This window comes from Neobacillus thermocopriae, from assembly GCF_010975035.1.
Taxonomy (GTDB): Bacteria; Bacillota; Bacilli; order Bacillales; family Cytobacillaceae; genus Neobacillus; species Neobacillus thermocopriae.
The window spans coordinates 57,672-115,342 of sequence record NZ_JAAIUV010000004.1 but is presented as its reverse complement, the minus strand read 5'-3'; the positions used below and the strand labels follow the sequence as shown (position 1 = coordinate 115,342).

Annotated in this window: 65 protein-coding genes (2 of these 65 cut by a window edge); 59 read left to right on the top strand and 6 right to left on the bottom strand. The window is 37.9% G+C overall.

Annotated elements, in window-relative coordinates; translation table 11 throughout:
* The 4 genes in view from G4Z05_RS04235 to G4Z05_RS04220 are tightly spaced (at most 10 nt apart) and all read left to right on the top strand, a layout consistent with a single transcriptional unit that may run on beyond the window.
* A protein-coding gene (locus G4Z05_RS04235) for a bifunctional adenosylcobinamide kinase/adenosylcobinamide-phosphate guanylyltransferase (RefSeq protein WP_163250609.1) crosses the window boundary here: on the top strand, window positions 1-130 show its 3' portion. It extends 305 nt beyond the left edge of the window; only the last 130 of its 435 coding nucleotides appear in the window; the start codon falls outside the window, past its left edge; the stop codon is at window positions 128-130.
* Window positions 131-140: 10 nt separating this feature from the next.
* Window positions 141-725, top strand: a complete 585-nt coding sequence (locus G4Z05_RS04230; RefSeq protein WP_038534910.1) for a cob(I)yrinic acid a,c-diamide adenosyltransferase — start codon at window positions 141-143, stop codon at window positions 723-725.
* Window positions 715-1,221: an ECF transporter S component gene (locus G4Z05_RS04225; RefSeq protein ID WP_163250608.1), complete on the top strand. Its 507-nt coding sequence runs from the start codon at window positions 715-717 to the stop codon at window positions 1,219-1,221. Before G4Z05_RS04230 ends, G4Z05_RS04225 begins: the two co-directional genes overlap by 11 nt.
* Window positions 1,218-1,940 carry an AIR synthase related protein gene (locus G4Z05_RS04220; RefSeq protein ID WP_038534913.1) on the top strand — a complete coding sequence of 241 codons (723 nt, stop codon included), beginning with the start codon at window positions 1,218-1,220 and terminating at the stop codon, window positions 1,938-1,940. The genes G4Z05_RS04225 and G4Z05_RS04220 overlap by 4 nt, the downstream gene beginning before the upstream one ends.
* Window positions 1,941-1,953: 13 nt before the next feature.
* On the opposite strand, the gene G4Z05_RS04215 is transcribed toward G4Z05_RS04220, so the two are convergent.
* Window positions 1,954-4,053 (bottom strand): transglycosylase domain-containing protein, encoded by a 2,100-nt coding sequence (locus G4Z05_RS04215; RefSeq protein ID WP_163250607.1) that lies wholly within the window; start codon window positions 4,051-4,053, stop codon window positions 1,954-1,956.
* A 182-nt stretch (window positions 4,054-4,235) separates the two neighbouring features.
* Between G4Z05_RS04215 and G4Z05_RS04210 the strand changes: the two genes are divergently transcribed.
* Window positions 4,236-4,502, top strand: coding sequence for a phage holin (locus G4Z05_RS04210; RefSeq protein ID WP_038534917.1), 267 nt, complete (start codon window positions 4,236-4,238; stop codon window positions 4,500-4,502).
* Between the two features lie 337 nt (window positions 4,503-4,839).
* Here G4Z05_RS04210 and G4Z05_RS04205 read toward each other — a convergent pair whose 3' ends face one another.
* Window positions 4,840-5,145: a YczF family membrane protein gene (locus G4Z05_RS04205; RefSeq protein WP_163183849.1), complete on the bottom strand. Its 306-nt coding sequence runs from the start codon at window positions 5,143-5,145 to the stop codon at window positions 4,840-4,842.
* Between the two features lie 119 nt (window positions 5,146-5,264).
* Between G4Z05_RS04205 and G4Z05_RS04200 the strand changes: the two genes are divergently transcribed.
* Genes G4Z05_RS04200 through G4Z05_RS04190 form a run of 3 tightly spaced genes read left to right on the top strand, consistent with a single transcriptional unit; the run spans window position 5,265 to window position 9,250 of the window.
* Entirely contained in the window at window positions 5,265-6,863 is a 1,599-nt protein-coding gene (locus tag G4Z05_RS04200) for a spore germination protein (protein WP_420872900.1), read from the top strand.
* The gene (locus tag G4Z05_RS04195; RefSeq protein ID WP_163250605.1) at window positions 6,860-8,074 is read left to right on the top strand and encodes a Ger(x)C family spore germination protein; all 1,215 of its coding nucleotides are present in this window, start codon (window positions 6,860-6,862) and stop codon (window positions 8,072-8,074) included. Before G4Z05_RS04200 ends, G4Z05_RS04195 begins: the two co-directional genes overlap by 4 nt.
* Window positions 8,075-8,110: 36 nt before the next feature.
* On the top strand, window positions 8,111-9,250 hold the full coding sequence (locus G4Z05_RS04190; RefSeq protein WP_163250604.1) for a GerAB/ArcD/ProY family transporter: 1,140 nt from the start codon (window positions 8,111-8,113) through the stop codon (window positions 9,248-9,250).
* A gap of 57 nt (window positions 9,251-9,307) precedes the next feature.
* Here the strand turns inward: G4Z05_RS04190 and G4Z05_RS04185 are convergent, their stop codons facing one another.
* A complete protein-coding gene (locus G4Z05_RS04185; RefSeq protein ID WP_163250603.1) occupies window positions 9,308-9,811 on the bottom strand; it encodes a GNAT family N-acetyltransferase in 504 nt (167 codons plus the stop codon).
* A 189-nt stretch (window positions 9,812-10,000) separates the two neighbouring features.
* Window positions 10,001-10,153 carry a YpzG family protein gene (locus G4Z05_RS04180; RefSeq protein WP_081905006.1) on the bottom strand — a complete coding sequence of 51 codons (153 nt, stop codon included), beginning with the start codon at window positions 10,151-10,153 and terminating at the stop codon, window positions 10,001-10,003.
* Between the two features lie 205 nt (window positions 10,154-10,358).
* Here G4Z05_RS04180 and G4Z05_RS04175 point away from each other — a divergent pair, with 205 nt between their 5' ends.
* Window positions 10,359-11,222, top strand: coding sequence for a GNAT family N-acetyltransferase (locus G4Z05_RS04175; RefSeq protein WP_163250602.1), 864 nt, complete (start codon window positions 10,359-10,361; stop codon window positions 11,220-11,222).
* Window positions 11,223-11,278: 56 nt separating this feature from the next.
* On the opposite strand, the gene G4Z05_RS04170 is transcribed toward G4Z05_RS04175, so the two are convergent.
* Window positions 11,279-12,016: an OmpA family protein gene (locus G4Z05_RS04170; RefSeq protein WP_163250601.1), complete on the bottom strand. Its 738-nt coding sequence runs from the start codon at window positions 12,014-12,016 to the stop codon at window positions 11,279-11,281.
* Window positions 12,013-12,795, bottom strand: a complete 783-nt coding sequence (gene motA / locus G4Z05_RS04165; protein ID WP_163250600.1) for a flagellar motor stator protein MotA — start codon at window positions 12,793-12,795, stop codon at window positions 12,013-12,015. The genes G4Z05_RS04170 and motA overlap by 4 nt, the downstream gene beginning before the upstream one ends.
* Window positions 12,796-12,999: 204 nt before the next feature.
* On the opposite strand from motA, the gene G4Z05_RS04160 reads away from it, so the two are divergent.
* The 50 genes from G4Z05_RS04160 to G4Z05_RS03915 all read left to right on the top strand — a co-directional run.
* Complete coding sequence (locus G4Z05_RS04160) at window positions 13,000-13,839, top strand: CheR family methyltransferase (RefSeq protein WP_163250599.1); 840 nt, start codon at window positions 13,000-13,002, stop codon at window positions 13,837-13,839.
* Window positions 13,811-14,893 (top strand): protein-glutamate methylesterase/protein-glutamine glutaminase, encoded by a 1,083-nt coding sequence (locus tag G4Z05_RS04155; protein WP_038534932.1) that lies wholly within the window; start codon window positions 13,811-13,813, stop codon window positions 14,891-14,893. Before G4Z05_RS04160 ends, G4Z05_RS04155 begins: the two co-directional genes overlap by 29 nt.
* A gap of 158 nt (window positions 14,894-15,051) precedes the next feature.
* Window positions 15,052-16,545 carry a flagellar hook-length control protein FliK gene (locus G4Z05_RS04150; protein ID WP_163250598.1) on the top strand — a complete coding sequence of 498 codons (1,494 nt, stop codon included), beginning with the start codon at window positions 15,052-15,054 and terminating at the stop codon, window positions 16,543-16,545.
* 16 nt (window positions 16,546-16,561) lie between these two features.
* A complete protein-coding gene (gene flgD / locus G4Z05_RS04145) occupies window positions 16,562-17,005 on the top strand; it encodes a flagellar hook assembly protein FlgD (RefSeq protein ID WP_163250597.1) in 444 nt (147 codons plus the stop codon).
* A gap of 11 nt (window positions 17,006-17,016) precedes the next feature.
* A complete protein-coding gene (locus tag G4Z05_RS04140; protein ID WP_163250596.1) occupies window positions 17,017-17,955 on the top strand; it encodes a flagellar hook-basal body complex protein in 939 nt (312 codons plus the stop codon).
* A gap of 55 nt (window positions 17,956-18,010) precedes the next feature.
* A complete protein-coding gene (gene fliM / locus G4Z05_RS04135; RefSeq protein WP_163250595.1) occupies window positions 18,011-18,985 on the top strand; it encodes a flagellar motor switch protein FliM in 975 nt (324 codons plus the stop codon).
* A gap of 1 nt (window position 18,986) precedes the next feature.
* Window positions 18,987-20,114, top strand: a complete 1,128-nt coding sequence (gene fliY / locus G4Z05_RS04130) for a flagellar motor switch phosphatase FliY (protein ID WP_163250594.1) — start codon at window positions 18,987-18,989, stop codon at window positions 20,112-20,114.
* Between the two features lie 35 nt (window positions 20,115-20,149).
* Window positions 20,150-20,512 carry a response regulator gene (locus G4Z05_RS04125; RefSeq protein ID WP_038534939.1) on the top strand — a complete coding sequence of 121 codons (363 nt, stop codon included), beginning with the start codon at window positions 20,150-20,152 and terminating at the stop codon, window positions 20,510-20,512.
* A 181-nt stretch (window positions 20,513-20,693) separates the two neighbouring features.
* Entirely contained in the window at window positions 20,694-22,715 is a 2,022-nt protein-coding gene (locus G4Z05_RS04120) for a chemotaxis protein CheA (RefSeq protein WP_163250593.1), read from the top strand.
* A gap of 9 nt (window positions 22,716-22,724) precedes the next feature.
* Window positions 22,725-23,150: a chemotaxis protein CheW gene (locus G4Z05_RS04115; protein WP_163250592.1), complete on the top strand. Its 426-nt coding sequence runs from the start codon at window positions 22,725-22,727 to the stop codon at window positions 23,148-23,150.
* Between the two features lie 33 nt (window positions 23,151-23,183).
* The gene (locus tag G4Z05_RS04110) at window positions 23,184-23,669 is read left to right on the top strand and encodes a chemotaxis protein CheW (protein ID WP_163250591.1); all 486 of its coding nucleotides are present in this window, start codon (window positions 23,184-23,186) and stop codon (window positions 23,667-23,669) included.
* Window positions 23,670-23,704: 35 nt separating this feature from the next.
* Complete coding sequence (locus G4Z05_RS04105; RefSeq protein WP_163250590.1) at window positions 23,705-24,148, top strand: YaaR family protein; 444 nt, start codon at window positions 23,705-23,707, stop codon at window positions 24,146-24,148.
* Between the two features lie 44 nt (window positions 24,149-24,192).
* Complete coding sequence (locus G4Z05_RS04100) at window positions 24,193-24,615, top strand: helix-turn-helix domain-containing protein (protein ID WP_163250589.1); 423 nt, start codon at window positions 24,193-24,195, stop codon at window positions 24,613-24,615.
* 15 nt (window positions 24,616-24,630) lie between these two features.
* Window positions 24,631-25,518 (top strand): flagellar hook-basal body protein, encoded by an 888-nt coding sequence (locus G4Z05_RS04095; RefSeq protein WP_163250588.1) that lies wholly within the window; start codon window positions 24,631-24,633, stop codon window positions 25,516-25,518.
* A gap of 23 nt (window positions 25,519-25,541) precedes the next feature.
* A complete protein-coding gene (locus G4Z05_RS04090; RefSeq protein ID WP_163250587.1) occupies window positions 25,542-26,384 on the top strand; it encodes a flagellar hook-basal body protein in 843 nt (280 codons plus the stop codon).
* Between the two features lie 128 nt (window positions 26,385-26,512).
* Window positions 26,513-28,087: a flagellar filament capping protein FliD gene (gene fliD / locus G4Z05_RS04085; RefSeq protein ID WP_163250586.1), complete on the top strand. Its 1,575-nt coding sequence runs from the start codon at window positions 26,513-26,515 to the stop codon at window positions 28,085-28,087.
* Window positions 28,088-28,340: 253 nt separating this feature from the next.
* On the top strand, window positions 28,341-28,670 hold the full coding sequence (locus tag G4Z05_RS04080) for a carbon storage regulator (RefSeq protein ID WP_163250585.1): 330 nt from the start codon (window positions 28,341-28,343) through the stop codon (window positions 28,668-28,670).
* 111 nt (window positions 28,671-28,781) lie between these two features.
* Entirely contained in the window at window positions 28,782-29,585 is an 804-nt protein-coding gene (locus G4Z05_RS04075) for a flagellin N-terminal helical domain-containing protein (RefSeq protein WP_163250584.1), read from the top strand.
* Between the two features lie 347 nt (window positions 29,586-29,932).
* Entirely contained in the window at window positions 29,933-30,046 is a 114-nt protein-coding gene (locus tag G4Z05_RS04070) for a flagellin (protein WP_374717938.1), read from the top strand.
* A gap of 158 nt (window positions 30,047-30,204) precedes the next feature.
* A complete protein-coding gene (gene flaG / locus G4Z05_RS04065) occupies window positions 30,205-30,552 on the top strand; it encodes a flagellar protein FlaG (protein WP_231314878.1) in 348 nt (115 codons plus the stop codon).
* Between the two features lie 45 nt (window positions 30,553-30,597).
* Window positions 30,598-31,173, top strand: a complete 576-nt coding sequence (locus G4Z05_RS04060) for a DUF6470 family protein (protein WP_038534987.1) — start codon at window positions 30,598-30,600, stop codon at window positions 31,171-31,173.
* Between the two features lie 128 nt (window positions 31,174-31,301).
* Entirely contained in the window at window positions 31,302-33,323 is a 2,022-nt protein-coding gene (locus tag G4Z05_RS04055; RefSeq protein WP_163250583.1) for a methyl-accepting chemotaxis protein, read from the top strand.
* Between the two features lie 159 nt (window positions 33,324-33,482).
* Entirely contained in the window at window positions 33,483-35,501 is a 2,019-nt protein-coding gene (locus G4Z05_RS04050; RefSeq protein WP_163250582.1) for a methyl-accepting chemotaxis protein, read from the top strand.
* Between the two features lie 195 nt (window positions 35,502-35,696).
* The gene (gene flgM, locus G4Z05_RS04045) at window positions 35,697-35,972 is read left to right on the top strand and encodes a flagellar biosynthesis anti-sigma factor FlgM (protein WP_038534994.1); all 276 of its coding nucleotides are present in this window, start codon (window positions 35,697-35,699) and stop codon (window positions 35,970-35,972) included.
* Window positions 35,973-35,982: 10 nt separating this feature from the next.
* Window positions 35,983-36,468: a flagellar protein FlgN gene (locus G4Z05_RS04040; RefSeq protein WP_038534997.1), complete on the top strand. Its 486-nt coding sequence runs from the start codon at window positions 35,983-35,985 to the stop codon at window positions 36,466-36,468.
* A 19-nt stretch (window positions 36,469-36,487) separates the two neighbouring features.
* Entirely contained in the window at window positions 36,488-37,936 is a 1,449-nt protein-coding gene (gene flgK / locus G4Z05_RS04035; RefSeq protein WP_163250581.1) for a flagellar hook-associated protein FlgK, read from the top strand.
* A gap of 13 nt (window positions 37,937-37,949) precedes the next feature.
* Entirely contained in the window at window positions 37,950-38,852 is a 903-nt protein-coding gene (gene flgL / locus G4Z05_RS04030) for a flagellar hook-associated protein FlgL (RefSeq protein ID WP_163250580.1), read from the top strand.
* Window positions 38,853-38,957: 105 nt separating this feature from the next.
* Window positions 38,958-39,578 carry a flagellar brake protein gene (locus tag G4Z05_RS04025; protein WP_163250579.1) on the top strand — a complete coding sequence of 207 codons (621 nt, stop codon included), beginning with the start codon at window positions 38,958-38,960 and terminating at the stop codon, window positions 39,576-39,578.
* Window positions 39,579-39,860: 282 nt separating this feature from the next.
* Window positions 39,861-40,775 (top strand): hypothetical protein, encoded by a 915-nt coding sequence (locus G4Z05_RS04020; protein WP_163250578.1) that lies wholly within the window; start codon window positions 39,861-39,863, stop codon window positions 40,773-40,775.
* 103 nt (window positions 40,776-40,878) lie between these two features.
* Entirely contained in the window at window positions 40,879-41,247 is a 369-nt protein-coding gene (fliS, locus tag G4Z05_RS04015; protein ID WP_038535007.1) for a flagellar export chaperone FliS, read from the top strand.
* Between the two features lie 23 nt (window positions 41,248-41,270).
* Window positions 41,271-41,624, top strand: coding sequence for a flagellar protein FliT (fliT, locus tag G4Z05_RS04010; RefSeq protein ID WP_163250577.1), 354 nt, complete (start codon window positions 41,271-41,273; stop codon window positions 41,622-41,624).
* Between the two features lie 213 nt (window positions 41,625-41,837).
* Window positions 41,838-42,158: a hypothetical protein gene (locus G4Z05_RS04005; RefSeq protein WP_163250576.1), complete on the top strand. Its 321-nt coding sequence runs from the start codon at window positions 41,838-41,840 to the stop codon at window positions 42,156-42,158.
* Between the two features lie 54 nt (window positions 42,159-42,212).
* Window positions 42,213-42,866, top strand: coding sequence for a glucosaminidase domain-containing protein (locus G4Z05_RS04000; protein ID WP_338036742.1), 654 nt, complete (start codon window positions 42,213-42,215; stop codon window positions 42,864-42,866).
* A gap of 154 nt (window positions 42,867-43,020) precedes the next feature.
* Complete coding sequence (flgB, locus tag G4Z05_RS03995) at window positions 43,021-43,413, top strand: flagellar basal body rod protein FlgB (protein WP_163250575.1); 393 nt, start codon at window positions 43,021-43,023, stop codon at window positions 43,411-43,413.
* Window positions 43,414-43,416: 3 nt separating this feature from the next.
* Window positions 43,417-43,860: a flagellar basal body rod protein FlgC gene (gene flgC, locus G4Z05_RS03990; RefSeq protein WP_038535016.1), complete on the top strand. Its 444-nt coding sequence runs from the start codon at window positions 43,417-43,419 to the stop codon at window positions 43,858-43,860.
* A gap of 12 nt (window positions 43,861-43,872) precedes the next feature.
* Window positions 43,873-44,175: a flagellar hook-basal body complex protein FliE gene (gene fliE / locus G4Z05_RS03985; protein WP_038535019.1), complete on the top strand. Its 303-nt coding sequence runs from the start codon at window positions 43,873-43,875 to the stop codon at window positions 44,173-44,175.
* 33 nt (window positions 44,176-44,208) lie between these two features.
* The gene (gene fliF / locus G4Z05_RS03980) at window positions 44,209-45,819 is read left to right on the top strand and encodes a flagellar basal-body MS-ring/collar protein FliF (protein ID WP_038535021.1); all 1,611 of its coding nucleotides are present in this window, start codon (window positions 44,209-44,211) and stop codon (window positions 45,817-45,819) included.
* A 4-nt stretch (window positions 45,820-45,823) separates the two neighbouring features.
* Window positions 45,824-46,834, top strand: a complete 1,011-nt coding sequence (gene fliG / locus G4Z05_RS03975) for a flagellar motor switch protein FliG (RefSeq protein WP_163250574.1) — start codon at window positions 45,824-45,826, stop codon at window positions 46,832-46,834.
* Window positions 46,818-47,648, top strand: a complete 831-nt coding sequence (fliH, locus tag G4Z05_RS03970) for a flagellar assembly protein FliH (protein WP_163250573.1) — start codon at window positions 46,818-46,820, stop codon at window positions 47,646-47,648. Before fliG ends, fliH begins: the two co-directional genes overlap by 17 nt.
* On the top strand, window positions 47,629-48,948 hold the full coding sequence (gene fliI, locus G4Z05_RS03965; protein ID WP_338036741.1) for a flagellar protein export ATPase FliI: 1,320 nt from the start codon (window positions 47,629-47,631) through the stop codon (window positions 48,946-48,948). The genes fliH and fliI overlap by 20 nt, the downstream gene beginning before the upstream one ends.
* On the top strand, window positions 48,948-49,382 hold the full coding sequence (locus G4Z05_RS03960; protein ID WP_163250571.1) for a flagellar export protein FliJ: 435 nt from the start codon (window positions 48,948-48,950) through the stop codon (window positions 49,380-49,382). The genes fliI and G4Z05_RS03960 overlap by 1 nt, the downstream gene beginning before the upstream one ends.
* A gap of 12 nt (window positions 49,383-49,394) precedes the next feature.
* Window positions 49,395-50,246, top strand: coding sequence for a MotE family protein (locus G4Z05_RS03955; RefSeq protein ID WP_163250570.1), 852 nt, complete (start codon window positions 49,395-49,397; stop codon window positions 50,244-50,246).
* 31 nt (window positions 50,247-50,277) lie between these two features.
* Window positions 50,278-50,841: a flagellar biosynthetic protein FliO gene (locus tag G4Z05_RS03950; protein WP_163250569.1), complete on the top strand. Its 564-nt coding sequence runs from the start codon at window positions 50,278-50,280 to the stop codon at window positions 50,839-50,841.
* Window positions 50,842-50,844: 3 nt separating this feature from the next.
* Window positions 50,845-51,588 carry a flagellar type III secretion system pore protein FliP gene (gene fliP, locus G4Z05_RS03945; protein WP_163250568.1) on the top strand — a complete coding sequence of 248 codons (744 nt, stop codon included), beginning with the start codon at window positions 50,845-50,847 and terminating at the stop codon, window positions 51,586-51,588.
* A gap of 15 nt (window positions 51,589-51,603) precedes the next feature.
* Window positions 51,604-51,873, top strand: a complete 270-nt coding sequence (fliQ, locus tag G4Z05_RS03940; protein WP_163250567.1) for a flagellar biosynthesis protein FliQ — start codon at window positions 51,604-51,606, stop codon at window positions 51,871-51,873.
* A gap of 9 nt (window positions 51,874-51,882) precedes the next feature.
* The gene (gene fliR, locus G4Z05_RS03935; protein ID WP_163250566.1) at window positions 51,883-52,656 is read left to right on the top strand and encodes a flagellar biosynthetic protein FliR; all 774 of its coding nucleotides are present in this window, start codon (window positions 51,883-51,885) and stop codon (window positions 52,654-52,656) included.
* Between the two features lie 2 nt (window positions 52,657-52,658).
* Entirely contained in the window at window positions 52,659-53,753 is a 1,095-nt protein-coding gene (gene flhB, locus G4Z05_RS03930; protein ID WP_205597432.1) for a flagellar biosynthesis protein FlhB, read from the top strand.
* Window positions 53,750-55,783 carry a flagellar biosynthesis protein FlhA gene (flhA, locus tag G4Z05_RS03925; RefSeq protein ID WP_163250565.1) on the top strand — a complete coding sequence of 678 codons (2,034 nt, stop codon included), beginning with the start codon at window positions 53,750-53,752 and terminating at the stop codon, window positions 55,781-55,783. The genes flhB and flhA overlap by 4 nt, the downstream gene beginning before the upstream one ends.
* Window positions 55,780-57,012 carry a flagellar biosynthesis GTPase FlhF gene (gene flhF / locus G4Z05_RS03920; RefSeq protein ID WP_163250564.1) on the top strand — a complete coding sequence of 411 codons (1,233 nt, stop codon included), beginning with the start codon at window positions 55,780-55,782 and terminating at the stop codon, window positions 57,010-57,012. The genes flhA and flhF overlap by 4 nt, the downstream gene beginning before the upstream one ends.
* Window position 57,013: 1 nt before the next feature.
* Window positions 57,014-57,671, top strand: the 5' portion of a protein-coding gene (locus tag G4Z05_RS03915) for a MinD/ParA family protein (protein WP_163250563.1). Its footprint extends 227 nt past the window's final position; only the first 658 of its 885 coding nucleotides appear in the window; the start codon lies at window positions 57,014-57,016; the stop codon falls past the right edge of the window.

Genomic DNA, 57,671 nt, shown 5'->3' with positions numbered 1-57,671 from the left:
AGGCATTGTTCCATTGGAAGCGGAAAATCGATTATGGCGAGATGTGACAGGTTGGGCTTTTCAAGATCTGGCCGCAAAATCCGATAAGATTGATGTTATTTGGTATGGAATGAACCAATCGATAAAGTGAGGGGAAACAAATGAGAATTTATACAAGAACAGGGGATAAAGGGAAAACGAGTTTAATTGGCGGTAGGGTAGATAAGGATGATATCCGTGTAGAAGCATACGGAACAGTGGATGAAGTGAATTGCTTTGTTGGTCAGGCCATACAAGAATTGGATCCGGAACTTTTTCACGATGTATTGGCAGATCTAGAAAAAATTCAGCATGAATTATTTGATTGTGGTGGCGACCTAGCAAATGTGTCGAAAAGACGCGAAGGAAAGCTTCAAAAAGAGTCCGTCGAATATTTGGAAAAGAAAATTGATGAATATATGGAAGAGGCGCCCGAACTTGAACGGTTTATTTTACCTGGAGGATCGAAACCTGCAGCTACCATTCATATTGCAAGAACGGTAACAAGAAGGGCGGAACGCTTAGTGGTAAAGTTGGAAAAATCGGATTTGCCAGCCCCTGAAATTACCTTGCAATATTTAAACCGTCTATCCGATTATTTCTTCGCATTAGCACGAGTAGTGAATCATCGATTGAATGTAAAAGATGTGGAATATGTGCGAAGTGCAAAAGTGTTCAGGGAAGGTAAGAGAAAAGATGAGAAATAACCTTATAGGAAAAAAGTTGATCTGGCTGTCTATGTTTATTGCATTGTCGGTAGTTGGTGCCACGATCAAAATTCCAGCCATCGTTGGCTCCATCGCACTTGATTCATTCCCAGCTCTTCTGGCTGCATCGATTTTGGGTGGAGGCGCCGGTGCGGTTGCTGGTGCATTGGGACATTTGATTTCAGCGATGTTGAGCGGTTTTCAACTAGGCCCGATGCATTTTTTGATTAGTATGGAAATGGCTATTCTTGTATCGATGTTTGGTGTTTTTTGGCATCATCATAAAAAGGTTGTAGCTTCTCTATTTTTTATTTTAGGAAATTCGTTCATGGCACCGCTGCCATTTCTGTTTATCCTTGGCAAAGGTTTTTATTGGGCTGTCCTTCCTTCCTTAATACTTATGTCTGCCATGAATACAGGATTGGCATTATTATTGATCCCGCGGCTTGTCCCAATCATCTCTAATCGCTTGTTTAAAGGTGAGATCAAAGGATGAGAGATATTCTTACCATTCCTTTTGGGTATGAAGATTCTTTAATTATTTCAAGTGATAATAGCGGTGCTATAGGGATGAAGCAGGGCGACCTTGTTCATGTCCCTTACGAAACATTGGCCTATTATTCACTTAGGGTCGCAGCAATGGAATGTATCGCTGCAGGGGGAGAACCAATTAGTGTAGTCCTCCAAAATTTTTGTGGGGATGAACATTGGGAAGAATTGGTTCGTGGGATACGGAAAGGGTTACACGAACTGGAATTGGCTCAAATCCCCATCACAGGTAGTACAGAAAGTAATTTTCAGCTGAACCAGTCAGCAATTGGGCTGTTCATTGTCGGTAAACAACATATTAGAGGCACCAATGAGGTGTATGAGTACAACGAAAATTGGAAACTAGCTGTTATTGGTGTACCGTTGGTTGGAAATGAAGTGATTGAACAAGAACAACATGTTGTCCCACTGTCTATTTTTCGAAGGTTAAGCAGGCTGAACCATGGGATTATTTGGCCTGTTGGTTCTAAGGGGATTTTATATGAACTAAACCAAATGTTTGATCAAGTCCGTTTTACAAAAGAACAAGTTATAACAGAACTTGACATTGTTAAATCATCCGGCCCGGCAACATGTTTCATTATGGCTTATGCGGGTGATATGGAAGAAAAAATGAAAGAAATTGCAGGGGAATATTTTCATGCAATGAAAATAGCACGCCGGTAGTCGGCGTGCTTTATTATCGTGCTTCCTGTAATTTTTCAATAATGGAATGGACTCCTTTACCTATTTGGTACATAGTTTCGTCCAATTTTCTTTTCCACTCAGGGGCATTTTCTTTAATGGTTTCCCCTATTTTTTCTGCGTGTTCATTTAACTCTTTACTTATTTGTTCCGCTTGTTCTCGGATTTTTGAATAAGGGTGGGATTCACCCGCTAACAAAGAATTAACAGAAACGACCTCGAAATTTTCTTTCGGTAAATGTGTGAGTGATGTCTTCATGATTTCCTTAAAAATCGGCACAACATTTGCAGAACTGGAGCTTGGAAGATAGTGCTGTCTGTCCGTTTGATCAAAGCCGATCCAAACGGCTCCGACAAGATTCGGGGTATATCCGACCATCCATTGATCTTTTGTACCATTAATATCATTGTATGGTAACTGGGTAGAACCCGTTTTAGCGGCTATTTGCACCCCTGGAATCCGGGCCTTTTGACCAGTTCCCGATTCAACCACATTTAATAGCATAGAGGTCATTTCATTCGCGACCTTTTTGGATGTAACTTTAGTTGTTTCTGCCTCATGTTCTGCAATAATGTCACCAGTTGGACCGACAATTTTTGTAATGAGATGACTATCTTGCCGTTTTCCTTCATTGGCAAAAGCAGAAAAAGCATTTGCCATTTGTAGAGGAGATACCCCCTTACTCATTCCACCTAAAGCAATAGCCAAGTTTTTATCCTCATTTTCAACTTGGATGCCAAATTCCTCTAATGATTCAAGCCCTTTGTTCAAACCGATTTGATCTAAAAGCCATACGGTTGGTACATTTAATGATTCCTCTAAGGCCTTATACATCGGAACCTTGCCTTGATAGGTTTTGCTGAAATTTTCTGGTTTATAATTTCCAAAGCTCATCGGTTCATCTACTAACTCGGAGGAATAGGAGTAACCTTCTTCAAGAGCAGGTGTGTAAGCAACAAGCGGTTTAATAGTAGAGCCTGGCTGAGCTTTTAGCTGTGTTGCCCGATTGAACCCACGGAATACCGTTTCCCCACGTCCTCCTACAAGGGCAAGGACTCCTCCTGTATGAGGATCCATTAACACGGAGCCACTTTGAACCATTTTACCTCCCATACTTCTAGGGAAAAGGGAGTTATTTGCATAAACCTTCTCTAATCCTTTCTGTAAGTTTTGGTCCAATTCCGTATAAATCCGGTAGCCTCTAGTTAAAATTTCATCTTGAGTCAGACCATATTTGGTGATCGCTTCGTTTATGACGGCATCCACATAGTATGGATACTTACGGTCGACAAAGCTTCCTCCTCCATCTTTGAGACGAATTTTTTCCTTTTTGGCCTGATTGTATTGTTCATCAGTAATCATCCCATGCTCTTTCATTTTTGCTAAAACAACGTTTCTTCTCTCAATCGCTTCATCATAATTCTTATAAGGATTATAGTAGTTCGGTGCTTGAAGGAGACCGGCTAATAATGCAGCTTCACTAATCGTAACGTCCTTAATATTTTTATTAAAATATTTCTTCGAAGCATTCCCAATTCCCCAGGCACCACTACCAAAATATACTTGGTTCAAATACATTTGGAGGATTTCATTTTTTTCATATTCTTTTTCAATTTTTACTGCTAAAAATAATTCTTCCGCTTTACGTTTATAGGTTTGCTCTGGGGAAAGAAGTGCGTTCTTTGTCAATTGTTGGGTAATTGTACTACCACCACCAGTAATCCTTCCAGCAATTAAATTTTTAAAGAAGGCACGTGCAATTCCTTTTAAGTCAAAACCATTATGTTCATAAAAACGTTCATCTTCAATCGCCACCACTGCATTAGGAATATGTTTGGGCAGTTCTTCTATTGACACACCGACTGTTCGGTTTGTGATAGCATTTGTCGCGATTTGACCATTCCTATCATAAATAACGGTCGGCTGACTTAATCCATCCTTTAGTGATTGAACATTGGTACGTGCTGCGAGCCAGCCAAAATAAGAAATCGTTCCTAAAATGGTCACGAGAATGAGTAAAAGCAATATTTGTGTTAAGTGTTTCTTTTTCCAGAAACGCAATATCATTTCCCAGTAGGTATTTAGCTTTTCCATATTCTCACCTTACCTTTTTGGGGATGTTGTGACTTTATTATAAATATTTCAATTGAAAAAGACCAATGATAGCTTGTTTTGGGTATGAAAAATAGCGTATAACGTGATATTCGTGGACTACCGAGATTGGTCACACGCATATGTTATTAGAGATAGTAAGCTTGGGGGAAGGGGTTGACAAAATGATAAATTGGAAGGTCCGTTTAAAAAATCGGAATTGGGTGATTGCCTTTATATCTCAGCTTTTTATAGTGGCCCAAATCATTTTAGGGGGATTAAATTCCTTAGGAGTAACCGATTTTCAACTCTCTGAGGCAGTAGAGGATTGGATCCTCACTTTGGTTAATGCTGTATTTGTTATTCTTTCAATGTTGGGAATTGTTCAAGATCCAACGACAAAAGGATATGGCGATAGTTCAAGGGCTATGCAATATAATGATCCTAACTAATAATAGGTCAGTGAGAACGCCGCCGCATTCATTCATATCATATTCCGTCTCTTTTTTTAGAAAAAGAACGACTAGATAATAAAGAAGTTAGGGAAAAGTAGGCTGCAACCTATAAACTAAAAACAAATGTTATCATACAGTTTTGCTTAATTTTAAAGAGGAATTTCCCACTTTGTTGTTGGAAAGGAAACACTGCAAACTTCTGTGGGAATTTGGGGCAGAGAGCTGGAAGTGTGTTAGAGACTGTTTCAGATTTACATCCACGAAAAGTAAAACAATTAGTTCGGTCATTTACCGACAAGGTTTTTTATAAACAAAATGAGGGTGCTCCAAAAAGTTATCCTTTTGGGGTACCCTCATTATTTGGTTGAGATGGACTTTGTCGTTTCTTGTTTAGATAGAAACCAATCATATCTATAATAAAGACAAGAAATAAAAGAAACAAAATAAAATATTCATTTGGTTCCATCACTTTAAATGGGTTCAATGCTGTTGCAATAATGTTTTTTTCCGTCAAACCCATTATAAAATCCATGGCAATGATAACAGAAAATAGCCCAAAACTTAGTAGTGTTGTGACAAGAATTAGTTTCACAAGGTTCACACCTTTAATATTCGCTTTAATGTTTATAGTATAAATCATCGTCTAATTCCTAATCCTTCACTAAAGGATAAACAATTGGACTATTTGGATAAAAACAGGACATTTGGGCAATATAACCAATATAACTTTGTTGAAAAGGTGAGGAGGAAGTGGTGTCTATTTTATCAAATTGGCGAAAAAACAAGAATAAAAAAAGGCAAAATGATAATTACCGTCAAGAACTAGATCGGCAGAAACCTGAAAATCAAGTTATTTTAAGGAACATAGATGAGAATATATTCCGTATTAAAGGGGAATTAGGAAATAGTTCAGATTTGGTATTCCGTGATTTTAAGCTCGGCTCACTGAGAGGAACAGCCATTTATATTGATGGTTTGGCGGATAACCAAATGATCAGTGATTTTTTTTTAGAGAGTATTTCAGATAGTAAGGTAGATAGTAATCAAAATTTGTTTGAAGTTCTAATGCGTAAAACGATCGGTCTTGGTAATATTCAAACCATTACAAATTGGAATGAAGTGTTTGATTCATTTCTGTCAGGAAATACATTGTTTTTTTTAGATGGTTATAATCGTGCCATTGATGTAGAAACAAAAGGGTGGGAAAAGAGGGCAATCACTGAACCAACCTCCCAACTTTCCATTCGGGGGCCAAGGGATTCATTTACCGAAACCATACGCACGAATACAGCCTTAATACGTCGGCGGATAAAAAGTCCTAATTTATGGCTTGAGCCAATGAAAATTGGGACGGTAACACAAACAGATATTGGAATCATGTATATAAAGGGAATAGCCAATGAGAAAATTGTAAAAGAAGTCAAGGAGAGACTAAAACGGATTGATATTGATTCTGTTCTTTCCTCAGGTTATATTGAACAGTTAATTGAAGATCAAACTTGGACCAATTTCCCCACTACGTATCATTCTGAACGACCGGATATCGTTGCCTCTCAACTGCTCGAAGGAAGAGTGGCGATATTAGTGGATAGTTCTCCATTTGTAGTTACTGTCCCTGCGTTATTTATTCAATTTTTTCAGTCGCCTGATGATTACTATTCCCGATTTGATATATCTACAGCCATTCGCCTTTTACGTATTTTGTCATTTTTTATTGCATTCATCGGCCCTTCCCTATATATTGCAGCAACGACGTTCCATCAAGAGATGATACCAACTACTCTTCTTATTGCCATTGCCGCCCAACGAGAAGCGGTTCCCTTTCCGGCATTTGTCGAGGCTTTTATCATGGAAGTTACGTTCGAAATATTGAGGGAAGCAGGACTTCGTCTCCCAAGGGCGGTTGGACAGGCTGTATCAATCGTAGGTGCACTTGTTATTGGACAGGCTGCGGTTCAGGCAGGGTTTGTATCACCTGTGATGGTAATTGTTGTATCCATTACGGCTATTGCTAATTTCTCAACGCCTGTTTTTTCAATGGCAATTTCCGCAAGATTATTGCGATTTATACTTATGATTCTTGCCTCGATTTTGGGATTTTATGGACTTTTATTAGGAATCACTTTTATAATGATTCATTTATGTTCATTAAGGTCTTTTGGCATTCCTTACATGATGCCATTAGCTCCATTTAGTCTTCGTGGTCAACAAGATGTATTTATTCGTTTTCCTATTTGGGCGATGAAAAATCGGCCTAAATTTATTAGTAAGGGTAATTTAGCCCGCACCGGGGAGAACCAAAAACCTGGACCACCTTCACAAGGTCAAGATCAAACGAATAAGGGGGATCAAGGATGAAGAAAAAAATACTGACTACATTAATCATCTTCCTGTTGACCCCTGTTCTCAGCTCTTGCTGGGATCAAAATGAAATGACAAATTTGGCCTTTATCATGGGCTTGGGTATTGATAAAGGAAAAAATAAAAAATATGATGTTTCATTTCAGATCATCCTTCCAAGAAACGTTACTTCTGGGGAAGGAGGAAACGTATCTCAAGGACCACCCATTACTGTCGTGAAATCTCCTGGGGATACGTTAACAGAAGCATCCAGAAATGTTCATAAAATAGTAGGAAGGCAATTATATTATGCCCATACAAATTTGGTTGTGGTGAGTGATAAAGTTGCCAAAGATAAAAATTTATTACTGGGGTTTTTTGATGCCTTAACAAGAGATCCGGATTTTAGAAGAACATCCCAAATCGTCATTGCTCAAAAAGCCAAAGCAGAAGATATTTTGTCCGCGTTATCAATAACAGAACAAATGCCGGTTAACAAAATAACAAAGCAGATTCAAATTAGTGAAAAGGTATTAGGAAAAGATATAAAAATTGATATTGATAATTTTTTGGATGGAGTAGTCAGTCCTGAAAGAGAGTCAATTGCAACTGGTTATATCGTTATAGGGAAGAAGAATTTAATTGGGACCCCAAAAAGCATTGAAAATTCTAAGGTTTCAGCCATCATTATGGCTAACGGATTAGCTGTTTTCAGACAAGGGAAATTAGTAGGATGGCTGGAAGGCAATAAAGCTCGAGGGGCGACCTGGGTCTTGGGCAAGTTGAAAAATACGGAACTAAATTTGGATTGGGAAGGGAAAAAAAATGTGATTAATTTTGTGCCACTAAGGTCAAGAACTTCTACCTCCGTCCGCTTTATGAACAAAAAACCAATCTTTCAAGTATCAATAAAAACGGAAGGATGGATCAGTGAGGCAAATGCGCCCATCGATCTGGAAGATCCAAATGAACTGACGAAAATTGGGGGAATCGCGGAAGAATTTATCAAAAATGATATCCTTAGAACTGTTCATGAAGCACAAAAACTAAAAAGTGATATTTTTGGTTTCGGAGAAAAGGTTCATCGTAAAAATCCAAAACTTTGGAAAGAATTAAAAGGAAATTGGAATGAACATTTTGCTGAATCAGATGTATCAGTTAACGTAGATGTATATGTACGACGTGGAGGGGTTCGGACAAACCCATTTTGGGTAGATTTAAAAAAATGAAGTTGACATCAATTGAAAGTGGGAGGGCAGCAGAAAATGGAGAATGCAAAAATCAATGGATCTCAATTATTTGTTTTAATTGTTTTATTTGAAATGGGGAGCGCCATTCTGTTTAATTTAGGAGGCGAGGCGAAGCAAGATGCTTGGATAGCCATTTTATTAGGTCTATTGGGAGGAATTCTCCTCTTTCTGATTTATTACCGTCTATATAAATTTTTCCCGGACCTCCCTCTTACTAGCTATGCTCAAAAAATCATGGGAAAATGGATTGGGAAGATCATAGGATTCCTCTATATTATTTATTTTTTGTACATCGCTGCCAGGGTGTTGCGCGATTTTGGAGCCCTGCTAGTTTCAGCTATCTATACGACTACCCCCCTTTTTGTCATTAATACACTAATGATGTTAACAATTTTTTATGCGATCCATAAGGGGATTGAAGTCATTGCCAGAGTTGGACAGTTTTATATCATGGTTATATATCTTTTGGCGATTGTGGGATTTATTTTAATTATTTCTTCAGGAGAGATTCATTGGGGAAACCTTTTGCCCATTTATGAAAATGGTTGGAAGCCTATTTTTAAAGCGGTTATTGGACAAACATTAACGTTTCCATTCGGTGAAATGATTGTTTGTACGATGTTGCTCCCATTTGTTAATGATCAGAAAAAAGCAAAGTGGGCCTGTTTGGGTGGGATGATATTAGCAGGCATCAATATAACCATTACAGTCATCATCAATATTTCTGTTCTTGGTGTAATACCATTGTCACGTTCCTCCTTTCCTCTTTTAAATACAATTGGGAGGATTGAAATAGCTGAATTTATTGAACGGCTAGATGTTTTTTTTATGATTTATCTAGTGATTGCCGGGTTTTTCAAAGTGACGATTTTTTATTATGCTGCAGTTGCGGGGAGTGCGGATCTTTTTCAATTAAAAAATCAAAGGATTATTACTTATCCAATCGGATTATTAATTTTAATAGCATCTTTAACGATTGCGGAAAGTTATTCCGAACATGTTGTGGAAGGTTTGAAATATGCTCCTTACTTTATTCATTGGCCAATGCAAATTATTTTGCCCATTATTCTACTTATTATTGCTTTTATTCGATATAATAAGAAGGGAAGCTCGCCATCTGGCGAGCAGGGGAATCAGGGCAATCAGGGCAATTAATTGTATCAAATCCTCGTCTCTAACTGTTGAGAGGAGGATCTACAAAAATAATGGTATTTATCCTATTCTTTTTCCAAGGATCAGTAAATCTCTTTCTACACGGTCCAACTCTGCCACTTTCGGCAGATGAGCCCATTTCTCAAAACCATGGCTGTAAAATAACTTTAAACTAGGTTCATTATGGGCAAAAATAAATCCAAGTAAGGTTTTTATATGTAATTTTGGACAGTCATCTATTGCTTTTTGGAGAAGATATTTGCCTAATCGTTTTCCTCGATAATCCGGATGGATATAAATGCTGATTTCAGCTGTAGCCTGATAGGCAGGTCTCCCATAAAACGATTGAAAACTTAGCCATCCACAGATTGTTCCATGTTCCTCTACAACCCAAAGTGGGCGAAATGTTGGTGAGTGTTCATGGAACCATTGAAGTCGATCTTTCACACTAACCGGTTCTGTATCCGCTGTCACCATTCTACTTGCAATGGTGGAATTATAAATCTCGATAATGGCTGGTAAATCATCCAGTTTTGCGTCTCTAATTTGGTAATCTTGATACATAGGCTCTCTCCTAAAGGAAAAATAAATAAACTTGTCTTTAATGTTAATTGATCCTATTCTTTTCATCAATAAGAAAAATCCTATACAAGGAGAAAAACCTCTTCCTGATCAACATGATCAAGAAAAGGTTTTTCTTACATTTTTGGAAGTAAAAAGGATACTTCCGCTAATCGTTTCTATGCTAATCCCTTACCAGCGGTGGGCCTTAGCATTAGTCCTTAAGATGATGGAGGATACTGTGCCTCGAGTTTGACCGTTAACCTGCGACTTTTGATGTTTTGGTCTTGTCCAGGTATGAAGAAACTTCGCTGACTGTGCGTCAATTCCATCTCTGTAGCTCATCCAATCACCTCATCTTAGGATTTTGAAACGATGATATTCAAAAAGAATATCTGTTTTATCTTTTGTTATAAGAAGAAAAAATAAACACTTTTGAACAGTATAAATGAATTTCAAACTTTTATTTTTTTTATTTCGAAATAATATTCAAATTATTTGCATTATTAATAAAAGAGAGATGATCCGTTCATATTAAGGGGGAGTATAGATGGAGATAAATTTTAAAAAATTAACGGAGTGTAGAATAGAAGACATTATAAAGGCATGGAACCGCGGTTTTGAAGGCTATTACATTAAAATCGAAATGACTCCTGATACTTTTTTTCATCGAATGGTCAATGAAGGATTATCCATGAATCTTTCCTTTGTGGCATTTCATGGAGAGGAGCCTGTCGCTATTCTTGTGAATGGGATCCGAACATTAAACGGAAAGAAGATGGCATGGAACGGAGGAACTGGGGTTGCACCGGAATACCGAGGAAAAGGGGTTTCAAGGCTATTAATGGAAGAGGTCCTTAAGATCTATGAAAAAGAGGGGATCGAAGTCGCCAGCTTGGAAGCCATTAAAGAAAATGAAAGAGCTATTCGTTTATACAAACGTTTTGGTTATGAAATAGTCGATTCCCTTGTTTTATTAAATGGAACTCGAGAATTTGCCACTAAACTGGACACATCCATTCAGGTAAAAGCCATTCGCCCGGAACAGCTTTCCCAAAAACCGTTTTATCATGAAAATGTACCATGGCAGTGTCAGTGGCAAAGTGTGAAAGCTGGTGAGTCTCAAATTTATTATGACAGTGAGAACAATATTCTTTGTTATTGTTTGTACAGAAGAATTTGGAGTAAAGAAGGCAAAGTAGAAAAAGTGATTATCTACCAGCTTGAGCTATTTTGCGAGATACATAGGGAGATCATGGATATGATTCTTTTCAGTATTTCAGGTGAGGTAGGCAATCAAGTGGAATTTATGACAATAAATAGCTCGCTATCGAATCCGGCCATTCAATATTTACAGGCAAACGGTTTTCAAAAAACAACAGAACAGGTGCAAATGGTGAAAAGGATGAATTAGAATGACAAAAATGCTGACACTCTAAGATTACGATCTTTTAAGTGTCAGCATTTCTTTCATGATGATTTATTTACTCTTAAAATGACAATATTAACTCTACGGTTCGATTGTTTATGTTCTTCTGTATCATTTGGATAGAGTGGCTTGAATTCTCCATATCCCACAAACTGCATTCGGTCTTGGGCAATGCCTTTAGAGGCAAAATAGTGAAGGACGCTAACAGCTCTGGCCGAGGAGAGCTCCCAGTTGGATGGAAATTTGGAATTTTTTATTGGTACATTATCTGTATGGCCTTCAATACTTATTGGGTTTGAAACAGTTTTAGCTAAATTCACTAACACATCTAAGGTTGGGTAGGAAGATTCCTTTAAATCGGCTTTCCCTTGATCAAATAAGATGACTTCCTTTAAGGCGATTTCTACACCCCTTTTTGAATCTTGCAAAGTAATAACTGCCTGCAAATTGTTTTCTGTGATAAACTTTTCTAATTTTGATAGTAATTCATCAAGTTCGGCCTGTTCTTTCCTCGCTTCTTCCGAATTTTCCTCAACAGGCTTTTTATCTGCTGGAAGCTGAACAGAAAGACTTGTAGTATGATCAATTTTTGTACCAGTTAGCTCAGACTTAAAGGATTCCATAATCGATCTAAACTTCTCTGCGTCAATAATACTGGATGCAAACAGAACGATAAATAATGCCAATAATAAAGTTAGAATGTCCGCATATGGAATGAGCCAAGATTCATTAATATGTTCTTCATGCTCATCATCAAATCTTCTCCGCTTTTTCCTCATGATTCATCCTCCATTACCATTTCAAGATATTTCCGTTCTTTTGGAGGAAGAGAGGCAGATAATTTCTTTTCCAAGGCACTTGGGGAAACTCCTTTATAAATAGCAAGCAACCCTTCGATGGTTAGAAGCTTCAATTCTTGCTCTCTTTTTGAAATCCGTTTTAATTTGTTTGCCAAAGGGTGCCAAAGTACATACCCGGAAAAAATACCAAATAATGTAGCAATAAAAGCTGCTGAAATGGAATGACCAATTTCGTTTACATCTTCTAAATTTCCGAGTGAGGCAACGAGACCAACGACTGCCCCAAGTACCCCTAAAGTCGGGGCATACGTTCCAGCTTGTGTAAAAATGGAGGCTCCGGTTTTATGGCGCCTATCAATGGCTTCTAATTCATCGAATAAAATTTCTTCAATGAATTCGATATCATACCCGTCGATAATTAATTCTAATCCTTTTTTATAAAAAGGGTCTGTTGTGTTTAAAGCGATTTCTTCCAATGCTAGAATTCCTTCTTTTTTCGCAATTTCTGCACAATTCACTAGACTAGCAATTTGATCCGTTTTGCTCGGGAGTTTAGGTTCAAATAGTGCGATTTTGAACAAAATAGGTAACTTCTTAAATTCACTAAATGGAAAAGCAATAATAATCGTGGCAATCGTACCACCAAAGATAATTAATAAAGCTGCGGGATTCACTAATGCCGTTAAGGAAGCCCCTTTCAAAATCATCCCAATCCCCACGACAAGCATTGCAATCAAAATACCAATAAGACTAGACATTATAAACTCCTTTAACCTGTTTGGATTTTACTAAAGTAATTGTATGACACACTATTATTTTCGACAATATTCTTTTTTTGTTTAGTTTGATAGTGATTATTGTTAATATTTTGATATATAATTTATTTCGATTCTAGTCAATCAAAAAAATTTTTTATTATAATAAATAGAAATTTGTTCATATGACTAAAAAAGGTGATGCTCATGATAGAAAATGGTTTAGTAGAATTAAGTCGAATGATTTATCAATATTGTGGTTTAAATTATACAGACCGTCTGATGACACTAAGAGAAAAGATATCAAAAAGAGTGAAAGAATTAAATTTAACCTATTGGGAATATGGTAAATACTTAAAAATGTCACCGTTAGAATGGGATCATTTGATTGAGATATTAACAATAAACGAAACCTATTTCTATCGGGAAGAGCATCAATTAAACGAATGTTGTTCAAACGTGCTTCCTAAGCTGAAGGAGGAAATACATACCCGCCCGATAAGGATTTGGAGTGCAGCATGTTCGACTGGAGAGGAACCTTATACACTAGCCATGCTTATACAAGAAACAAAAAAATTCCCACCTGGTTCAGTCCAAATCATTGGCACAGATATTAATAAAAAGGTATTAGAAAAAGCAAAAAATGCTTGGTATCACAACAGCTCTTTTGCTTTCCGAAGAATACCTAAAGTCTTGATGAAGAAGTATTTTGTCGAACAGGATGGCGGTTATAAAATCATAAAAAACATAAGGGATATGGTTGAATTTCACCACTTAAACCTTTTGGAAGCAGACCGATTTGCCCCAATAGGTGAAGTGGATATCATATTTTGTAGAAATGTCTTAATCTATTTTGATCAAGAAACAACAAAAAAAGTAATTCGCAATTTATACCAAAAATTAACGCCTGGCGGATACTTGTTCCTTGGTCATGCTGAATCCATTACGGATTTGGACTTAGGGTTTCAAAAGATAGATTCAGATAAGACTTTTTACTATCGAAAGGAACTAAAACAGCATGAAGAAGTACGGTATATTAGTCGTTGATGACTCGGCTTTTATGAGAAGAGCGATTTGTCAAATACTTGAAAATGATCCACTCTTTACGGTTGTGGGGATTGCAAGGAATGGATTGGATGCCATTGAAAAAGTGGAGAGGCTTCAGCCAGATCTTGTAACAATGGATATTGAAATGCCTGAAATGAACGGATTGGCGGCATTAGATCATATAATGAAAACTTTCCCTACGCCTATCGTCATGTTAAGCTCTTTCACCAAAGAAGGGGCGAAAGAGACAGTAAAAGCATTGGAATTGGGAGCAGTTGATTTCTTTCTAAAGGACTCCCTTATAAAAAATCAAGCAGAAAATAGTCAGATAAATGAGTTTTTGAACCGATTAAAAGAAATTATTGAAGCTAAACTTCCGAAAGTTTCGTACGAAAAAAGAGTTATCGAAACAAAAACGTCAACAATTTTTGATTCCAATCAACTGCAAATACAGCGGGCAAGTAAAAATAAACGCCTTGCCTTTGATTTAGTGTTTATTGGCTGTTCTACTGGAGGTCCTTCAGCTTTAAAAGCAATCCTGCCTTATTTTCCAAAGGATTTTCCTGTTCCCATTGTTGTCGCCCAGCACATGCCATCTGGTTTTACGAAACCATTGGCAGACAGGTTTGACAGTATATGTGAATTACATGTAAAAGAAGCTCAAAATGGTGAGACCATATTGCCTGGAAACATCTATATTGCGCCTTCAGGATACCAAACTCAATTTGAAAAAAAATTGGACGGAACGGTTCAATTTATCGTTAACCATCAGGAAGATGCGAAAAAAACCATGTTTAAACCTTCCATTAATATTTCATTAACTTCGGCTGCTCCTATTTTTGCTGAGCGTCTATTGGTCATAATCTTAACAGGGATGGGAGTGGATGGAATGGAAGGATGTGGCCAGGTGAAAAAACATCGTGGAACAGTATTTGTTGAGGCAGAGGAATCCTGTGTCGTATATGGAATGCCAAAAGCGGTACTAGAAGCTGGGTTTGCGGATGGTCAGTTTCTCTTATCAAAAATGTTTCAGCAAATCATGGCAGTGATATAGCCTTAAAATGAAAAGAAACGTTCCACATAAAAAACGATCAAAAAACATAGAATGGAATTCATAGGAATCAAAAAATCTCGTGTCGAAATATGCAACTTTGTATTATAATGAAATGGAAATAATTGAATGGGACATTCCCAAAGAAGGGAGGTTACTGTTTGGAGATTCAAAATCTTATCAAAATAAATCAAATAAATCCCCGAAATATTGATCCTTCTCAAGGATCATTAAGGTTTCAACAAACAGGAGATCTATTTAATCGAATTTTGGCAATATTCACGAATGTGCTGCAACCATTGGATGCAAGGGACAATCAAACGAAATTACCTTTGCAAGAAAATGAAATATTAGATGGTACAGAACCAAAAGAATCGGTTTCAGAATGTTCTCAAGAAGAAAATTTATGGCAGCTTGTTGAAATGTTATCGGACTTGCTTGCCCAATTGAATCAAAATCAACAAGCCAAAATAGAGACGGAGGATACAGAAATATCTCTACACACAAAAACTGAGGTAGAACTAAACCAATTGCAACCAATAGGTGAAGAGAGGGAAAACAACGAAATTCCTTCGTCCTTAAAAAACAATTTGGAACTAAATAAAATGCAGCAAGCCAAGCTAGAGACGGAAAATATCGATATGTCTTTATTCTCTAAAACCGAAGTAGAACTTAACAGAGAGCAGCCAACCAGTATACATACAGAAAATCTTAATGTGAATCAGTCATTTAATGAAAGGAAAGTTCCATTGCCTCCCAAATGGCTGCCATGGTTACAACCATTTACCGGGGATTTGAGAACTGGAATCGTTCAGTTGTTTGAAACAGTTATTGAAAACAGTCCACAACAGGCAATAGAAACGATGCAATTAACCGAGAAAATCAATCAGTTTCTAGACCAAATAAATGGAAGAGACAACTACAAATCACAGGATTTCGTTAACCAAATGCAACTTGTATTAGATAGATTAAATACAAGCATAATGAAATCTCACCAAATAGTGAAAGATAACGGGAAGGCTGTTCAATCTATCCAAAAGTCTCGTGTAAGTTTGGATAAAAATGAAGTATTTTCCCCGATTAACGGTCTTTCTATAGTAGGAAATAGGGTACCGGTTATGGATACCAACTATGTTCCATCCGATCAAAATCCGGTGCCAAAAATGTCACTGGCGCATTTTGTTCCGGAAATGGAAAGCTGGATTGGTCAATGTAAGCTTAAACACGGACAATTTGGGAGGACAGAGGCTCATTTTCTTTTAACCCCTGACCATTTGGGGCGGTTGGAAGTGACTATTTCCACCCAGGAAGGGAAAGTTTCTGCTCATATTGTCACAGAAACTGCTGCCGCAAAAGAAGCGCTGGAAGGTCAGCTTCAGCAGCTAAAACAAGTATTGCAACAGCAAGGAATTCAAATTCAAAAAATGGAAATTATCCAAACTCCTGCATCTACCGATATAAACCAGTGGGGTTTCTCCTTTTCTCACGATGGAAGCTTTAATCATTCCAAACAGGAGAAAGGAAAGAATCAACTAACACAAGGGGGATCCAACAAACTTCAGGAAGTGGATCAAGAAATCAGTTACGAGACCGCTATGTCTAATTATGGTTACGGACCTAGCAGAGCAATATCGTCAATTGATTTCACCGCTTAGAAAGGAGTCAAATAAAATGACCAGCTGGGTAGATATTACCACAGTGAATCATCATTCTACATATAATCATACGAAGCCAGCTGAACAGAAAAATAGTCTTGGAAAGGACGATTTTCTTCGAATTTTAGTGACACAGCTTGCCAATCAAGACCCTGGTAGTCCATTACAAGATAAAGATTTTATTGCTCAAATGGCAACGTTTAGTTCATTAGAACAAATGACGAATTTGAATAAAGCCTTTGAAAAGTTTGCCAATCATCAAATTAATCAATATTCCTCATCGATTGGGAAAATCATTACTTGGATGCCGGATGGTTCAACTACACCTGTAAGTGGTGAAGTCATCGGAGTAACGGTCCAGGACGGAAACTATTTTTATTTGGTTGGGGAAGAAAAGATTGCTATCGAAAAGGTAACTGAGATTAGACAAAAGATAGAAGAAACTAGTAACAATGGATAAGGAGGAGCAACATGTTAAAGTCATTATACTCAGGTGTTTCAGGAATGAAAGGGTTTCAAACAAAACTTGACGTCATCGGAAATAACGTAGCCAATGTCAATACGGTTGGATTCAAGAAAAGTCGTGTATTGTTTCAAGATATTCTTAATCAAAATATATCCGGCGCAACCAGTCCAACGGCCCAAACTGGTGGGATAAATCCCATGCAGATAGGTCTAGGGACAAAAATTGGTTCCATTGATACACTTCATACCCCAGGAAGCCCGATGACCACGAATGTAGGAACCGATTTAGCCATTGATGGAGATGCATTTTTTGTTTTGTCCCCAGCATCTGGTATAGGTGGTTACGATTTAGAAAACATGCCAACCTATTTAACGAAAGCAGGGAATTTTACACGAGATGCGAATGGCTATTTAGTCAATGCCAATGGTTACTTTGTAACAGGTGTGGTCGAGGATACTAACAATCCAGGGGAATATTTAAAGCTTCGAATCAAAATAGATGAGGATACTGTCGCAGATAAAAAATTTGTCTCTTATTCGATTGATACACAAGGAAATATTAATGTTGTAAATGAGGATGGAAAGAGCGGTAAGTTAGCATTTAATGGTACAGATTACTATTTAGAAGAGAATGGTGATTCTCCAAATATTATTTCTCTTGGTACCGCTATTGTTCCGAACCCAGCTGGATTAAAAAAGGTTGGTAATACCATGTTTGAAGTAACGGGTAATGCAGTGAATACGGTAGGAGCTGAACCAGAAATCGGCCGTATTCGGGACATAAATGGTGGTCAAATCAATTCCGGTGTATTAGAAATGTCGAATGTAGATTTAACAGAAGAATTTACAGAAATGATCGTCGCCCAACGTGGATTCCAAGCCAATTCAAGAACCATTACTACCTCAGATTCGATTTTAGAGGAAATCGTAAATTTAAAACGATAATAGTTTGATAGACGAATAGAATCGGTAACTCAGGGAAGAGTTAGGGGGATGCCATTTGGCAGAAGTATTATCACAGCAAGAAATCGATGCCCTTCTATCAGCATTAAATAGCGGAGAAATTCAAGCTGCCGATGTGACTGAGACGAAGGAAAAAGTGAAAGTATATGATTTTAAACGTGCGATGCGTTACTCAAAAGAACAATTGCGAAGCATCATGCGTATTCATGAGAATTTTACAAGGCTGTTGACATCCTATTTGTCTGCCCAGTTGAGAACGCTTGTTCAAATTGAAATCGATTTAGTTGACCAAGTAACCTACAATGAATTTATTGCTTCCATTCCATCAAAAACGATTTTGACCGTTTTTGATGTTCAACCAATGGATGGGAAAATGGTCATGGAAATTAACCCGCAAGTAGCTTATGGGGTAATTGAGCGTCTATTGGGAGGACATGGTGACCCTACCACCCGGGACGGGTCATTAACAGAAATCGAAACAGTGTTGATCCAAAAAGTTTTTGCTCGTGGATTTGAATTGTACCCAGAAGGGTGGAAAAATATTGAAAGTATTGAATTGAAAATGGAAGTAATAGAATCAAATCCACAGTTCCTGCAGCTGGCTTCACCAAATGACACGATGATTATCATCGCATTAAAGACAACAATTGGTGAAATTACCGGAAGGATGACCATATGCCTTCCGCATCACATTGTTGAACCAGTACTTCCGAAACTTTCAACACAACAATGGCTGACTTCGATGACAAAAAAAAATATCCCTCAGCAGGATAAATTAAAACAAAATCTCGATCATGTACATGTACCTGTGATAGCTGAGCTCGGTCAGGCAACCTTGCCTGTTTCTGAGTTAATGCAATTGCAGGTTGGAGATGTCATTGGAATTGATATGGATAAAATTCATATTAAATTAGGAAAAACATCCAGATTCTTAGGGAATCCTGGGATTCAAAAGGGACGTTATGCAGTCCAAATTGAACAAATCATCCAAACGGAGGGAGATGAACAGTAGGATGAATGAGGGTGTACTCTCTCAAGAAGAGATCAATGCGCTGTTCAATCAATTTAAAGAGAAAAGCAGTTTGTTGATCGAAGATTTCTTAAATCCAATTGAGATAGATGCATTAGGGGAGATTGGGAATATTGCTTTAGGAAGTTCCACCACCGCTCTCTCCACTTTATTGAATCAACGGGTAGAAATCACAACTCCGACACTTTCCGTTATTGAGCGGGAGCATATTGAAGAGGAAATCCAAGAAAAACGTGTAGCCGTTCATGTAGATTATACAAGTGGACTTCGCGGGAAAAATCTTCTCATGATTAGAGAAGAAGATGCGAAAATTATTGCCAATCTTATGATGGGCGGTGATGGGACAACGGTGGACCCAGAGCTAACAGAACTACATTTAAGTGCTGTCCAAGAAGCCATGAATCAAATGATGGGTTCAGCCGCTACATCCATGTCTACCATCTTCCATAAAAAAGTGGATATATCTCCACCTACCATAGATGTACTTGGTTTTCCGCCGAAAAAATTGAATCAGCTTGAAGACAATATCATTATTCAGGTACGTTTTCGTTTAAAGATTGGCAGCCTGATTGATTCTAACATGATTCAGTTTATTCCTCTGTCTTTTGGGAAGGAAATGATTCACCAAATTTTGAATGGAGGCAATGAAACACCTACCAATACTGTAAAAGAATCATCTCCCGTACAAAATGCTACCCTACAAAATGGGGGAGCGGGGCATCAAAAGGTAAATATTGAACTACCAAGTGCTGCTTCTGTTTCACATAGCAAAAGTACTGCACAACAAGCGAACGTTCAGAAGGTTGAATTTTCTGCTTTTACAGAACCAGTAGCTCCAAGTGCGGGTATAGGAAATATCGATTTGCTTTATGATATTCCGTTGACCATTACAGTGGAATTAGGACGGACGGAAATGCCGATTCGCAAAATATTAGAATTGGGGCCAGGCTCTGTGATTGAACTCGATAAATTAGCTGGAGAACCGGTCGATGTGCTTGCAAACCAAAAGCTAGTCGCCAAAGGGGAAGTGGTTGTGATCGAAGAAAACTTTGGCGTACGGATTACAGATATTATTAATCCGATTGATCGACTTTCAAAAATGACAAATTAAACTTCACAGATATGAAGGAAGGAGTGCCTATTAATATGGCTAGTGTACTAATCGTTGATGATGCTGCATTTATGAGAATGATGTTAAAGGATATTTTAGTTAAAAATGGGTATGAAGTTGTCGGTGAAGCTGTTAATGGAGCGGATGCGGTTGAAAAATATCGTGAACTTCAACCTGATATTGTAACTATGGACATTACGATGCCTGAAATGGATGGAATAACGGCTGTTAAAAATATAAGAGCAATGGATCCAGCTGCAAACATCATTATGTGCTCAGCCATGGGACAACAGCCAATGGTATTGGAAGCTATTCAAGCGGGGGCAAAAGATTTTGTGGTAAAACCTTTCCAAGCCGATCGAGTAATGGAATCGATTAAAAGAGTATTAGGAAGCTAGAATTAGATTACTAGTATTTCCAATCAAAATAAGTAACCGGCAATTATATATCGCTATGTTTATTATTAGGAAAGCGAGATGTGTATTGGACAAATCGTGCCAGTTCCGGTCACTCTCGCTTTTTTATCATACTTGAATGTGCTTACCTTTTGTATCCAAAATGGCAAGGGGAGTTTGGACAATGGATTTAAATAATTACTTAGAGTTGTTTATCGAAGAATCAAAGGAACATGTACAAGCGATAAACGACGAACTATTAAAACTAGAGATAGAGCCCGAAAATATCGACATAGTCAATGAAATTTTCCGCTCCGCCCACACTTTAAAAGGGATGGCAGCCTCAATGGGATTTGATGATCTTGCTTCATTAACACATGAAATGGAAAATGTCCTTGATATGATCCGCCAATCAGAATTAAGAATAACGGAAGAAATAATGAATGTCGTGTTTACGTGTGTAGACTTAATCGCCAAAATGGTGGACAACATTGAGCAAGGAGGAGATGGAACAGAAGATGTAACAGAAATTGTTAGGAAGTTACAATCGATTCAAAATCCTTCCATCATCCATGATGAAGAAAGAGTATCCGCTCAAAATGAAGCTGCAACTACAAAAGAACTGGTGATTGATGAATTTCAGCGTTCCATCATACAGGAAGCTAGAAAATTAGGGAATCATGTTTACGAGGTTTACGTCAAGCTTGATGAGCGCTGTGTGATGAAATCTGTTCGTGCTTACATGGTATTTCAAGCAGCAGAAGATTTGGGAGAAATTATCCAAACTGATCCCCCTGTTGAACAAATTGAAGAAGATCAATTTGGGGATTCGTTTACATTATTACTATTGTCCCACCATGATCGGTTAAAAATCGAAGCACAACTAACCAATATTTCTGAAGTAAAGGCAGTAATCGTTACGGAGAAAACGGAACAAGAATTGGGGAATACAGACAAACAAAACCACTTAAATCCAAATGTAACGGACAAGCCAAGAAAAGGGAAAGAAAATCAGAAAGCCAGTGAAACAAAGAAAAAACCGGTAACAAAGTCCATACGTGTTGATATTGAAAAACTGGATCGGCTCATGAATTTATTCAGTGAATTAATTATTGACCGCGGTCGATTAGAACAAATCGCCAGGAAATCCCAGATACCAGATTTGATCGAGACAGTGGAACATATGACAAGGATCTCAACGGATCTCCAAGGCCTAGTGTTAAATATGCGAATGGTGCCGGTTGAACAGGTGTTTAATCGGTTCCCACGGATGGTAAGAGATTTGGCTAAAGACTTAAATAAAAAGGTTCAGCTAGTTGTTGAGGGAGCTGAAACAGAATTAGATCGTACAGTCATAGATGAAATCGGTGATCCACTTGTTCATTTGCTAAGAAATGCGTTGGACCATGGCTTAGAATCTACCGATGAAAGAATAGCCAACAATAAGCCCGAAGAAGGTAGGATTTTGCTCAAAGCCTACCATAGCGGAAACCATGTATTTATTGAAGTGGTAGACGATGGAAAGGGCATTAATCGTGAAAAAGTATTGAAGAAAGCGATTGAGCGTGGCGTTATCTCGGAAGAGGAATCCTATTCCCTTTCCGATCAACAAGTATATTCATTGATTTTCTCTTCAGGATTTAGCACAGCCGATAAAATTTCAGATATTTCTGGCCGTGGCGTGGGGCTGGATGTCGTCAAAACAAAAATTGAATCATTAGGCGGAACGATCACCATCGATTCGACGCCTGAGCAAGGATCGGCCTTCCGAATTCAGCTACCATTATCCTTGTCCATTATTTATTCCATGCTAGTTAAAGTGGCAGAAGAAATATATGCGATCCCATTTAATTCGATTGTAGAGATAACAACCAATTCCGATAACGAAGTTTATACTTTGCATGGACAAAAAGTGATTCAATTCCGTGGGCAAGTGGTGCCATTGATTGAATTAAAAGAGGTTTTCCAAGTTCCACAAGTCGAATCACCGAAAGTGAACCAACCGTTATATATTGTGATTGTAAGAAAAGGGGATCAAACAATCGGATTAGTGACAGACACTGTCCTTGGGCAGCAGGAAATTGTATTGAAACCACTAGGCCGCTACTTAAATCAATTGCAAGGGATTTCTGGAGCTACCATCCTTGGAAATGGTGAAGTCGCTTTAATCATTGACACCAATCAGTTTTTTAATGAGAAAGGGTGAGTCTAGAGGATGGAAATGGTCAAGATCATTGTCTTTAAGTTGGGGGAAGAAGAGTATGCACTGGATATCGAATTCGTCCAGTCAATTGAACGTATTCAACCAATTACCCGGGTCCCAAATGCTCCGTCATATGTAAAAGGCTTGATGAATCTTCGCGGGAATGTCATACCGATTATTGATCTTCGTAAAAAATTAAATATTGGTGAGACCAATTTTACGGACCATACTCGTATCATTATCTCAAAATATGAAGATATTGAACTAGGTTTTATTGTTGACCAAACGAGTGATGTCATCGATGTGTCCCGTGATGAATTGGAAATGGAGCTATCTGGACGAATGGAGTTTGATGCTTTCGGGGGAATTGTCAATTTCAGTGGCCGCTTGATTATTCTATTAAAAATGGAAGAACTCGTAAAAACAGAAGTCAAGTAATTTTGTTTTATTAATGAAAGTAGAGGGGATCTTATGCAAGGTCAAATCGATATGACAGATTTTAAAGCACTCATTTTTAAAGTGGGTGAAGAGGAGTATGGTGTACATATTAATCAAGTGATTTCGATTGAGCGTATGCAAGAAATTACCTCCTATCCAAACCGCCCGGCACATGTACTTGGGGTAACCGTCATGAGAGAGGTGGTTACACCGTTGGTTGATCTACGTTCCGCTTTGATGGGTGAAGCGCTAGTACCAAGTGATTCTTGTAGAATCATTTTAGTTCAGGTCGAGGATAAGCAAATCGGTCTCATTGTCGACGCAGCAACGGATGTATTAGATATCAAGCTTGATACCATCCAACATCCGAATCTATTAGACTCTAAAGATGTTTCCTATTTGAAAGGGATCTCGAAAATGGATGACCGGTTAATCATTCTATTAGATATTGAAAAACTTCTGGAAAAAACAACAAATATCGATGAGCTGAAAGAAATCAAAGAAGTTTTTCAAGATTAAGCTGGATGTGATTCTTAAATCAGAGGTGAGTCCCGTTGAAAATTCAAGAAATGTCACGGATCAATATGGGGGATCTCCGCTTTAACTCGAGTGACCGTTTTTCCACGAACGCCGCATCTTTCCAAAAGATCATGCACACCTATACGAAGGAACTAACACAGGATCACTTACAGCAGCTGTTAGGAGAAATCGATCAACAAGGGCATATTTTAAGTGAAAAACCAACCTTTCAAGAGCTTCGTAAATATAAAGAGCTTGTAAAAAGGTTTATGGATGAAGTTACGAAAAACGGAATGGGTTTGTATCAAACGGAAACATGGGATTTTTATGGAGGCAATAAAACATTGAAGACAATACAAGTGTTAGACCGTAAGCTATTGGAATTAACAAATCATGTGTTAAACCAACAAAAGGACGGTTTAACGATTTTAGAGAAAATCGGAGAAATCAAAGGATTACTAATAAACCTTTATACTTAACCCAACCTACTCCAATTGAAAGAGTGTAAAGGAGGGATGTGTTTTTGATTGACTATATCATCATTGCCTTATTACTGCTAAATGGGATTGGTATGTTCCTATTATTGATGAAAGGAACAAATAAACAGAAAGGAAATGTTCAGCTAGACTTATTGAAAAAATTCGCTGAACAACAAATGATTTGGAATCGTGAATGGAACGAGTTGAAAACAATGATGGAGAAACATCATGCGGAAGTCCTTAAAGAATTGGGAAAGTGGGAGGCGACTAGACAATCATTGGAGTTGTCGATTCCGCAAACGTCCCATTCCAACCATAACCAGCATTTATTTTTACAAGATCGTTACAAAGAAATTTTCGATTTACATCAACAAGGCTATTCCGTGGAACAAATTTCTAAAAAACTGGAAAAAGGTGTGGGGGAAGTTTCTTTCATCTTGCAACTAGCCGGACCATCTTCCAAATAAGAAAGGAGAATGACCATGATTAGAGGCTTGTATTCCGCTGCTTCGGGAATGTTTTCATTGGAGCGGAAACAAGAGGCATTAGCAGAAAACTTGGCGAATGCTCAAACCCCCGGATATAAAAAGGATGATACCGTCCTTCGCTCTTTTCCGAAACTTTTACTGAGCCGGATTCGTGACTTTGAACAAAGTAAGACTGGTTTTGCAGCCGGAGTGTCGCAAAATCCGGCACAACCGGCTCCAATCGGGGTACTCGTAAACGGGGTATATGCCCAAGAAAGAATTCCTAACTTCCAACAGGGCGCAATTGTCCAAACCGATCTTCCGTTAGATGTGGCGATTGAAGACTCTGGAATTCCGTTGCAAGAAGTGAATGGCCGCCAAGTGAAGCCATCCGCGTTTTTCGCTGTTCAGCTTCCAGACGGAACAGTTGGTTATACACGGAATGGGAAGTGGGATGTAGACGCGAATGGGAACATAATAACTGCTGACGGGTATCGGGTGCTAGGATCGAACGGAATGCCGATCCAACTTAGAGGTGAGTTTAGTAAAGAAAAATTAACCATTGATGAAAAGGGACAAATAACCATGACCTCGGATGATCCGACAAATCGTAGAGTCGTAGGTCAAATTGGTATAGCTATCGCTCAAAATCCACTGGAACTACGGCGACTGGGAGGGAATGTGTATCAGACAGCTGCCCCATTACCTCTCGTTCAAAACATAACCGATTATCCTGGATTGACACTTCAGCAGGGGTATTTGGAACAGTCGAATGTGGACCCGGGGCAAACGATCACCGATATGATGGTGGCTTTACGCGGTTATGAGGCCAACCAAAAGGTGATCGGTGTGTATGATCAATCATTACAACAGCTGTACTCTGTAGGCAAAATAAACGGATAATTGCAGAATAGGAGAGAAGGAATTTGAATACATCTCTTTTCATTTCTTCAGGAGCCTTGCAAGCGTATCAGCAAAAAATAGATACGTCGGCAAATAATGTGGCCAACGTCAATACCCCTGGTTTTAAGCGGAAAGATCAGACGTTTTCAGAATTATTAGCTTCACAGATTCATAACCAAGAACGTACAAATGAAGAAGTTGGCCGGTTGACTCCGAACGGCATCCGCGTTGGTTATGGTGTCCGCGCTGGGATTTCTCAGCTTGATATGGCTCAAGGCCAAGCGATGGAAACAGGAAACCCGTTCGATCTAATGATTCAAGGGAAGGGCTTCTTCCAAATCACCGATCCCGTAACAGGAGAAATACGATTCACCCGTGATGGAAGTTTTCATTTAAGTCCCCATCCTACTCAACCTGGAATCTATCATTTAGTCCACAGCAGTGGCGGACACCTTCTAGATCAAAATGGTAATCCGATAACATTAAATGGACAATATGAAATCAAAATGGATCCAACAGGCCGTATTCAATTAAAAAATAAAAACGGTGATGGGACGACTATGATCTCGCCACAGAGAATAGGCTTGGTTGACATTGAAAATCCACATCTATTAAAAAATATGGGTGAAAATCTTTATGCAATCGATTCCACTGTTCTTCCAAATGGGACAACTCCAACGGACTATGTAAGGCCCTTGCAGCTTGAGGAAATACAGCTCTCATCTGGATACTTAGAAGGTTCGAATGTGAATTTAGTGAAAGAAATGACGGATTTGATGACGGCACAAAGAAGCTTCCAAATGAATGCGAGAGCTGTTTCCTATGCGGACCAAATGATGGGAATAGCGAACAATATTTTGAAATAGAGACGGCTAACGTCTCTTTTTTTCTTTTTTAAAAATGTCCTATAAACAATTTTGCTTTATAGCCGATAATACTAACAAAGTATTTTACTAGAATCGTTTATCGTTTTGAAAGATGGTGAGTGAAAACAATGATCAATACTAGTAATACGCTGCGGGTAAGTGGCCTCGCATCTGGGATGAACACAGATGAGATTGTGGATAGTTTAGTCCGTGCACAAAGCGCCCGATTATACAAAATGCAGCAAACGAAAACATGGACCACCTGGAAAACAGACGCTTATCGTGATGTGAACAAAAAGGTGGATGAATTTAACCGGGCCATGAGAGATTTACGCTTGCAATCAAGTTTTAATAAGCAGATTGCCATATCCACCAATGAGAGCATTCTTTCAGCAACAGTCAGCGGGAAACAATCATTGTCTTCTTATGAAATTAAAGATGTACAACCCGCCAAACCGGCAACCACTGCTACCGTTAAATTTTTCTTGTCAACAGGTTTAGATCCATCTAAAACACTTGCCGAATTAGGCGTCGAAGATGGGTCAGCGGATGGAACGGGAAAAACATCTATCAGAATCAATGGGGTGGCATACGAATTTAATCTAACTGATACTCTTTCAACCGTACTAAGTGAAATCACGAATAACAGTCCAATCACCGCCTCCTATTCTGCAACGGAAAAATCGTTTACTTTTTCAAATGATATGGCAGGGGAAGGTTTTGATATAAAACTTGAAGAAGGGAATTCAAATCTTTTAGCCCAGTTAGGCTTAACAGCAGGATCAATCACAGAGGGATCCTATCAGTCAAGTCCAAATATGTCGGTGATTAAAGGAACAAATGCGAGCCCAGCAAAAATGTGGATCAATGGTCTGGAATTCCGCTCAGATACAAACTCCTTCACGTATGATGGTGTAACCTTTACGATTAAAGGTGCGACTGAGATAGGTCAATCCGTTAATATCATGACAAAAAATGATACGGACGCTATTTTTAACCGTATTAAGACCTTTGTCGATAAATACAATGAGCTGATTAAAGATTTGAACGACCGATTAACGGAAAAACGATATCGGGATTATCCACCACTACTCGACGAACAAAAAAAAGAAATGAAAGAAAACGAAATTAAGCTATGGGAAGAAAAGGCAAAGAGCGGTCTGTTGGCAAATGATTCCACGATCAGTTCGTTTCTAGCAGAAATGCGTAACAGTCTTTCCACTATGGTACAAAATGATGGAGCCTTCCATTCATTAAAAGAGATTGGCATTGATTTTTCCTCCAACTATTTGGACAAAGGGAAATTGGAGCTGAATGAAGAAAAACTTAAGGCAGTTTTACAATCGAATTTAGAAGATGTCAAAATACTATTCACAACAAAAGCAGCAAGTGAGGATCCAAAATCCACAACAGTAAATAACAAAAATATACACGATCAAAGTGGATTTGCCTGGAGAATATATGAGCGGTTAAATGAAACCACATCACAGTTGATTAAACTTTCTGGTTCCATCTCCTCTTCTGTTGATACACAAAGTTTTATGGCAAAACAATTAAAAAACTTGGATGAAAATATTAATCGAGAACAAGTGAAGATTAAGGCATATGAAGAAAGACTTTGGCGACAATTTACAGCCATGGAAAAAGCCCTTCAACAAATGAACTCCCAGAGTTCCTGGTTATATCAACAGCTCGGAATGTAAATACCCGTCCATTTATTGGGCGGTATTTTTTTATCTACTTAGCAACTAGAAATAAAAGATTTTTTAGAGTTTTATAGCTTACCAACAGTAAACAATCTTATTAAACGTCCGATAAAGAAGAATACCAAAGGGATTTTAGAACTTATCAAAACTTCCGTTGGCTAGAAAAATTTATTAAAAAAATACTAAACAATTCTCATCTATTCCCGATAAATAGAAGTGTAAGGTAATTGAACCTTTGGGGGATGGTAACATGCTCATTATCGGTCGAGAAATTGGACAATCCGTGATCATTGGTAATGAAGTAAAAGTTACTATTTCGCAAATAGGTTCTATGCTCCGATTAACGTTTGATGCGCCTAAGCACATCCGTGTTCATCGAGTAAAACAACATCCAAACTGTACTAGAAAGTTAAAGAAAGGTGCAAGAATTATTGGCGACACCTTTTTGATTGGAGAAGACGTAAAAGTAACCATGCTCCAAACTAAATCCGGCCTAAACCGCCTCGCCATTGATGCACCAAAAGAAATTACTATTTCTCGAGAAGAATTGTACAACGGTATTCTTCAAGCAGAAAACTAAATAGTACATACTCTTTAAAACTATTCATTTCCATATTGATAATAGACCCAATGGGTTTGTTATAAATTATTTTCAAAAAGACTTACATTGATTTAAGGAGGAAAAATACTTATGCGTATTAACCACAATATCGCAGCACTAAATACTTATCGTCAGCTAGGTGCAGCAAACAACGCACAAATGAAATCTATGGAAAAATTATCATCTGGACTTCGTATCAATAGTGCAGCCGATGATGCTGCTGGTCTAGCAATCTCTGAAAAAATGCGTGGACAAATTCGTGGATTGGATATGGCTGCTAAAAACGCACAAGATGGAATTTCCCTAATTCAAACTGCTGAAGGTGCATTAAATGAAACTCACAGCATTCTTCAACGTATGCGTGAATTAGCAATACAAGCTTCCAATGATACTAATACATCTGATGACCGAACAAGACTTCAAGAGGAAGTTGATGAACTTGCAAAAGAAATTACAAGAATTTCTAATACAACTGAGTTCAACACAATGAAGTTACTTGATGGTTCAAGAGATGCTTCAAATACTACTATTGGTCAAGATTTAACATTCCAAATCGGTGCTAATGAAGGCCAAACAATTACCTTAACAATAAAGGCTATGGATGCACATACTTTAGGCGTTGATGATGGTACTGGTACCGATGCTGAGACTGCTGGTACTTCAGGTCAAGCTACCGCAACTAAGGGTATAGATATTTCTACTGATGCGGCAACAGCTACAGCAGCTGTTACGACTATCCAATCAGCAATTGATACTGTGTCCGCTGAACGTTCCAAATTGGGTGCTTATCAAAACCGTTTAGAACACACAATAAATAATTTAAATACATCTTCTGAAAACTTATCAGCAGCAGAATCTCGTGTTCGTGACGTAGATTATGCTTTAACTGCTTAAATGGCAGCGAAAAGCACAGTCGTCCTAGCTGGTAACGGCTAGTGAGTATAATCGGGTGAATTGCTGGAAACCCCTTAGAGCTTTTCTTACCACAACGTAGTCGGAAACGACAGGCGTGATGGTTTGAAAAAAGAAAAGATTTGGGCAATCAGCAGCCAAGCTCCTGTGAGGAAACTCTGGAGAAGGTTCAACGACTAGGATAGACCATCTAAGGCGTAAGCTATGATGATGAAATCCATAGGTGAAACAATGTCCATCAGCATTGTGAATCCGAAGTGCCCGACCCCTACTGATTATCAGAGGGTGAAGATATAGTCTAGTCATTTGTGAAAGCAAATGTTCGCACGATGGCGAAAGAAATGATGAACCAAACGAAGAACTCTATTCTTGCTCAAGCAGCTCAGGCAATGCTTGCTCAAGCAAATCAACAACCACAGGCAGTTTTACAACTTCTTCGTTAATTTTAATAAAAGAGGCTTTGGGGGAGACCCAAAGTCTTTTTTATTATATTTTAAAGAAAGTGAAACGAAATTTTTTTCCATATTCTACATAACACCTAAACATTTCCACCTTCTAATCCGATAATCTGAAATAACAATATTAAATAGGGGGAAGTTCCGTGATTGAGAAGTTGATGAATCAAAATCAACCAACGGATTATCAGGTAAAACCAATAGAAAAGACTCCGATGGTGAATAATATTTCCGCTGAACAGCAGCAAGAACCACCTCAGAAACAACAGGCCAAAGAGACTACAGAAAAAGTGGTCAACAGCATGAATGAGTTTTTGAAGGCATCGAATACACATCTGAAATTTGAGTTTCATGAAGAATTACAAGAATATTATGTAGCGATCATTGATGAACGGACGAATGAAGTGGTTAAAGAAATTCCTTCAAAAAAGTTATTGGATATGTATGCCGCTATGACGGAATATGTGGGCCTTATGGTTGATAAAAAAGCATAGGCATATGAGAATTTTCTTTCATAAACCTTGAAAGTCGGTGAATGTATGCAGATCCCACAAATACAAATCAACCAGACTCCTGCCCGTATTGGTATTCGTACTACTCCGCCGATTCAGGAAATTCAACAAAAACCAGCAGACCTCTCAATCAAACAGACGAAAGCTACCATGACGATTGACCGGATACCTGCACGTCTAGAAATTGACCAGGAACAGGCTTGGAATGAGTTGAATGTTAAACGATTAAGTGTGTTAAGCAAGGATATGGCAGAATACTCCAAACAGGCCGGATTGGAAGCGATTGCCCAAATCGCTCAGGAAGGCGATCAACTCGCAACCATTGAGAAAAATACTAATGCCATCGCTGATATTGCGTTTGAAAAGGCAGTACCGTTGCCAGCCGATTTTAATATTGCATTTATTCCTAGCCATGGTTCAGTGAAAATCAATTATATTCCAACTGAACTGCATATTCACTGGAAACTTGGGGGAGCAGAAATCAATGCGGTTCAAAATAAACCAATTCATTACTACACCCCTGGGAAAGTGGAAATCTATCTGCGGCAAAAACAAAAGCTAGACATTCACTTTTCTGGAACGAAAATAAACCATATTAGATAAACCAAAAGTATTTAGTTTGAATTGACTAAATACTTTTTTCTTTTTTTATATTATAAACTATTTTTTTCATCTGCCGATAATTAGGAAAAAGAAATTTGTTTCATTATCAATATGGATGGGGGTTTACCGTGAAAACCGAAAACCAGCAAAAACAACGCTTTACACTTAACAGTGCGAAAACGAAATTAATCGCCACTATGCTTGCCATCGTGATGATTCCTACGATTTTGATTGCTTTACTATCTAATGCCATCACACAAAAAGTCACACATGAACAAACAGCAAACTCGACGCTAGAAGTAACTAAAATTGCGAGTTCAAGCCTTGATAACAAAATTGATGGTGTTGTGAGCCAATTAACATTGCTTGCCAATAACGTAAATTTTACTGAATTTTATCAACATGATGGAAATTCAACCGATGGCTATCATTTATTAGAGGAAGTGTTAAAAACAAATAAAGACTATACCTTTGTTTACTTCGGTTCAACGAAGAAGGATATGTTAAGTGCACCTAATTCGGAACTTCCTGATGACTATGATCCAACAGAACGTGATTGGTTCATAGGGGCTGTCGAAAAGGACGGAAAGATATATTACAGCGAACCATATCAAGATGAAGGAACGGGGCAAATGGTTCTAACTCTTTCCCAGGCGGTCAAGGATAAAACTGGCCAACTCGTAGGGGTTATGGCGATTGATCTTGATATGGGTAATTTCTCGAAATCTTTAAGTGAGATAAAGGTTGGTAAAGAAGGCTTTTTAACATTAATTGGAGAAGATGGAAAGTATATTTATCACCCTGAATCAAAGTTGATTGGTTCCGATCAACTAGCTAAACTTTCTATTTGGAATCAAGTGAAGGAAGAAAAAGAGGGATATGGAGAATTTGAATTAAATGGAGGAAAGTATTTTTCTGCTTTTATGACCAATGAACAAACAGGCTGGAAATTTGTCACCCAAATGGATCGCTCAGAAATGATGGAAACGGCCGAAAAGGTTCGTAATATGAGCTGGCTGCTCTCCGCCATTTTCGCTTTCGTTTCAGCCCTTGCCGGATATTGGATTAGCCGAAGAATTGCGAATAATATCCTCGTCGTAAAAGATGCGTTGGAAACGGCTTCAAAAGGAGATTTTACTGCCAGAGTTTCAGTAAACACGAAAGATGAATTTAAAGAGCTAGAACAAAGCTTTAACCATATGATGGAGCAGCTATCAACCTCTCTACAAAAGGTTGGCAATACTTCGAAGTCTGTTTTGGAAACCTCGGCTCATTTGTCCGTGATGACGCGAGAAACAAATGCAGCTTTGTCAGAAGTGGCCATCGCTATTGAAGAAATAGCCCAAGGCGCTGGTTTGCAAGCAAAAAATGTCCAAGTCGGCTATGAATCAATGAAAGGACTTTCTCAACAACTTGATGAGATTCATGTGGTGACGGAGAATATGAACGATGTTTCTCGTCAATCAATGAAATTGAGTAACAAAGGATTGGAACAAGTAGGCGTCCTTACTGAAAAGGCATTAGAGACAAAATCCTCCACAAATGAAGTTACATCCATTATTAAAGAAGTGGAAATGAAAATGGAGGAAATCAACACAATTATTGAGGCGATTACGAAAATTACCGACCAAACCAACCTCCTTTCCCTCAATGCTTCGATTGAATCGGCGAGAGCGGGAGAACATGGGAAAGGCTTTGCGGTAGTCGCGAATGAAGTAAGAAAATTAGCTGAACAGTCCAAGGCTTCAGCAGATGAAATTAAAAAGATCGTGGATAATATTAAAGCCGTTGTGAAAAAAGCGGTCGAAGCAATGGAAAGAACGAATAGGGCCGTAACCGAACAGGATAAAGCTGTTTCGGAAACAAAAACGATCTTCCATGAAATTTTAGTGGCGATTCGTGATTTGGCTGAAAAAGTGGAAGGTGTAGAAGCATCTGTAAAGGAAAGCCAATCGAACAAAGAGACGATTAATCAAGAAATGGACAGTATAACAGCGGTATCGGAACAAACCGCAGCTGCAACGGAGGAAGTTTCTGCTTCGACAGAAGAAATCTCGGTAACGATGAATTCCTTTACCCAGCATGCCAGCGGATTGAAAGAGTTGGCCGAACAGCTGGATCAAGAAATTCACAAGTTTAAATTATCATAGGATTCTCACTAATGAGCTGCCAGAGTCAAATATTCGGCTAAATGGCAGTTCTTTTTATATTTTCGAAATCTACTAAACTTTAATGGGGAAGGACCGATACTTATTACTATCCATATCAATTTTTTGAATAGGATAAAAAATCAACAAATGGAGGGCAGCATGGAGAAAAAAAAGAAAACTACTATACAGTTTAATTGGAATAGCAAGAAAACGAAGTTAATTGCCGGGATGATGGCGTTCGCATTAATTCCTGCCATTTCTATTGCCGCTATTTCTGGTCAAGTCTCAAAAAATGTCATGTACGATGAGATTACAAGTTCAACTTTGGAGGTAACAAAACAGGCTAGTGCGGGTCTCGATTACAAAATGGATGGAGTAGTGGCTCAGCTACAATTATTAGCAAGTAATGCCTATTTTACAGATTTTTATTCAAATGCTGACAACTCCACAAAAAGCTTTTATTTACTTGAAAATGCCTTAAAAACCAATCTTGAATATGAAAATGTTTATTTTGCTTCAACCAATAAACAGATGATTTTGGCTCCGAAACAAGAACTGCCAGATGGGTATGATCCGACGAATAGGGAATGGTTTACAGGAGCAGTGGAACAAAATGGGGAGGTTTATTACAGTAAACCGTACCATGATGCCATCACCAATAAATTCGTTCTGACCATCTCCCGTGCGGTAAAAGATAAATACGGAGAAATTGTCGGGGTGGCAGCCATTGACTTAAATTTAAAAGCTTTCTCCAATTCGATTAATAAAATCGTCATTGGTGACCATGGTTATATGACAATCATTGGAAAGGATGGCCAATTTATTACCCATCCTGATGAAAAACAAATTGGTTCGGACATGGTGACCAAACTTTCCCTCTGGGACGATCTGAAGAAGCAAGAAGAAGGAATAAGTCATTATGAATTAAATGGAGCAGATAAATTTTCCGCCTATACCACAAACCCGAAAACAGGATGGAAGTTTGTTTCGGCCTTAGAACAATCAGAAATTGAAGAGAGTGGAAAAAAAATTAATCAAATTGGATGGCTGTTTACAGCTATTTTTGCAGTGTTTTCTGGTCTCTTCGCCTATTCCTTTGGTGGACGGATCGGTAAACAAATTTTAATGATGAAAGAAGCATTAGAAAGAGCAGCTAAAGGCGATTTTACGGCGAGAGTATCAATCAACGCAAAAGATGAATTCAAGATTTTGGAGCAAAGCTTTAACGATATGATGGATCAGTTATCGGTTTCACTTCGTAAAGTTGGAGAAACTTCAAAATCGGTATTAGATACCTCTGCACATTTATCGGCGATGACGCAGGAAACGAATGCTGCCTTGTCTGAAGTGGCACTGGCTATTGAAGAAATTGCTCAAGGGGCCGGATTGCAAGCAAAAAATATCCAAGTGGGCTATGATTCCATGAAAGATTTATCACAACAGCTGGATGATATTTCAGTTGTTACAGGCAATATGAATCAAGTGTCGCAGCAAACGATGGAATTAAGTAATAAAGGTTTGGCCCAAGTTGGAGTACTCACAGGGAAAGCTTCTGAAACCAAATCGTCGACAAATGAAGTGGCTTCGATTATTAAAGAAGTCGAAGTGCGCATGGAAGAAATTAATACGATTATTGATGCCATTACCAAGATCACAGATCAAACTAACTTGCTATCACTGAATGCTTCCATCGAATCTGCAAGAGCAGGAGAACACGGAAGAGGATTTGCAGTTGTTGCTAATGAGGTAAGGAAACTGGCAGAGCAATCCAAAGCATCAGCGGATGAAATTAAGCATATTGTAGACAGTATTAAAAATGTGGTGAAAAAAGCAGTGGTGGCGATGGAGCGTACTAATCAAGCTGTGGCTGAACAGGATCTTGCAATGTCAGAAACAAAAGGAATCTTCCATGAAATTTTAGAGGCAATTCGTGAACTGGCCTCAAAAGTAGAAGGGGTTGAACAGTCTGTTAAGGAAAGTCAATCCAACAAAGATACGATTAATCAAGAGATGGACAGCATAACAGCCGTTTCCGAGCAGACTGCAGCAGCCACCGAGCAGGTATCTGCTTCTGCAGAAGAAATTTCTGTTACGATGAATTCCTTTACCCAACATGCTGGTGGATTAAAAGATTTAGCTGAACAACTTGATCAAGAATTGAAGAAATTCAAATGGTAACATTCTAGGGGGCAATATTGCTCCCTTTTTTTGTCATGAATCATACTACTCCGATCACAAAAATACCAATCACTTTGCTATAATGAATAAGTTAATGGTTTATAAGATATACTCATCGATTTTTTATTCGAATCCACTAAACTTACGATATGATTAGCCGATATGAATAAATAAAGGAATAGGAGGCAACGGTAAATGAGAATTAATGATACGAGATACGGTTTTTATTCCTACCATAATCAAGCGAACCGTTTCAATATAAAGCAATCATCAAAAAATACACCCACTTCAACGGAAGTAGAAATATCTTCACGCGGCCGGGAAATTGCCGAAGCCATGAAGTCTGGACAAACCGAACGGCAAAATCGTGTTCAAGAATTAAAACAGCAAATTGCAGCAGGAACCTATCATGTGGACAGTAAGAAAATCGCTGAAAAAATGATCGATTTTTGGAACAATTATTCCAAGTAGGAGAAAGTAAATGGGATCTGTAAAACCAATTATTCAAGTAATGGAAACAATGCTCGAGATTCATAAGAAGCTATTAGATGCAACAAAAGAAAAAAGATCTGCACTTGTGGATGGTGATATGTCCGCTTTACATTCAATCATTTATCGAGTGAATTCCTGCACGGATGAAATACAACGATTAGAAGAGGAGCGAATGAGGCTCGTCGCGGAATATATGAAAGAAAAAGGATATGTTGGATCCGCAATAACAGTAGAAAAATTACTGGATTTTCTGGTAGATGAAGAAGCAAAATCCAATCTAAACCTCATCGCTAGTCAGCTACGGGATGTCATCGAGGAAATACGTAAGATTAATGAGAGCAATCAACAGTTGATCCAATCATCCCTTTCATATATTCAGTACTCGATCGGAATGTTTGTTAGTAAAGAGCCTTCTATTGGATATGGACCTGAGAAAGCCAATCGTTTTGCTAGCTTATTAGATGCAAAAATATAGAGGAAAGGATGGGGGTTAAATGGTTTCTACCTTCCATGGTTTAGAGATTGGACGAAGGGCACTTTCCGCACAACAATCGGCACTGACCACGACCGGACACAATATTGCCAATGCAAATACAATTGGTTATACACGCCAACGGGCTGAAATGCAAGCCACCACCGCTTTATCTGTTCCCGGAATGCATAATCATCAATTAGGAACGGGTGTTGATGTCAGTAAACTCGTCCGCTTAAGAGAAGAATATTTGGATGTTCAGCTTCGTGGAGAAAATAAAAATTTAGGTTATTGGGAAGCAAAGAGTGACACCCTATCCAAAATCGAGGAATTTATGAATGAACCTTCTGATACGGGATTAGCCTTCGTGATGGATGAGTTTTGGAAAGGTTGGCAAGAACTTGCGAAAAATCCGGAAAGTACAGCCGCCAGGGCAGTCATCAGACAAAAAGGGGTGGCAGTAGCGGAAACATTTCATTTCTTGTCTGATTCACTTACACAGCTGCAAAACGATCTAAAAAACGTCATCATGGCCAAAACAAAGGAAGTTAATTCACTTGCCAATCAAATTGCCAATCTTAATTCACAAATCTCCCGCTTGGTCATCAATAATTATGAGCCTAATGATTTATATGACCAAAGGGATTTATTACTCGATCAATTATCAAAAATTGTCAATGTTAATACTGTTCCTGATAAGAATGGAATGGTAACAGTTTCGATAGGTGATAGTGTTTTAGTCTCCGGAGATCAATCATCTCAACTAACCATAGGCTTCGACGAATCGGGTACAATGATCGATCCCAATGAAATCAAACTAAATGGAAATAAAGTCATATTGGAATCGGGAGAATTACTAGGCCGGATTGAATCGTTTGGAACCACTGATGGGGGGATCATCCCGAACATCAAGGATCAAATCAATACATTAGCTAAACAACTGATCGAGGCTGTCAATAACCTACATGAAGAAGGACTAAATTTAAAGAATATTTCAGGAGAATCAACTGAAAAATATTCCTTTTTTATCGGGGATTCTGCCGGAAATATCAATGTCAACAAAGCCATCATGGAGTCATTAGATTTAATAGCAGCAGCAAGAGAAGAAGCGCCTGGTTCCGGGATGTCTTCCTCAGGGAATGGAGAAAATGCCAAAAAGATCGCGGATATTAAATTTGATAACAGCTTGGAGTTTAATGGGACCACTTCTACATTGGATGATTTTTACCGTAATATCATTGCTCAATTAGGAATTGATTCACAAGAAGCAAGCCGGATGAAAGAGAATTCTGAAGTGATCATTCATCAGGTTGAGAATCGTCGTCAGTCAGTTTCCGGTGTCTCTCTCGATGAAGAAATGGCCAATATGATTAAATTCCAGCAGGCTTATAATGCTGCAGCACGCATGGTAACAGTAATGGATCAATGTTTGGACAAGATCATTAATGGAATGGGCAGAGTAGGATTGTAGCAGGAGTGATGGTATGAGTTCGCGTGTAACACAAAGTATGTTAAATCAAAATATGTTATTTAACCTGCAGCGAAGTAATAGTGCAATGGCGAAATATCAGGAACAACTTTCTACCGGCAAGAAAATAACGAAACCATCAGACGATCCTGTAGTGGCTGTTCGAAGCATGTATTTTCGATCTTCACTAAATGAAATCGATCAATACAAGCGTAATGCGGAAGATGGACTTTCTTGGATGACTAGCACGGATGAGGCACTTGATGAGGTCATTTCAGTCCTACATCGGGTACGTGAGCTAACTGTCCAGGGGCTGAATGGTACCAATGGTGGAAATGACCGGAAAGCCATCGCAGAAGAAATCAATCAGCTAAAGGAGCATCTTGGAGAAATTGCTAATACGCAAATGGCAGGAAGATATCTTTTTGCCGGAACAGATGTGAAAAACCCTCCATATGGATTGGATGATTCCGGTACGGAAAAAGGTTTTCTAAGCAAGAATGAAGGTAAACTAGAATTACAAGTGGGTCCAAACAACCATGTACAGATTAATGTCCCTGGGGTTCAAGTGTTTAATAATGACGGAGACGGCGGGATATTTAAAGTATTGAAAAACATTGTAAATGAATTTCAAGCTGAAAATAATCAATCTTCTGATCTATTAAGTAAATTGGATCAACAATTGGACCATGTTTTACAGATTCGTGCCGATTTAGGGGCTAGAATGAACCGGATGGAATTAAGTTCGACCCGTTTAGAAGGACTAGAATTATCAGCCGTGAGTTTGTTATCAAAAGAAGAAGATGCAGACATTACTAGAGTGATTATAGATCTAAAGGCACAGGAAAATGTTCATCGAGCAGCCTTATCTGCCGGTGCTCGTATAATCCAGCCATCTTTAGTAGATTTTCTGCGCTAAATTGAAGGGCAAAACAAATATTCAATTGTTTTGCCCTTTTATTTTTCATAAAGATAAAGTAGTATAAAAGTAGGATTATATAAAATTAAGCGGGTGTTTGATTCCATGTATCCAAAAATAAGTCAGAATATTATGATTGAACTAAAAAATGTCAATAAGACATGTAAGTCCATTGTTGCTGAAATAGAGGAGAATGAAATTTTGATAGTTTTTCCCATGCTTCGAACCATCATGGGGCATATATCAGAAGGCGATAAATTGGAAATCAGCTACTTAATCAATGAAAACAAATATAAATTTGATTCCCATGTCATTGGTAGAAAAAATGGTACCGTACCATTGTTACGAATTACGAAACCAATTGAAAATGAGATTGTCAGAGTTCAGAGGCGTGATAACTTTCGTGTTAAGGCTAATTTGGATTTAATTGTTAATGATACTACAGTAACAACACTTGATATTAGTGGAGGCGGGTTACGATTTACGTGCAAGACTGATTTGGAATTACAGGAAGGTAGCGAGATGACTGGAACGTTAATCGTTCCAACTTCTCACAATAATGATTCTACACCCATCAACTTTGTCGGACAGGTCAAACGGATTCAAATGAATAAGGACGAATCTCTAAAAAATGTAGCTGTTCAATTTACTAAACTTAATCAAAAAGATCAGATGAAAATTATTCAATTTTGTAATTATAAACTAAGACAAATACGTTTGAAGTAAATTTCACAATATCATATGTAAATAAAAAATACTTCTTTAATAGGAAAGAAGTATTTTTTATTTACATTTAATTGTAATATTTTACAATTGATGACACATTTTGTATAATAATTTTTGAAAAATTGTAACATTTTATTTCTGTTTTTGATTGACACCCAAAAAAATAGACAAACATTCGAAGTATTTAATGTCTGATTCAAGTAAAACTATATATTTTGTAAAAAACATTTTCTTTGATTTGAATAAAAAATACCTCAACGATCAAAGTCAGGAGGTAGGATGATGAGTTTAAAATTGGCTCTGTTTGAAATGAAAGAGGTATTAGAAAAGCATAAAAATAAAAATTTGGATGAAGATATTTTTATTTCTGAATTGGAGAAAAAGCATGGATTAAGGGAGAATACGTTAGTTTTTTATTATAACAATCTAATGTTTCTAACCATCAAGCCTTCTTCTGATCTTCTGTCTGAAGCGAAAAAAGTGAATCGTAAATGGTCAAAAAATGAAATTGACTTTATGTTTCAATATATTAAAGAAAGGCAAGAAGAGTCTGTCAATAATATTACCGAATTATTGAAGGAAGTGGCTGCATTATTAAATCGTGGATATCAATCCGTCAATTACAAATATTATTCTCTTGTAAAAGAAAATGAAGGGCAACAAGCGAATAATCTCAATGGGTACCATTTTACAACGATCACAGAAAAAGAAATACCTGTAATTTCTACCGAAGCATTGCCTGAAAGTAATCCTGTTTTTCCAAACAATTCTAATCAACAACCTCAAAACATGAATTTGCTTGATATATTGTCAGGATTAATTACGAATGTAGAACAAATTCCAGGTATTCAATTGCACGAGCTACTGGGCAGCTTGTATCAATTGACAAATATGGCTCTTCAAAATAGAGACGCAGCTCAACAGCTTAATAAAATAAAGGCTGAAAATCAACGAGAAAAAGAAGCATTGAAGGAACAGCTTAAGCAAAAAGAACAGCAATTAATGCTGGAAAAGAAGCGAAATGATGAATTGCAGCAAGAGATTGCGAAATTAGCCAAAGAAATTAGTGCCTTTAATCAACTTGGGGATGCAGCTAAAATTCAAAATTTAAAATCGTATAATCAAAGGCTGAATTACTTAATTGATGGCTCTGGTGTTGTACTAAAAGTTGGAACGGACAAAGCAACGGGTAGTTGATATCTAGTTTGTCCACAAATAATTTTCCCTTCTCCTCTTAACTATTTTTCATTCGTTCCGATAATCAAACGGAGAAGGCATGGATTTAGAAGGGAGAATGTAGATGACAATAAAAAATCCATATCAAACTTACCAAACACAAGCTGTAACAACTGCTAGCCCGGAAGAACTAACACATATGTTATATCAAGGATTAGTCAAGTTCATCAGACTTTCCAAAATAGCTATTCAAAATCGAAATATGGAGGAAAGTCATCGATATAATTTAAGAGCACAAGATATTATCAGTGAATTAATGGTAACCCTGAAAAAGGGCTATCCAATATCTGAACAATTACTGACCATGTATGATTATATGAAGAATCGATTGGTTGAAGCGAATTTAAAGAAAGACGAAGAAATTTTGAATGAAATAGAAGGGTATGCCGTAGAATTGTCTGAAACTTGGGCAATGGCGATGAAAAAGAAATAATAAGGAAAGTTTAAGGGTCAACCATGATAATAGAAGAATGGATTCAAGCTATTTTCGAAACAACGAAGGAAATGAACGAAACACTTATTCATGGAAACTTCGAGCGATTTGAAGACTTGTTAAATAATAGAGATGTACTTATGAGAAAAGTAGATTCGTATAAAGCGGACATACCGGATTTTACCTATAGCCAGAAAGCAAAAGACCAATTAAAAAAAGCCTTTCAAATCGATCAAAAAAGTCAGGCTCTATTAAAAAAGAACATAGATGAGGCAAAAATATCAATAACCCGAATCAAAAAGAATAAACAATTATCGAATATGTACCAATCCTATATAAAACAAACAAATGGTATATTTGTAGATGCAAAAAAATAAAATTTTTAAAATATAGGTCTAAATACCTAAATTTAGACCTATATTTTTTGTTTTTCGACATATTTTACTAGTATTCAGCACGATTTTACCTATTGTATTATCCAAATTTTTGTTTAAAATATAATTATAGGTAAATTTTATTAATATTTTGCTATAATTCTGCAGATTTTGATCGAGAATTGTCGAAACATTTTTACCATAAGAGGAACCAATATGATTAATCAACCAATAAATCGAGGGAAAAACCAAAAAGGTGCCATCATTTATCATTATAAACACTATAAAAGGAATAGACCATATTTCACAAAACCGGTTAAAATAACTGTCGGAGAACCGATTAACCGGACCTATTTCATGATAAAAAATCTTGTCTACAATCAAAAGCAAATACTTGTATTAAAAACTGAACGATTCTCAAATACTATTATATTGGTGGAAGCCAAATTTAAAGATGGAAAACTAAAGTATCTCTCTAGGTTATCTGATGAATTAGTGTCAGAGATTAGTAAACTATTAGTAGATTCGGCTCTATAAATAATGACAATTTTCGACATATTCTGTAATTTACAGTAGAAAGGGGGCTACTTGGTGTTTATTGGTGATGATTGGTTGACAAAAACCATGATGATTAATACGATTTCCCGAAATGAAAAGCTAAGATCACAAATGGATGCTACTTTAAATAGTGATAATCTGTTCTCGACCATTCTCAATCAGTTGTTGATTCAACAAGAACAGCAAAATCAAAAAACGATAGAAGCTGCTCCCATTATGAATAAATTGCCATCAATGGATTCAATTGAATTAAGGCATATTTCTCAAAACGATTCTTTACGATATGAACCAGTTAGTCCGGAAAAACTCAATCATCAACTAAAAGGAAAACTGGCTGGTATGGGGGAAGCTTTTGTACAAGCCGGTCAAAGATATAATATTAATCCTGCTTTATTGGCAGCCATTGCCATTCATGAAACAGGAAATGGCAAATCTCGTGCCGCAATAGTAAAAAATAATGTGGCAGGGATGATGGGGCCAAATGGATTGAAACATTATCAGTCTGTTGAAGATAGCATCATGGATATGGCACGCAATTTAAGTAAGAATTATTTAGATAAAGGTTTGACTACGATTTCAAAAATCGGTGGTAAGTATGCGCCGATCGGTGCGAAAAATGACCCAACAGGATTAAATAATCATTGGGTATCAGGAGTCAACCGCTATTTTAATCAATTCAAAGTTTAATAAATGGGTTTTAATTTTTTGAAACTATGAACCTAATTAGGAATATAGAGACATACATATCGAAGAAACGCCATTTGCTTTTTACATATAGTATTAAGTATGTTTTTTTATGGTTTTTTGACGGAATCAAAATTTTTTGAAGGAGGGAGTCAGTATGCAAAAAATTGGTCTCCTACATTCTGCTTTAAATGCAGCAAGCTTACGGCAACAGGCCATTTCCCAAAATATCGCCAATGCTGAGACACCAGGATATAAAGCGAAACAAGTAGTTTTTGAAGATATTTTGAAAAAACAGCTCGCTAATCAAACAAAATTTGTAGGGAAACAGACAGATCCTCGACATTTCACTATCGGGCAGTCTTCTAATGTACCAGTGGCAAAAATTGTCGAAAATACGGAAACTGTGATGCAAAATAACCAAAGTAATGTGGACATAGATGAAGAAATGACTCGGATGGGAAAAAATTCACTATGGTATTATACACTCACAGAACAAATAAATAGTGAATTCCAGCAATTATCGATTGCCATTAAAGGAAGGGTATAACGTATGTTTGATTCTTTAAATATTAGTGCTTCAGCCTTATCCGCACAGCGTCTTCGAATGGATGTCGTTTCCTCTAATATAGCTAATGCACAAACAACGAGAGGAACATTCGTTGATGGGAAATGGGAACCATATCGCCGCAAAACGGTTTTAATGGAACCAAGGGAAAGGACGTTTAACCAAGTATTACAAGGTCAGCTTCAAACTCGATCGGAATTGCAAGGGGTGAGGGTAACAAAGATTGCTGAGGATCAAACACCTTTCAAGTTAGTATATGATCCATCACATCCCGATGCAGATGCCCAAGGATATGTAAAGATGCCAAATGTAGACCTATCGAAGGAAATGGTAGATCTACTAGCTACTTCCAGGGCGTATGAGGCCAATGTTACAGCATTTAACACAGGTAAATCTCTAATGTTAAAGGCCTTAGAGATAGGGCGTTAGGAGTGAATAGAAGTGCCATTGAATGGAATTCAACAAGTTGGTTCAATCAAAATTAATCAAAATCCTTATCAAAAAGTGGGTTTTAACCAAACAAAAACTTCATTTGCTAATGTCCTGCAAGGGTATTTGCAACAGGTTGATAATACGGTAAAACAGGCTTCCAATCTTTCAGTTCAAGCTGCAGCTGGTCAGATTGAAAACATTCACGATGTGACAATTGCGTCCCAAAAAGCAAAGATCGCACTGGAATTAACGGTCACTGTTAGGGATAAAGCAGTGGAAGCTTATCATGAAATGATGCGAATGCAATTATAATGGATGTTTATGTAAAGCTGGGCGGGGTGAGTAATGAATCGATCATGGATAGATCAAATCAAACAAACTAAAGAAAAATTTCAAGGGTATTGGAATGCCCGAAGTAAGAAACAAAAATGGTTCATCATAGGATCATTTATTTTCATTTCAGCTTCACTATCAACCTTTATTTTTTTTGCTTCACGGCCACATTATGTACCACTATATAATGGTCAATTGAGTCAGCGTGAAGTAGGAGATATTAAAGCTGAATTGGATAAACAAGGTTTTACAGATTATAAAATATCTGAAAATGGCACTATGTTACTTGTGCCGCAAAAAGAAGCTGCTGATTTAGTAGTTAGTCTAGCATCTGAAGGCTATCCAAAAGATAACAGCATTAATTACAGCATATTTAGTCAAAACTTAAACTTTGGAGCAACAGATCGACAATACGATATTCTCGAACGGGAAGCATTACAAAATCAGGTAGCAGAAGTCATTAAGAATGTCGATGGCATCAAAAACGCAGAAGTAATCTTAACTTTACCGGAAGAGTCTGTCTTTATTCGTTCAGATGAAGAAGAAAAAGCGACTGCATCCGTTATGGTAGAAGTGGAACCAGGAACAAAATTAAATTCTCAGCAAATTCGGGCATTGTATACGCTCGTATCAAGAAGTGTGCCAAATTTACCAGTTGAAAACATTACGATTATGAACCAGTATAGTGAAACTTTGGCCTTGGAAGATGCAGAATTGGACGACCAATCACTTGATAAATACTCTGAGCAGCAAAAGATTAAGAAAAATATCGAACGGGATATCCAACAAAGTCTTCAACAATTACTTGGAACGATTCTTGGTACGGAAAAAGTATATGTACATACCTTTGTGAAATTGAATTTTGATAAGGTCAAAGTTCAAGAAAATCTTGTTAAACCGACTGATGAAAATAATAATGGCATTGTCATTAGCTCGGAGAAAAGTTCCAAAACTTCCACTGAAAGCGGAGGTAGTACAGGTGGTGTCGTTGGTACAGGTGAAACGGATGTACCAGGTTATACTGGTGAAAGCTCAACCGGAGATAGTAATTATGAAGAAATGCAAGAGCGAGTAAATTACGAAGTAAATCGTATTCAAAATGAAATTGTTAAAAGTCCTTACGCAATAGAAGATATTACAATCAATGTCGGCGTTGAACCTGATCCGGAAAATCCTGATCAGCTTCCAAGAGCTACAGAAGAGAGCATTCGTAATATTGTAGCAAATACGGTCAGAACGGCCCTTGGTCATCCTGAACTTTCACAAAATGAAATTGATCAACGAATCACCATTTTTCCACATTCGTTTGCTAAGAATGAGACCGAACAACAAGAATCAGAGACAAATTGGATCTACCTTTTAGCCGCCATTGGAGGAGGAATTGTGGCAGCAGGTTTACTTATTTGGTGGTTGTTACGTAGAAGTAAGCAAAATCAGGTAGAAGAAGAGGATTTAGTTGCCTATGAACCATTCATTCCACAGCCGATGAAAGAAATAGAAACCGAAGATTATTTCGTTGAACAGGAAATGTCAGTTGAAAACCAATTAAAGAAATTACTTGATCAAAGACCTGAAGATTTTTCCAAAGTTATTCGCACTTGGCTAAATGAGGAGGAGAGGTGATTCAATGGCTTCTGTACTCAAATTGACCGGGAAACAAAAAGCAGCAATTTTACTTATATCAATGGGGAAGGAAGCATCCTCTAAGGTATTTAAGCACTTGCCGGAAAATGAAATTGAGCAACTAACCTTGGCTATTGCCAGTATTCGAAAAGTCAATTCCAAAGAAAAAGAGGAAGTGCTAAAAGAATTCCATGAGATGTGCATTGCTCAAGATTATTTGACAACAGGCGGTATCAGCTATGCGCAAGACTTATTGGAAACCGCTCTAGGCAAGGAACGGGCCAAGCAGATCATCCAGCGTTTAACAGCACAGCTTCAGGTCAAGCCGTTTGATTTTGCACGACGAATTGATCCTATGCAAATTTATCACTTTTTGCAGAATGAGCATCCTCAAACGATTGCTCTTGTATTGGCTCATTTGGACCCAGAGCAGGCATCCATCATTCTTTCTTCCTTACCAGAGGAATTGCAGACGGATGTAGCTCGAAGAATAGCTTTATTAGAGCAAACATCTCCGGAAGTGATTCAGGAAGTGGAACAAATTTTGGAACAGAAGCTTTCAGCCACAATACAGCAAGATTATAGCGTGGTTGGAGGAATTGATTCTGTTGTTAACATTCTAAACGGTGTAGATAGGGGTACGGAGAGAAATATTTTAGATCATCTAGGGAAAAAAGATCGTGAATTAGTAGAAGAAATCAAAAAACGGATGTTTGTATTTGAGGATATTATTACCCTTGATCGACGGGCTATCCAACGTGTTATTCAAGAAGTGGAAAATCATGACTTGCTTTTAGCATTAAAAGCGGCTAGTCCAGAGGTTAAAAAGATTATTTACGAAAATATGTCACAGCGTATGGTTGAAACATTTGAAGAAGAAATGCAATATCTTGGACCTGTCAGGGTGAAAGATGTGGAGGAAGCACAAGGCAGAATTGTATCTGTTATTCGTCGCTTAGAAGATACAGGTGAATTGGTCATCGCTCGAGGTGGAAATGATGAAATCTTACTCTAAAGTATTTAAGGCGGACCATTTGGCATTAAAAGAAGATGTAAAAGTAATTACACAGCCATTGATTCCAATCAAAATAAATGGGGAATTCATTTCTCCTTCTTCACTTCAACATACAACGACAGAAGCAGTACATAAAGCAAATCAAATTATTGATGAAGCTGATGCCAAAGCACAAACAATCATAGATATGGCAAAACAAAAGGCGCGTCAAATTGAAGTGGAAGCAGAAGAAAAAATGAAACAATGGTGGGAAGAAAAGGAGAAAAAGATGGAAGCCTTAACGATGGAATCACAGAAAAAAGGTTTTCAAGATGGTTATGAACAAGGGAAACGACAAGCTGAAGATGATATTCGGCAAGAATACCAATCGTTTATTGAACAAGCTCAACAATTATTGGAACAGGCTTATGAGCAGAAGGCCAAAATCATTTCAGAAGCAGAACCATTTTTACTTGAACTAAGTACGGCAATTGCTTCCCAAATTATCAAACAAGAATTGACTGACCATCCTGAGGCTTTTTTAGAATTAGTGAAACAGCATATTCTCCGCTTTAAAGAGAAAGAGTCAATTACTGTTTGTGTTCATCCTGATGATTTTGAATGGATCCAAGGACAGAGAGCCCATCTCAATGCCGTAGTGAATGGGGAAACGGAAATCAAAATTTTGCCGGATCATTCTGTTTCTGCAAAAGGGTGTGTGATTCGGACAGCCTATGGAAGTATAGATGCGAGAATTGACACGCAAATGGAAGAAATCAAAAAGGTCTTGCTTGAAGCGAGAAGGGAGCAGGAAAGTGAAATTATCAGCGGATAAATACATCAAGCTCATTCGCAAAATCGATCCGGTTCGAGTCAATGGAAAAATCACACAAATTATTGGACTGACAATTGAATCTCAAGGTCCGGATGTGCGGATTGGAGAATTATGTACAATTTATCCTGCTCAATCCGAAACCTCCATTCAAGCAGAAGTCGTAGGGATTAAAGAGAATAAAGTTCTTCTTATGCCACTTGGAGAAGTCCAAGCCATTGGGCCCGGTTGTGATGTCGTTGCGAGTGGAAAGCCTATAACGGTGAAGGCGGGCCATCCATTACTTGGTAGAATTCTCGATGGACTCGGGCAACCGCTGGATGGAAAGCCAATACCTTTAGGATTAGAAGAGGTTCAAATCAATGCTAAACCACCTAACCCGCTTACACGTCCACGAATTCATACTCCTTTAAGTGTAGGCGTACGAACCATTGATGGTCTGTTAACGATGGGAAAAGGGCAAAGAATGGGGATTTTTGCCGGAAGTGGAGTTGGAAAAAGTACGTTATTAGGGATGATTGCTCGTAATACAACCGCAGATGTAAACGTCATTGCCTTAATCGGTGAACGAGGCCGAGAGGTTCTTGATTTTATCGAACAAAATTTAGGAGAAGAAGGTTTGAAAAAATCGGTTGTTATTGTCGCAACCTCTGACCAGCCGGCACTGATTCGCATCAAAGGGGCACTGACCGCAACGGCGATTGCTGAGTATTTCCGCGATCAAGGTAAGGATGTCATGCTTGTCATGGATTCTGTCACTCGATTTGCGATGGCGCAAAGAGAAATAGGACTTGCTATTGGAGAGCCACCTACGACAAAAGGGTATACACCTTCCGTATTTGCTATGCTTCCACAATTGTTGGAACGTGCAGGAACCGGTCCGAAGGGGTCCATCACTGCGATTTACACCGTTTTGGTAGACGGGGACGATATGAATGAACCGATTGCAGATGCAGTAAGAGGAATTTTGGATGGACATATTGTGCTAAACCGTGCCATTGGTGGGAAAGGAATTTATCCAGCCATAGATGTGTTGGCAAGTGCTAGCCGGGTAATGACGGAGATTACATCGGATGAACATCAAAATGCAGCACGTAATTTTAAGAAATTTCTTGCCGCTTATCATGATGCAGAAGATTTAATCAATATTGGGGCCTATAAAAAAGGTTCAAATCGCGATATTGATATGGCATTACGTCTGAAACCGAAAATGGATCAATTTTTACGACAAGGAATATATGAAACTTCCAACTTTGATGAGGCAATATCCTTTTTACAATCACAATTTGGAGCGATGATGTAATGAAATATCAATTTTCTTTTCAAAAAGTGTTAGATGTAAAAGAAAAAGAAAAGGAACTTGCCGAGCAAGAATATGGTTCTATTAGACTCCAACAATTAGAGGTTCAAGAAAAAATAGAAGGATTCAAAAATTCGAAAGAACAAATCCTCAAGCAATACGATCAAGTGAATCTCAAAAAAGTATCGGACTTTTTACATCTACAGGAAGAAGTAGATTATATTAACCAACAACTGAAGGACCTTGAAAATCATTCTTATGAACTTCATCAAGAAGTAGAGAAGAAGCAACAAGTTCTTATTGATAAAACAAAAGAAGCAAAAATTTGGAACCAGTGGAAGGCAAAATCTTTGGAAGCTTTTCAAAAACGGCTGATTCAGGAAGAACAAGCGCTAATGGATGAAATGGCTGTTTTGCGCTATTTTCGAAAAGTGTAAGGAGTAATAATAATGGAAGAAAATCAGCAAGGGAAATTCCATTCCTTTCTTTTCTTTGGAATACCCATTCTCTTGACGATCATTGTGGTCGTTATTGTCATTAATTTCTTAGACATACCAGTATGGAAATCTGTAAAAAATGTAGGAAATAAAGTTCCTGTCTTAAACGAATGGATTTCTGACTCGGAAGATTTTTATGCTGGGAATGATGAGGATGTTGAGGACTGGCAGAGAAGATATGAACAAAGTCAAAAAAACTTGAAAAAGAAAGATCAAAAAATAAATGAATTAAATGAAAAACTAGAAACCAATCAAAGCGAATTAGAGAATTTAAAACAATATAATGAAGACTTACAAAAGCAGCTTGAAGAAAAACAAACAAAAAAAATGAAAGAACAAATGAAACAAATGGCCAATATTTATGCTAACATGCAGCCATCTAAAGCTGCTGCCATTCTTTCGACTATGTCACTAGAGGATGCATCGATCATTGTTTCTCAGCTCACACAAAACCAACAGAGCAGTATTCTTGCTAGTATGAAAGACACAAATAAGGCAGGAGAAATTACAATGCTACTAAAAGAAATTTCTAATCTGGAAGCAACTGATTTAGAAGCATTAAAGTCTCAATTACAAGGAATCGTTCAAAATCAAGCCAATCCAATGGCCACTCTGACTGAAACGATTTCAGGAATGCCTCCTGGGCAGGCTGCTATCGTGATTGAATCGATGATGTCAACCAATTCCCAAATGGTCACAGACTTGATGAAAAATCTAAGTTCTCAAAGCCGTTCTCAAATTTTGACGGAATTGGCGAAAAAGAACGCTAAACTAGCAGCGCAAATCACTGCAAACTTAAAATAATAGAAAGTGTACTCCAAGGAAGGAGAAAGTTATGAAACGCCTCATGTTCTTTTTTATTGTATTTTTATACTTATTTTCCGTTCAACCCACCAATTTTGCCGCAAATTCATCATCTGGTGGCGAATCTTCCGTTTATGAAACCATCCAAAATGGGGAGAAAAAAACTTCTTCCCCATCAAAAGTGAAAAAGGATCGCCAATCAGATAGTTTCCTTCCCTCATTTATCAAATTTATATTTTCGTTTGTATTTGTTATTGCGTTGCTGATTTTGATTTTGCGATATTTATCAAAAAGAAGCAGGCATATGCAATCAAATGGACTTATTTTACCATTGGGAACCCATCCACTTGGAAATAACAAATCATTGCAAATATTATTAATTGGACAGACCATCTATATTGTCGGTGTTGGCGAATCGATTACCTTGCTTCGTACCATCTCTCAAGGTGAAGAGTATCAGCATCTCCTGGAGGAGATTGAAAATCAGGGGGAAGTGCAGGCATTCAAAGGGGATAACTTACATTTAAAACAAAACTGGACGACGATGTTCAAAAAGCATTTGAAGAAGATCCAGCGGGTTAACGAGGAGGAATAGGCTATGTTAAGAAAAATTGCCCTTATCTTGCCATTGTTGGTAGGAGCTTTGTTCCTTGTACCTGTTGCTGAACCTTCTGCAGCCATTCTTCCTGGATTAGATTTGGGCTCTGATGATCCAGAAAAAGTCTCGACAACCATGCGAATAATCTTGTTGATTACCATTCTATCCATTGCACCTGCAATCTTGATATTAATGACATGCTTTACTCGCATCATTGTGGTATTGGGCTTTGTTCGAAATGCTTTAGGAACCCAACAAATTCCACCCAATCAAGTGTTAATTGGTTTGGCTTTGTTTATGACATTTTTTATCATGGCACCCACATTTTCAGAAATGAATCAGACAGCTTTAAAACCATTTTTGGCTGGTGAGCTTACTCAAGAAGAAGCTTTTAAACAAGCTAGTATTCCATTAAAGGAATTTATGGCAAAACACACACGTCAGAAGGACTTAGCCTTATTTTTAGATTATGCAAAATTGGAAAAACCAAAGGAAATGAACGATATTCCATTAAAAGCCTTAGTACCAGCTTTTGCTATTAGTGAATTGAAGACGGCCTTTCAAATGGGATTCATGATCTTTATTCCTTTTTTGGTCATCGATATGATTGTTTCTAGTGTGTTAATGTCGATGGGGATGATGATGCTCCCACCGGTCATGATTTCTTTGCCATTTAAAATCTTATTGTTCATTTTAGTAGATGGATGGCATTTAATTGTAGAATCGTTACTTAGAAGTTTTTAAAAGGAAGTGTTATTCATGGCCGCGGAATTAGTATTGAAAATTGCCCAAGAATCCATATACACCATCTTAATTGTCATTGCGCCAGTAGTAGGAGTTGCCTTAATCGTCGGGCTTCTTATTAGTATTTTTCAGGCGGCAACACAGATTCAAGATCAAACCATGGCGTTTGTTCCAAAGATTATTGCTGTTTTTTTATCCATTCTTTTCTTTGGTTCCTGGATGTTGCGACATGTAGTTGAATTCACAGAAAACTTATTAGGGAATCTCTCACAATTTGTGGGGTAGGAAAGTAATATGGATGCATCATATTTATGGAGCTTTTTGTTAATTTTTGTTCGCATCACATCCTTTATGGTTTCTGCTCCCATATTTTCAGGCCGGCAGCTTCCCGCACAATACAAAATTGGCCTCAGTACCATTCTTAGTTTGCTGTGTGTTGGATTGGTAGACGAACCTAATCTCTCGTCATTGCCATTATGGGAATTGGCTTTATTGATACTTAAAGAAATTTTTGTCGGAATAACCATAGGGCTATCTACCGGTATCTTGTTTTATTCGGTCCAAATGGCAGGTTCTTTGTTGGATATTCAAATTGGTTTTTTCATGGCAAATCTTTTTGATCCAACCTTTGAAACAAATACCCAACTGACGGGGCGTTTAAAAAATATGTTAGCCATTTTAGTAATGCTTTCGATAGATGGTCACCATCTGCTCATTCAAGGGATTTTAGCAAGCTTTGACTGGATTTCTTTAACGGCTATCATTCCTTCTTGGATGGATGGTAAAGTTTCTACTTTTATCTTAGATTGTTTTAAACAAATGTTTATGATTGGATTTATGATGGCACTTCCAATCATTGGGACATTGTTTATTGTTGATGTTGCGTTAGGGATCATTTCAAGAACAGTCCCACAGATGAATATTATAGCCATTGCACCACCAATCAAAATTTTGATCCATTTTTTGATTTATATTTTAGTTCTACCAAGTTTCTTCTATTTGCTAAAAATACTTTTTGAAAACATGATTGATTCGATTGGATCAATCTTGAAAATAATGGGGGCATAACCATGCTGCTTCGTTTGGATTTGCAATTGTTTTCCGGAGAAAAAACGGAAAAAGCAACACCGAATAAACGAAGGGAGGCACGAAAAAAAGGGCAGATTGCCAAAAGTATGGAGGTTTCATCAGCCCTAACACTGCTATTTTCCTTCGGATTTTTATTAGTTGGCGGCAAAAGTTTAATAGAAGGGTGTTTATCCCTTTATCGCCATAGTTTTAAAGAATATATGAATTTAGAACTCACCATTTCTAGTACACAGGCTTTGTTTAACCAACTATTATGGGAAAGTGTAAAAATAACAGCTCCGATGTTAGCAATCTCACTCGCAGCAGGTGTGATTGCGAACTACATTCAAGTTGGTTTTATGTTCAATATTGGATTACTAAAATTCAATTTTGGAAAATTAAACCCACTTCAAGGACTGAAACAAATGTTTTCCCTGCGGGCATTAGTCGAATTAGTAAAATCGTGTTTAAAAATTATTATTACATCTGCTATCGTTTTCTGGGTAATTTGGAAGCAGAAAAATGAACTTTTAATCATGGGCGAAAAAAACTTAATTGATTCTGCTAGATTAATTGGTTCATTCGTTATCCAAATGGGCTTTGCTGCTTCTGCTAGTTTAATCGTACTTGCGGCAGCAGATTACATATATCAAAAATTTCAACATGAGAAAAAATTAAAGATGTCCAAACAAGAAATAAAGGATGAATTCAAGAAAATGGAAGGGGATCCTTTCATTAAGGGACAGCGGAGAGCCAAACAAAGAGAATTATCAATGAATCGAATGATGCAGGAAGTTCCGAAGGCAGATGTACTCATTACCAACCCTACTCACTTTGCCATTGCGATTCTTTATGATCATTCCACAATGGATGCTCCTCAGGTCATAGCAAAAGGAAAGGGATATACTGCCCTAAAAATGAAAGAGATTGCAAAAGAACATAACATTATGACAGTAGAAAATCGACCGTTGGCACGTGCCTTATATGCTTCAGTGGAAATTGGCGAGACCATTCCTGAGGAATTGTTTAATGCAGTGGGAGAGATACTGGCCTATGTGTATTTCCAGGAAGGCCGGTATAAGGAGATGATGACATGAAGACAAAAGATATGTCCGTTCTTATTGTCGTAATACTAATTGTTTCGATGATGATCATACCATTACCAACTCTATTATTGGATTTCCTGTTGATTTTCAACATATCCATATCTTTATTGATTTTGTTGGTTGCTATGAATACGAAAGAGGCATTGGATTTTTCAATTTTTCCAACCGCTCTCCTAATCACCACCTTATTTCGCTTAGCCTTAAACGTATCAACAACAAGATCCATCCTTTCAAAGGCAGATGGAGGAGAAGTCATTGAGACTTTTGGTTCGTTTGTCATTGGTGGAAATCCGGTTGTCGGATTTGTCGTGTTTTTAATTCTCGTGGTCATTCAGTTTATTGTGATTACAAAAGGTTCGGAAAGGGTCGCAGAAGTAGCAGCTCGATTTACATTGGATGCAATGCCTGGTAAGCAAATGAGTATTGATGCGGATATGAATGCGGGATTAATTACTGAACAAGAAGCTCGTGAACGCAGGAGAAAAATAGAACAGGAATCTGATTTTTATGGGGCAATGGATGGGGCTAGTAAATTTGTAAAAGGAGACGCCATTGCCGGAATCGTTATTCTAATAATTAATGTTATTGGTGGCTTTATCATCGGTATGTCGATTCATGGTATGGGTTTTGCAGAAGCGGCTAGCACTTTTACATTGTTGTCTGTTGGTGATGGACTCGTGAGCCAGGTGCCTGCTTTACTCATTTCCACAGCTACAGGTATTACAGTAACGCGTGCAGCATCTGATGGAAGTCTAGGCTCAGATATTATGAGGCAAATCTTTCATTATCCAAAATTACTTTATGTTGTTGCCGCTACTATTTTGGTGCTTGGAATTTTTACACCGATAGGTCTTTTTCTCACTCTCCCTGTAGCAGGAATTTTGGCCTTCAGTGCATACACCATGAAGAAATCCATGCAGAAAGAAGAACTTCAGCAGGAACAATTGGAACAGTCAGCAACAGAGGAGGATATTCGCAGTCCAGAAAAAGTGATCAATTTATTACAGCTAGATCCACTGGAATTAGAAATTGGATATGGCTTAATTCCTCTAGCAGACCAAAATCAAGGTGGGGATATCCTAGACCGGATTGTCATGATTCGTAGGCAATTTGCCGTTGAATTGGGCTTAGTGATTCCAACTATTAGGATACGGGATAACCTACAGCTACCGCCAAATCAATATGTCTTAAAATTCCGCGGCAGCAAAATTGCTTCAGGGGAAGTATATCTCGATCATTTTCTTGCTATGAATCAAGGGGAAGATACAAGCTCCATTGAAGGAATTCGAGTCATAGAACCGGCATTTGGCTTGCCTGCCATTTGGGTAAATATGGAGGAAAAACAAAAAGCAGAGCTTATGGGATATATGATTGTCGACCCTCCTTCAGTGATAGCTACTCACTTGACTGAAGTGTTAAAACGGTATGCCTATGAGCTTCTTCGTCGAGAAGAAACAAAAGAATTAATTGAAAACCTTAAAGGGTCACATCCGAATCTTGTGGAGGAGCTTGTACCAAACCTTATGTCAGTCGGGGATATCCAGAAAGTATTACAGAATCTTCTTCGGGAACAAATTTCGATTCGGGATTTGGCCACCATCTTTGAAACATTAGCAGATTATGCTGTTTATACGAAAGATCCAAGAGTACTGACAGAATATGTACGACAATCTTTAACAAGGCAAATTACGGAGCAATACGCTGAAAATGGCGTTATTCAAGTGTTAACAGCGGGGGCAACTTTGGAGAAAGGAATTTCCGATGCGATCCAACAAACCGAATCTGGTAGTTTCTATCTATCTATGGACCCGCAAACGTCTCGAAAAATTACCGAGGAATTGCAAAATGAAATTAATAGGGTAATTAGAGCTGGTGGACAGCCGATTTTCTTGACCAGTCCATCTATCCGTATGTATTTGAAGCAGTTCGTGGATAAGATCATGCCTGCTGTCCCTGTCCTAGCCTACAATGAACTGGAGCCTGATGTGGAGATTCAAAGTATTGGAGTGGTTAATATATGAGAACGAAAAAAATCGTCGCTGACACCATGCCCCTTGCTTTAAAAATGGTCAGACAGCAATTGGGTGAAAATGCCATTATTGTGAACACTAGGGTAATCAAGACGGGCGGGATCTTTGGCCTTTTTGCGAAACAAAAATATGAGGTAACTGCCTATTCGATCGATAAAGAAACGAAACCGAAAAAGACAAAAATGGATGTCGATGGTAAAGATCGGTTTGTAGCACAGAATGAAAAATTGGATTCAAGTAGTTCCTATTTTCATAAGCAACCTCAAAAAATGTATCAATATTATTCAGAGAAATCTGCTGCACAAAGTCCAGGGCAGGTCATACAACCAAAATCATTAGACAATGAACGTGCCATGTTAGATGAGTTACAGCATTTACGAAAAATGATGATGAATATGATGATGAATGATCAACAAGGGAAAATGGTACACCCTGCATTGACCAAGATCATTGATCGCTTGAAAAAACAAGGTGTGGAGGAGGAAGTGATGGAGTATCTGATCTCATCCCTCCTAAAAAAACATCAGTCCATTAAAGAACTTGAAGAAAATGAGATTAGAAGAGAATTCATTTCTATTATTACAAAGCTTTTAGAAAAGAGAGTACCAAATTCATATTCACTGGATGAGAGAACTCGTATGATTAATGTCATTGGACCTACAGGTGTAGGAAAAACAACCACCATTGCTAAGTTGGCGACGGAACAAGTGTTAAAACAAAAACGAAGAGTGGCCATGATTACGACAGACGTTTATCGAATTGCAGCGGTCGAACAGCTTAAAACATATGCAGGAATATTAAATGTTCCCATTGAGGTGGTTCACTCTGCAGATGAACTCACCCAAGCATTAGATAATCTGAAACATTATGATTTGATCTATATGGATACGACCGGAAGAAATTATAAAGAAGCAAAAAACCGGGCAGCTATTAATGAATTTATCTATAATCCGCCAGAAAGTGATAATTACTTGGTATTGAGCTTAACAACCAAATATGAAGATATGCAGATCTTACTCCAAGAGTTTCTAGACAGTCCTGTTCAAAAACTAATTTTGACAAAATTTGATGAAACGACAAGCTATGGATCCATATTAAATATTGCTTTTCAGTACCGTTACCAAATCGCGTATATCACGAATGGACAAAGTGTACCAGAAGATATTTCTATCGTTGATGCCGCTGGTCTAGCAAAACTCATTATAGGTGAGGGAATGTAATATGGACCAAGCACAAAGTCTAAGAGAATATATGAATCGTTTCAATGAATCTCATGAGACAAAGCACTCTTCCCGGCTGATTACCATTACAAGTGGGAAGGGGGGTGTCGGCAAATCTAATTTTACGCTAAATTTTGCTCTCGCATTAAGAGAAACTGGAAAAAAAGTGATCATTTTAGATTTAGATTTGTCGACAGCCAATATCAATATCCTCATGGGGGTAAATCCTCGGTTCACACTTGCCGATGTTTTGCATCAGCGAAAATCCATGTTGGAAATCCTGGAAAAAGGAACAGGTGGTATTGAATATCTTTTATGTGGGTTTGAGCTTGAAGAACTGCTGAAATTTGATCAAAATATGCTTTTGTTTTTTTGGAAACAGCTACAAGTACTTCAGTCTTATGCTGATTATATTTTATTGGACACGGGTGCAGGAATATCAAAAGAGAATATTGATTTTATCATGGCTTCAGATGAAACCATTTTAGTAACGACACCTGAGCCAACGGCCATTGCTGATTCCTATGCGGTTTTGAAAGCTGTTCATCAATCAACAAAACAGCCACCTAATTTTCGTTTAGTTGTTAATCGTGCCCATACATATCAAGAAGCAGTAGAAACATCAAGAGCCTTAAAAAATGCAGCCAATAAGTTTTTAA

Bases quoted from the DNA above. Each gene is read 5' to 3' on its own strand.
- G4Z05_RS04230 (WP_038534910.1), top strand. From the start codon at position 141: ATGAGAATTTATACAAGAACAGGGGATAAAGGGAAAACGAGTTTAATT.
- G4Z05_RS04225 (WP_163250608.1), top strand. From the start codon at position 715: ATGAGAAATAACCTTATAGGAAAAAAGTTGATCTGGCTGTCTATGTTT.
- G4Z05_RS04220 (WP_038534913.1), top strand. From the start codon at position 1,218: ATGAGAGATATTCTTACCATTCCTTTTGGGTATGAAGATTCTTTAATT.
- G4Z05_RS04215 (WP_163250607.1), bottom strand. From the start codon at position 4,053: ATGGAAAAGCTAAATACCTACTGGGAAATGATATTGCGTTTCTGGAAA.
- G4Z05_RS04210 (WP_038534917.1), top strand. From the start codon at position 4,236: ATGATAAATTGGAAGGTCCGTTTAAAAAATCGGAATTGGGTGATTGCC.
- G4Z05_RS04205 (WP_163183849.1), bottom strand. From the start codon at position 5,145: ATGATTTATACTATAAACATTAAAGCGAATATTAAAGGTGTGAACCTT.
- G4Z05_RS04195 (WP_163250605.1), top strand. From the start codon at position 6,860: ATGAAGAAAAAAATACTGACTACATTAATCATCTTCCTGTTGACCCCT.
- G4Z05_RS04190 (WP_163250604.1), top strand. From the start codon at position 8,111: ATGGAGAATGCAAAAATCAATGGATCTCAATTATTTGTTTTAATTGTT.
- G4Z05_RS04185 (WP_163250603.1), bottom strand. From the start codon at position 9,811: ATGTATCAAGATTACCAAATTAGAGACGCAAAACTGGATGATTTACCA.
- G4Z05_RS04180 (WP_081905006.1), bottom strand. From the start codon at position 10,153: ATGAGCTACAGAGATGGAATTGACGCACAGTCAGCGAAGTTTCTTCAT.
- G4Z05_RS04175 (WP_163250602.1), top strand. From the start codon at position 10,359: ATGGAGATAAATTTTAAAAAATTAACGGAGTGTAGAATAGAAGACATT.
- G4Z05_RS04170 (WP_163250601.1), bottom strand. From the start codon at position 12,016: ATGAGGAAAAAGCGGAGAAGATTTGATGATGAGCATGAAGAACATATT.
- motA (WP_163250600.1), bottom strand. From the start codon at position 12,795: ATGTCTAGTCTTATTGGTATTTTGATTGCAATGCTTGTCGTGGGGATT.
- G4Z05_RS04160 (WP_163250599.1), top strand. From the start codon at position 13,000: ATGATAGAAAATGGTTTAGTAGAATTAAGTCGAATGATTTATCAATAT.
- G4Z05_RS04155 (WP_038534932.1), top strand. From the start codon at position 13,811: ATGAAGAAGTACGGTATATTAGTCGTTGATGACTCGGCTTTTATGAGA.
- flgD (WP_163250597.1), top strand. From the start codon at position 16,562: ATGACCAGCTGGGTAGATATTACCACAGTGAATCATCATTCTACATAT.
- G4Z05_RS04140 (WP_163250596.1), top strand. From the start codon at position 17,017: ATGTTAAAGTCATTATACTCAGGTGTTTCAGGAATGAAAGGGTTTCAA.
- fliY (WP_163250594.1), top strand. From the start codon at position 18,987: ATGAATGAGGGTGTACTCTCTCAAGAAGAGATCAATGCGCTGTTCAAT.
- G4Z05_RS04125 (WP_038534939.1), top strand. From the start codon at position 20,150: ATGGCTAGTGTACTAATCGTTGATGATGCTGCATTTATGAGAATGATG.
- G4Z05_RS04120 (WP_163250593.1), top strand. From the start codon at position 20,694: ATGGATTTAAATAATTACTTAGAGTTGTTTATCGAAGAATCAAAGGAA.
- G4Z05_RS04115 (WP_163250592.1), top strand. From the start codon at position 22,725: ATGGAAATGGTCAAGATCATTGTCTTTAAGTTGGGGGAAGAAGAGTAT.
- G4Z05_RS04110 (WP_163250591.1), top strand. From the start codon at position 23,184: ATGCAAGGTCAAATCGATATGACAGATTTTAAAGCACTCATTTTTAAA.
- G4Z05_RS04095 (WP_163250588.1), top strand. From the start codon at position 24,631: ATGATTAGAGGCTTGTATTCCGCTGCTTCGGGAATGTTTTCATTGGAG.
- fliD (WP_163250586.1), top strand. From the start codon at position 26,513: ATGATCAATACTAGTAATACGCTGCGGGTAAGTGGCCTCGCATCTGGG.
- G4Z05_RS04080 (WP_163250585.1), top strand. From the start codon at position 28,341: ATGCTCATTATCGGTCGAGAAATTGGACAATCCGTGATCATTGGTAAT.
- G4Z05_RS04075 (WP_163250584.1), top strand. From the start codon at position 28,782: ATGCGTATTAACCACAATATCGCAGCACTAAATACTTATCGTCAGCTA.
- G4Z05_RS04070 (WP_374717938.1), top strand. From the start codon at position 29,933: ATGGCGAAAGAAATGATGAACCAAACGAAGAACTCTATTCTTGCTCAA.
- G4Z05_RS04060 (WP_038534987.1), top strand. From the start codon at position 30,598: ATGCAGATCCCACAAATACAAATCAACCAGACTCCTGCCCGTATTGGT.
- G4Z05_RS04050 (WP_163250582.1), top strand. From the start codon at position 33,483: ATGGAGAAAAAAAAGAAAACTACTATACAGTTTAATTGGAATAGCAAG.
- flgM (WP_038534994.1), top strand. From the start codon at position 35,697: ATGAGAATTAATGATACGAGATACGGTTTTTATTCCTACCATAATCAA.
- G4Z05_RS04040 (WP_038534997.1), top strand. From the start codon at position 35,983: ATGGGATCTGTAAAACCAATTATTCAAGTAATGGAAACAATGCTCGAG.
- flgK (WP_163250581.1), top strand. From the start codon at position 36,488: ATGGTTTCTACCTTCCATGGTTTAGAGATTGGACGAAGGGCACTTTCC.
- flgL (WP_163250580.1), top strand. From the start codon at position 37,950: ATGAGTTCGCGTGTAACACAAAGTATGTTAAATCAAAATATGTTATTT.
- G4Z05_RS04025 (WP_163250579.1), top strand. From the start codon at position 38,958: ATGTATCCAAAAATAAGTCAGAATATTATGATTGAACTAAAAAATGTC.
- G4Z05_RS04020 (WP_163250578.1), top strand. From the start codon at position 39,861: ATGAGTTTAAAATTGGCTCTGTTTGAAATGAAAGAGGTATTAGAAAAG.
- fliS (WP_038535007.1), top strand. From the start codon at position 40,879: ATGACAATAAAAAATCCATATCAAACTTACCAAACACAAGCTGTAACA.
- fliT (WP_163250577.1), top strand. From the start codon at position 41,271: ATGATAATAGAAGAATGGATTCAAGCTATTTTCGAAACAACGAAGGAA.
- G4Z05_RS04005 (WP_163250576.1), top strand. From the start codon at position 41,838: ATGATTAATCAACCAATAAATCGAGGGAAAAACCAAAAAGGTGCCATC.
- flgB (WP_163250575.1), top strand. From the start codon at position 43,021: ATGCAAAAAATTGGTCTCCTACATTCTGCTTTAAATGCAGCAAGCTTA.
- flgC (WP_038535016.1), top strand. From the start codon at position 43,417: ATGTTTGATTCTTTAAATATTAGTGCTTCAGCCTTATCCGCACAGCGT.
- fliF (WP_038535021.1), top strand. From the start codon at position 44,209: ATGAATCGATCATGGATAGATCAAATCAAACAAACTAAAGAAAAATTT.
- fliG (WP_163250574.1), top strand. From the start codon at position 45,824: ATGGCTTCTGTACTCAAATTGACCGGGAAACAAAAAGCAGCAATTTTA.
- fliH (WP_163250573.1), top strand. From the start codon at position 46,818: ATGAAATCTTACTCTAAAGTATTTAAGGCGGACCATTTGGCATTAAAA.
- G4Z05_RS03960 (WP_163250571.1), top strand. From the start codon at position 48,948: ATGAAATATCAATTTTCTTTTCAAAAAGTGTTAGATGTAAAAGAAAAA.
- G4Z05_RS03955 (WP_163250570.1), top strand. From the start codon at position 49,395: ATGGAAGAAAATCAGCAAGGGAAATTCCATTCCTTTCTTTTCTTTGGA.
- G4Z05_RS03950 (WP_163250569.1), top strand. From the start codon at position 50,278: ATGAAACGCCTCATGTTCTTTTTTATTGTATTTTTATACTTATTTTCC.
- fliP (WP_163250568.1), top strand. From the start codon at position 50,845: ATGTTAAGAAAAATTGCCCTTATCTTGCCATTGTTGGTAGGAGCTTTG.
- fliQ (WP_163250567.1), top strand. From the start codon at position 51,604: ATGGCCGCGGAATTAGTATTGAAAATTGCCCAAGAATCCATATACACC.
- fliR (WP_163250566.1), top strand. From the start codon at position 51,883: ATGGATGCATCATATTTATGGAGCTTTTTGTTAATTTTTGTTCGCATC.
- flhB (WP_205597432.1), top strand. From the start codon at position 52,659: ATGCTGCTTCGTTTGGATTTGCAATTGTTTTCCGGAGAAAAAACGGAA.
- flhA (WP_163250565.1), top strand. From the start codon at position 53,750: ATGAAGACAAAAGATATGTCCGTTCTTATTGTCGTAATACTAATTGTT.
- flhF (WP_163250564.1), top strand. From the start codon at position 55,780: ATGAGAACGAAAAAAATCGTCGCTGACACCATGCCCCTTGCTTTAAAA.